Annotated in this window: 40 protein-coding genes (2 of these 40 cut by a window edge); 25 read left to right on the top strand and 15 right to left on the bottom strand. The window is 57.0% G+C overall.

Features of this window, described 5'->3' with window-relative positions; genetic code table 11:
• The 6 genes from nuoL to M3089_RS00455 form a co-directional block, all read left to right on the top strand.
• Nucleotides 1-94, top strand: partial view of an NADH-quinone oxidoreductase subunit L gene (gene nuoL, locus M3089_RS00430; protein WP_249081173.1) — the 3' end only. It extends 1,877 nt beyond the left edge of the window; only the last 94 of its 1,971 coding nucleotides appear in the window; its start codon lies beyond the left edge, outside the window; its stop codon occupies nt 92-94.
• A gap of 13 nt (nt 95-107) precedes the next feature.
• Nucleotides 108-1,592 (top strand): complex I subunit 4 family protein, encoded by a 1,485-nt coding sequence (locus M3089_RS00435; protein ID WP_249081175.1) that lies wholly within the window; start codon nt 108-110, stop codon nt 1,590-1,592.
• 18 nt (nt 1,593-1,610) lie between these two features.
• Nucleotides 1,611-3,038 carry an NADH-quinone oxidoreductase subunit N gene (locus M3089_RS00440; RefSeq protein WP_249081177.1) on the top strand — a complete coding sequence of 476 codons (1,428 nt, stop codon included), beginning with the start codon at nt 1,611-1,613 and terminating at the stop codon, nt 3,036-3,038.
• A gap of 13 nt (nt 3,039-3,051) precedes the next feature.
• Entirely contained in the window at nt 3,052-3,366 is a 315-nt protein-coding gene (locus tag M3089_RS00445) for a hypothetical protein (RefSeq protein ID WP_249081179.1), read from the top strand.
• A 274-nt stretch (nt 3,367-3,640) separates the two neighbouring features.
• Nucleotides 3,641-5,101, top strand: a complete 1,461-nt coding sequence (locus M3089_RS00450; protein WP_249081181.1) for a ComEC/Rec2 family competence protein — start codon at nt 3,641-3,643, stop codon at nt 5,099-5,101.
• Between the two features lie 260 nt (nt 5,102-5,361).
• Nucleotides 5,362-6,363 carry a porin gene (locus tag M3089_RS00455; protein WP_394802228.1) on the top strand — a complete coding sequence of 334 codons (1,002 nt, stop codon included), beginning with the start codon at nt 5,362-5,364 and terminating at the stop codon, nt 6,361-6,363.
• 332 nt (nt 6,364-6,695) lie between these two features.
• On the opposite strand, the gene uvrA is transcribed toward M3089_RS00455, so the two are convergent.
• Both uvrA and M3089_RS00465 read right to left on the bottom strand, forming a co-directional pair.
• The gene (gene uvrA / locus M3089_RS00460) at nt 6,696-9,551 is read right to left on the bottom strand and encodes an excinuclease ABC subunit UvrA (protein WP_249081182.1); all 2,856 of its coding nucleotides are present in this window, start codon (nt 9,549-9,551) and stop codon (nt 6,696-6,698) included.
• Nucleotides 9,548-10,225 (bottom strand): gliding motility-associated C-terminal domain-containing protein, encoded by a 678-nt coding sequence (locus M3089_RS00465; RefSeq protein WP_249081183.1) that lies wholly within the window; start codon nt 10,223-10,225, stop codon nt 9,548-9,550. The genes uvrA and M3089_RS00465 overlap by 4 nt, the downstream gene beginning before the upstream one ends.
• A gap of 96 nt (nt 10,226-10,321) precedes the next feature.
• On the opposite strand from M3089_RS00465, the gene M3089_RS00470 reads away from it, so the two are divergent.
• The 4 genes from M3089_RS00470 (at nt 10,322) to M3089_RS00485 (ending at nt 15,072) form a co-directional block, all read left to right on the top strand.
• Nucleotides 10,322-11,689, top strand: coding sequence for a PBP1 and LysM peptidoglycan-binding domain-containing protein (locus tag M3089_RS00470; protein ID WP_249081184.1), 1,368 nt, complete (start codon nt 10,322-10,324; stop codon nt 11,687-11,689).
• A 53-nt stretch (nt 11,690-11,742) separates the two neighbouring features.
• Complete coding sequence (locus M3089_RS00475) at nt 11,743-12,519, top strand: porin family protein (RefSeq protein ID WP_394802229.1); 777 nt, start codon at nt 11,743-11,745, stop codon at nt 12,517-12,519.
• A 2-nt stretch (nt 12,520-12,521) separates the two neighbouring features.
• Nucleotides 12,522-14,051: a peptide MFS transporter gene (locus M3089_RS00480; protein WP_205108827.1), complete on the top strand. Its 1,530-nt coding sequence runs from the start codon at nt 12,522-12,524 to the stop codon at nt 14,049-14,051.
• A 73-nt stretch (nt 14,052-14,124) separates the two neighbouring features.
• Nucleotides 14,125-15,072, top strand: coding sequence for an endonuclease/exonuclease/phosphatase family protein (locus M3089_RS00485; protein WP_249081186.1), 948 nt, complete (start codon nt 14,125-14,127; stop codon nt 15,070-15,072).
• 903 nt (nt 15,073-15,975) lie between these two features.
• On the opposite strand, the gene M3089_RS00490 is transcribed toward M3089_RS00485, so the two are convergent.
• The 4 genes from M3089_RS00490 to M3089_RS00505 form a co-directional block, all read right to left on the bottom strand.
• Complete coding sequence (locus M3089_RS00490) at nt 15,976-17,634, bottom strand: MFS transporter (RefSeq protein WP_205108831.1); 1,659 nt, start codon at nt 17,632-17,634, stop codon at nt 15,976-15,978.
• Nucleotides 17,635-17,742: 108 nt separating this feature from the next.
• The gene (locus M3089_RS00495; protein WP_249081187.1) at nt 17,743-19,911 is read right to left on the bottom strand and encodes a S9 family peptidase; all 2,169 of its coding nucleotides are present in this window, start codon (nt 19,909-19,911) and stop codon (nt 17,743-17,745) included.
• A gap of 79 nt (nt 19,912-19,990) precedes the next feature.
• Nucleotides 19,991-21,877 carry a membrane protein insertase YidC gene (gene yidC / locus M3089_RS00500; RefSeq protein ID WP_249081188.1) on the bottom strand — a complete coding sequence of 629 codons (1,887 nt, stop codon included), beginning with the start codon at nt 21,875-21,877 and terminating at the stop codon, nt 19,991-19,993.
• Nucleotides 21,878-21,916: 39 nt separating this feature from the next.
• Nucleotides 21,917-23,521, bottom strand: coding sequence for a CTP synthase (locus tag M3089_RS00505; RefSeq protein WP_205108837.1), 1,605 nt, complete (start codon nt 23,519-23,521; stop codon nt 21,917-21,919).
• Nucleotides 23,522-24,215: 694 nt separating this feature from the next.
• On the opposite strand from M3089_RS00505, the gene M3089_RS00510 reads away from it, so the two are divergent.
• Complete coding sequence (locus tag M3089_RS00510) at nt 24,216-25,517, top strand: DUF3078 domain-containing protein (RefSeq protein ID WP_249081189.1); 1,302 nt, start codon at nt 24,216-24,218, stop codon at nt 25,515-25,517.
• A gap of 240 nt (nt 25,518-25,757) precedes the next feature.
• Here M3089_RS00510 and M3089_RS00515 read toward each other — a convergent pair whose 3' ends face one another.
• Together M3089_RS00515 and M3089_RS00520 are read right to left on the bottom strand one after the other, a co-directional pair.
• The gene (locus M3089_RS00515) at nt 25,758-26,162 is read right to left on the bottom strand and encodes a DUF1573 domain-containing protein (protein WP_205108841.1); all 405 of its coding nucleotides are present in this window, start codon (nt 26,160-26,162) and stop codon (nt 25,758-25,760) included.
• Between the two features lie 163 nt (nt 26,163-26,325).
• The gene (locus tag M3089_RS00520) at nt 26,326-27,450 is read right to left on the bottom strand and encodes a glycoside hydrolase family 88/105 protein (RefSeq protein ID WP_249081191.1); all 1,125 of its coding nucleotides are present in this window, start codon (nt 27,448-27,450) and stop codon (nt 26,326-26,328) included.
• Between the two features lie 338 nt (nt 27,451-27,788).
• Here M3089_RS00520 and aspS point away from each other — a divergent pair, with 338 nt between their 5' ends.
• The 5 genes from aspS to xylA all read left to right on the top strand — a co-directional run bounded on the left by aspS (nt 27,789) and on the right by xylA (nt 33,893).
• On the top strand, nt 27,789-29,546 hold the full coding sequence (gene aspS, locus M3089_RS00525) for an aspartate--tRNA ligase (protein WP_249081194.1): 1,758 nt from the start codon (nt 27,789-27,791) through the stop codon (nt 29,544-29,546).
• Between the two features lie 142 nt (nt 29,547-29,688).
• Nucleotides 29,689-29,973: a winged helix-turn-helix domain-containing protein gene (locus tag M3089_RS00530; protein WP_205108847.1), complete on the top strand. Its 285-nt coding sequence runs from the start codon at nt 29,689-29,691 to the stop codon at nt 29,971-29,973.
• Nucleotides 29,974-30,099: 126 nt separating this feature from the next.
• Nucleotides 30,100-30,462: a hypothetical protein gene (locus tag M3089_RS00535; protein WP_249081195.1), complete on the top strand. Its 363-nt coding sequence runs from the start codon at nt 30,100-30,102 to the stop codon at nt 30,460-30,462.
• A 560-nt stretch (nt 30,463-31,022) separates the two neighbouring features.
• Nucleotides 31,023-32,522, top strand: coding sequence for a xylulokinase (locus M3089_RS00540; RefSeq protein ID WP_249081196.1), 1,500 nt, complete (start codon nt 31,023-31,025; stop codon nt 32,520-32,522).
• Between the two features lie 51 nt (nt 32,523-32,573).
• Nucleotides 32,574-33,893 (top strand): xylose isomerase, encoded by a 1,320-nt coding sequence (gene xylA, locus M3089_RS00545; RefSeq protein ID WP_249081349.1) that lies wholly within the window; start codon nt 32,574-32,576, stop codon nt 33,891-33,893.
• 184 nt (nt 33,894-34,077) lie between these two features.
• On the opposite strand, the gene M3089_RS00550 is transcribed toward xylA, so the two are convergent.
• The 6 genes from M3089_RS00550 to M3089_RS00575 all read right to left on the bottom strand — a co-directional run bounded on the left by M3089_RS00550 (nt 34,078) and on the right by M3089_RS00575 (nt 41,649).
• Entirely contained in the window at nt 34,078-35,250 is a 1,173-nt protein-coding gene (locus M3089_RS00550) for a GDP-L-fucose synthase family protein (protein WP_317236380.1), read from the bottom strand.
• Between the two features lie 361 nt (nt 35,251-35,611).
• Complete coding sequence (gene gmd / locus M3089_RS00555) at nt 35,612-36,697, bottom strand: GDP-mannose 4,6-dehydratase (protein WP_205108855.1); 1,086 nt, start codon at nt 36,695-36,697, stop codon at nt 35,612-35,614.
• 26 nt (nt 36,698-36,723) lie between these two features.
• Nucleotides 36,724-37,797, bottom strand: a complete 1,074-nt coding sequence (locus M3089_RS00560; RefSeq protein ID WP_205108857.1) for a mannose-1-phosphate guanylyltransferase — start codon at nt 37,795-37,797, stop codon at nt 36,724-36,726.
• 63 nt (nt 37,798-37,860) lie between these two features.
• Nucleotides 37,861-38,502: a DedA family protein gene (locus M3089_RS00565; protein WP_205108859.1), complete on the bottom strand. Its 642-nt coding sequence runs from the start codon at nt 38,500-38,502 to the stop codon at nt 37,861-37,863.
• Nucleotides 38,503-38,506: 4 nt separating this feature from the next.
• The gene (locus tag M3089_RS00570; protein WP_205108861.1) at nt 38,507-39,934 is read right to left on the bottom strand and encodes a tetratricopeptide repeat protein; all 1,428 of its coding nucleotides are present in this window, start codon (nt 39,932-39,934) and stop codon (nt 38,507-38,509) included.
• On the bottom strand, nt 39,934-41,649 hold the full coding sequence (locus tag M3089_RS00575) for a glutamine--tRNA ligase/YqeY domain fusion protein (RefSeq protein WP_249081197.1): 1,716 nt from the start codon (nt 41,647-41,649) through the stop codon (nt 39,934-39,936). The genes M3089_RS00570 and M3089_RS00575 overlap by 1 nt, the downstream gene beginning before the upstream one ends.
• Nucleotides 41,650-42,087: 438 nt before the next feature.
• On the opposite strand from M3089_RS00575, the gene M3089_RS00580 reads away from it, so the two are divergent.
• From M3089_RS00580 to M3089_RS00610, 7 genes are all read left to right on the top strand, one after another.
• Entirely contained in the window at nt 42,088-43,509 is a 1,422-nt protein-coding gene (locus M3089_RS00580) for an undecaprenyl-phosphate glucose phosphotransferase (RefSeq protein WP_249081198.1), read from the top strand.
• Nucleotides 43,510-43,692: 183 nt separating this feature from the next.
• Nucleotides 43,693-44,397 carry a polysaccharide biosynthesis/export family protein gene (locus M3089_RS00585; protein ID WP_249081199.1) on the top strand — a complete coding sequence of 235 codons (705 nt, stop codon included), beginning with the start codon at nt 43,693-43,695 and terminating at the stop codon, nt 44,395-44,397.
• Nucleotides 44,398-44,431: 34 nt separating this feature from the next.
• Nucleotides 44,432-46,843: a GumC family protein gene (locus M3089_RS00590; protein WP_249081200.1), complete on the top strand. Its 2,412-nt coding sequence runs from the start codon at nt 44,432-44,434 to the stop codon at nt 46,841-46,843.
• A gap of 243 nt (nt 46,844-47,086) precedes the next feature.
• Nucleotides 47,087-47,803 carry a DUF169 domain-containing protein gene (locus M3089_RS00595; RefSeq protein WP_249081201.1) on the top strand — a complete coding sequence of 239 codons (717 nt, stop codon included), beginning with the start codon at nt 47,087-47,089 and terminating at the stop codon, nt 47,801-47,803.
• A 699-nt stretch (nt 47,804-48,502) separates the two neighbouring features.
• A complete protein-coding gene (locus M3089_RS00600) occupies nt 48,503-52,699 on the top strand; it encodes an acyl-CoA dehydratase activase-related protein (protein WP_249081204.1) in 4,197 nt (1,398 codons plus the stop codon).
• 3 nt (nt 52,700-52,702) lie between these two features.
• Nucleotides 52,703-53,332: a TetR/AcrR family transcriptional regulator gene (locus M3089_RS00605; RefSeq protein WP_249081206.1), complete on the top strand. Its 630-nt coding sequence runs from the start codon at nt 52,703-52,705 to the stop codon at nt 53,330-53,332.
• 140 nt (nt 53,333-53,472) lie between these two features.
• The gene (locus M3089_RS00610) at nt 53,473-53,898 is read left to right on the top strand and encodes an HIT family protein (protein WP_205110713.1); all 426 of its coding nucleotides are present in this window, start codon (nt 53,473-53,475) and stop codon (nt 53,896-53,898) included.
• Nucleotides 53,899-53,991: 93 nt separating this feature from the next.
• Here M3089_RS00610 and bla read toward each other — a convergent pair whose 3' ends face one another.
• Nucleotides 53,992-54,897, bottom strand: a complete 906-nt coding sequence (gene bla / locus M3089_RS00615) for a class A beta-lactamase (RefSeq protein WP_249081208.1) — start codon at nt 54,895-54,897, stop codon at nt 53,992-53,994.
• Between the two features lie 1,021 nt (nt 54,898-55,918).
• On the opposite strand from bla, the gene M3089_RS00620 reads away from it, so the two are divergent.
• Both M3089_RS00620 and M3089_RS00625 read left to right on the top strand, forming a co-directional pair.
• Nucleotides 55,919-57,496, top strand: coding sequence for a hypothetical protein (locus tag M3089_RS00620; RefSeq protein ID WP_249081209.1), 1,578 nt, complete (start codon nt 55,919-55,921; stop codon nt 57,494-57,496).
• 174 nt (nt 57,497-57,670) lie between these two features.
• Nucleotide 57,671, top strand: a 1-nt sliver of a protein-coding gene (locus M3089_RS00625; protein WP_249081210.1) for a hypothetical protein. It continues 719 nt past the right edge of the window; a 1-nt sliver of its 720-nt coding sequence is all that appears in the window; the start codon is cut by the window's right edge — 1 of its three bases falls inside, at nt 57,671; its stop codon lies beyond the right edge, outside the window.

Raw genomic sequence — 57,671 nt, forward strand, 5'->3', positions numbered from 1 at the left:
TATCCGTCCGTGGCAGAGCGGCGACGTACGCCAGTATGCCGTGTGGTTCATCACCGGTACAGTCGCTTTAACATTAGTATTACTTTGCATATAATGACAGATATAAAATGAGTATATTAAGTCTATTCGTAGTAATCCCCGTGCTTATGTTGCTGGGCTTGTGGATAGCCCGCAACCTCAACCAAGTGCGTGGCGTGATGGTGGCCGGCTCTTCATGCTTGCTGGCTCTGTCGGTGTGGCTTACCGTGGCTTTCATCCAGGCTCGCCAATCGGGAAACACAGACCCCATGCTGTTCACATACAGCGTAGCATGGTTCAAGCCCCTCAACATAGCCTATGCAGTGGGAGTTGACGGCATTTCTGTCGTGATGCTGCTGCTTTCGAGCATAATTGTATTCACAGGCACATTCGCGTCGTGGCAGTTGAAGCCCCTGACCAAGGAGTATTTCCTTTGGTTCACGCTTCTGTCAACCGGTGTGTTCGGCTTCTTCATCTGCATAGACATGTTCACCATGTTCATGTTCTACGAGGTAGCCCTCATCCCGATGTACCTTCTCATCGGTGTATGGGGCAGCGGCAACAAGGAGTATGCCGCCATGAAGCTTACGCTGATGCTTATGGGAGGTTCGGCCCTGCTCATTCTCGGTATCCTCGGAATATACTTCTTCAACGGTGCTACCACCATGAACGTGATGGAGATTGCCGCCAACAACCACATACCTGCCGACATACAGAACGTGTTCTTCCCGTTCATATTCATCGGTTTCGGTGTGCTTGGCGCCCTGTTCCCGTTCCACACGTGGAGTCCCGACGGCCATGCCTCGGCGCCTACAGCAGTGTCGATGCTCCATGCCGGCGTGCTCATGAAGCTCGGAGGCTACGGTTGCTTCCGCGTGGCCATGTTCCTCCTGCCCAGCGCAGCCCAGGAACTGTCGTGGATATTCCTCATCCTGACCACCATATCCGTGGTTTACGGAGCATTCTCGGCCTGCGTGCAGACCGACCTCAAGTACATCAACGCCTATTCGTCGGTGTCTCACTGCGGCCTGGTGCTCTTCGCCCTGCTCATGATGACCAAGACGGCATGTACCGGTGCCATACTCCAGATGCTCTCGCACGGTTTGATGACAGCATTGTTCTTCGCCCTCATCGGCATGATTTACGGCCGCACCCACACGCGCGACGTGCGCAAGCTCGGCGGACTGATGAAGATAATGCCTTTCCTCAGCGTGGGTTACGTCATAGCGGGTCTTGCCAACCTCGGCTTGCCGGGCTTCTCGGGCTTCGTTGCCGAGATGACCATCTTCGTGGGTTCATTTGAAAACGGCGACACCTTCCACCGTGCAGCCACCATCATAGCATGTACTTCGATAGTGATAACGGCTGTCTACATCCTGCGTGTGGTCGGAAAGATACTCTATCAGAAAGTGGCCGACCCCCACTACCTCGAGCTCACCGACGCCACATGGGATGAGCGCGTGGCCGTTTGCTGCCTCATCTTCTGCGTAGCCGGCCTCGGCCTTGCCCCGCTGTGGGTCAGCAATGTCATCGGCGATGCCGTCGGCCCAATTCTCAACGTAATAAACTTCTAACAAAACCAGTAGGGAAAAATGGATTACAGTCAGTTTTTTAATATGATTCCGGAAGCCACGCTTGTGGCAATCCTGATAATTGTCTTTCTTGCCGACCTCATAATGAAGGGCGAGAAGAAGGTTTCCTCGTTGGCCCTGCTGATGAACGTGCTGCTCGTGGTGCAGACGGCAGTATGCCTGACGGCCGAGCCGTCGTCGGCATTTGGCGGCCTTTACGTCACCGGCGACGCAGTCAACGTGATGAAAGTGATACTCACCGCCGGCACTCTCATTGTATGCATCATGGCCCAGCCTTGGCTCGGCCGTGCCGACGTGAGCAACAAGGCTGGCGAGTTCTATGCCTTGGTGGCCTCAACGTTGCTCGGTATGTACATGATGATGTCGTCGGGACACTTCCTCATGTTCTTCCTCGGCCTCGAGATGGCTTCAGTGCCAATGGCATGCCTCGTGGCTTTCGACAAGTTCCGCCAGAACTCGGCCGAGGGCGCAGCCAAGTTTGTGCTCACCGCCACGTTCTCGAGCGGCATCATGCTCTACGGCATATCGTTTATCTATGCAGCTGCCGGCACACTATATTTTGACGATGTGGCCGCAGTAATAGGCAACACGCCGCTTGCCATCATGGGCTTGGTGTTCTTCTTCAGCGGCCTTGGGTTCAAGATATCGCTCGTTCCGTTCCACTTCTGGACGGCCGACACCTACCAGGGCGCACCCACACCGGTGACGGGCTACCTCAGCGTAGTGTCGAAGGGAGCCGCCGCATTTGCCCTCATGGCCATACTCATGAAGGTGTTTGCGCCTATGATTGAGTACTGGGAATACCTGCTTTACATTGTCATAGTGCTCAGCATCACCATAGCCAACCTTTTTGCCATACGCCAGACAGAGCTCAAGCGATTCATGGCTTTCAGCTCCATCTCGCAGGCAGGCTACATAATGCTGGCCGTCATTGGCGGCTCGGCCATGGGAGTGGCTGCCCTGTCATACTACGTGCTTGTGTATGTTGTGGCCAACATGGCTGTCTTCACGGTAATCAACGTTGTAGAGACACGAGGCAACGGCACTACGAAGATGAACTGCTACGACGGTTTCTACCAGACCAACCCGAAGTTGGCCCTGCTCATGACGCTGGCCCTCTTCTCGCTGGCCGGAATACCTCCGTTTGCAGGTATGTTCAGCAAGTTCTTCGTGTTCATGGCAGCAGCCCAGCAAGGTTCGTTCTGGGCATACCTCGTGGTGTTTGTGGCATTGATCAACACCGTGGTCAGCCTTTACTACTACCTGCTCATCGTCAAGGCCATGTATATCAAGAACACCGACACGCCGCTGCCAACATTCAGCAGCGACTGCAACACCAAGCTGGCCCTTACGCTCTGCACGGCAGGCATTGTGGCCTTCGGTGTGTTCAGCTGCGTTTACGACTGGATTGCGGGTGCCGTTCTCTGAAACGTCACGCCCGTTGCAATATGGAAAGCCGGACATGTCATTGTCCGGCTTTTCTTATTTTGCAGACCGTTGTGCACATAGCCTGCCTTCGGTGTGGGGCGGTCTTCAACTGCACATCGCATTTGTGACGCAACAGCCTGAGCTGCAGGCAGATGGCCGCCGTATGGCGCCACGGTCAGAAACGGCCCGTTCCATGCTGCCGTTTGGCCCGTTTTACCATGCCGTATGGGCCGTTTTGAAATTCAGTCTTGGCCGTTTTGCAAAAACGGCGGGCACGTTCTCACACCTGATGCAGGTTGACTACTTGAGGCGTGGCGCCACGATGTAACGCATTTTCGCATGATGGCGGTACATGGAAGCAGGCAGTTGGCACCACTCGTCCGGCCGTCATGGCGTATGCACCAAGCCATTTGCAGCCATAGCGGCCGTCGGTCGGTTTCTCCGCTTGCGGTCGCAGATTCCGCTCCTTCAGCAATTGCACGCCGCCGATATATAACCATCAAACACCATAAATACAATTGGGCAACACAGGTTTATTCAGGCTTTACCCGTTGGTGCCGCTGTGCGTTAGCCTTGCAGCAGGCATACTTGCAGGGCGGAGCATGGCTACAATGGTCGGAATGACCGTTTGGGCCGTGGCATTCGGCGTTGCCTTCACAGCCGCATTGTTGCTCGGGGGGCGTCCAAAGGCCCAGACCGCGGCCATCCTGTTGTCGGTGTTGCTGTTGGGCTGTGCCATGGCGGCCTTGGCCGAGCGCCGTCAGAGTGTGAGCCTGCCACAAGGCGAGACAGCCTTCGAGGCCATTGTGGCCGATGAGCCCGTAGAGCGCGGCCGCACGCTGCGCTTCGACGTCATAGCATGCTCGGGGCCTTTGAAGGGGCATTGGGTGCGCCTGACACTGCTCAAAGACACGGCAGAGCGCAGGTATGCCACCCTTGGCGTGGGCGACGGCATGTTGGTGCGGTCGCGTTTGGTGCCTCCGGCCAATTACCGAGAGTCGAATTTCGATTATGCAACCTACCTTCAGAGCCGCGGCATAGTGGCCACAACGTTTGTCTACTACCGCAATTGGCGCAAGTCCGAGCCCCGCCTGTCGGCCCTGACCGTTGTTCAACGCGCCCGCATCTCAGCCATGCGCCTTCGCCACTGGCTGCTTGGGCGCTACCGCAGCCTTGGTCTTGAAGGCCAAGACTTTGCCGTGGTGGCCGCAATGACGCTTGGCGACAAGTCGGCGCTCACCGGTTCGATGCGCGAGGCTTACTCGCTTGCCGGCGCATCTCACATACTTGCGCTTTCCGGCATGCACCTCGGCGTCATCTATTTGCTCCTGTCGATGCTATTGTCCGGCCGTCGCCGTCGCCTGCTTGGCGAATGCCTGTTGCTCATGGCCATCTGGTCCTACGTCTTTATTGTCGGCATGCCATCGTCGGTGGTGCGGTCGGCCCTCATGATATCAGTCTACGGGCTTGTAGGCCTGACAGGCCGCAGCCGCATGTCGGTCAATGCGCTTGCCTTCGCCGCAGTGGTATTGCTCGTTGCCAACCCCCTTGCGCTCTTCGACATAGGCTTCCAACTCTCTTTCGCGGCCGTGGCTTTCATACTTGTTTTCCAGTCGTCCGTAGGCTCGATAGCCTCCGTCCGCTTTCTCCAGCGCCATCGCCTGTTGCGCTGGGCATGGCAGCTTTCGGTCATGTCGCTGCTGGCCCAGATAGGCACAGCCCCGCTCGTTGCGTTCTATTTCGGTCGCCTGCCCGTTTGCTCGCTGCTCACCGGCCTTGTTGTCATACCTGCCGCCACGGCCATAATCTATCTGGCGGTGGCTCTGTTTGCCGTGGGTTTTGTGCCTGTGCTGCAGCAGGCCGTGGCCACAGTGCTTGCCTTTGTGGCCACGTGGCTCAATGCTTTTTTGCTTGCCATGGCGTCGCAGCCGTGGGCATCGGTCGGTTTGCCGCGGCTTAGCCCTTTACAGGTGGTGCTGCTCTACGTCGTTGCCGTATGCGTCTGCCGCCTGCTGGCCATTTGCGGCCGGCACATGGAGTCGGCAAGAGAGTGGGGGGCGTGAGATGCTTCTGCCCACAGTGGCTGTAGGCAACAGTCCGATAGCTGCCGCCGGACGGCGCCCCGGTAGCTGCGTGCCGGCCCATGGCTTGTCTGTATGCGCTATTTTACGGTCATTTTACCGTTCTTTAAAACTCCTGTAACCGTTTTGTAATAAATAATACCGACCTTTGTGGCTGATAAACGGCGGGCACATGACAGGTGGTTTAGCCAACAGCCATCGGCCGTCCCGCGCTAAATTGGAGTAACAACCCACGCAACCGTATGAAACATTTACTGGCCATTTTGGCATTGTTTGCAGGCATGGATGCCGCAGCACAGTTCAAGCCCGAAATCAACGGAACGATTCGCGGCAAGTACGAATACCAGACCGAGGAAGGCGAGGGCCGCTTCCAGGTGCGCAATGCCCGCTTCAGCCTGTCGGGAAAGGTGGTTGACGCCGTGTCGTACAAGGCCGAAATAGACCTCTCCGACGAGGGCAGCATAAAGATGCTCGACGCATACACGCGCATCAGTCCGTGGCGCACGCTCAATTTCACCATAGGCCAGATGCGCGTGCCCTTTACCATCGACGCCCACCGTTCGCCCCACCAGCAGTATTTTGCCAACCGTTCGTTCATAGCCAAGCAGGTGGGCAACGTGCGTGACGTGGGCGCCACTCTCGGCTATACGTTCAACGTGGGATTTCCGATAATACTCGAAGCCGGCATGTTCAATGGCTCGGGGCTCACCGACCAGAAGGATTTCTGGACCAACAACATAAACTATTCGGCCAAGGCTCAGCTCTTCTTCCCGAAAGGTTTCAACCTCACGCTGAGTGTGCAGAAGATAAAGCCCGAGGCGGTAAACATAATGATGTATGACGCCGGCGCCTATTACCATGGCAACGGATGGCATGTGGAGGCCGAATACCTGTACAAGCACTATGCCGACAATGCCTACGGGGCTGTTCATTCCTTCGACGGCTTTGTCAACTACGACATAAAGGTGGGCGGAAAGAAGCCGCTGGTAAAGAAAGTGTCGCCCTTGGCGCGCTTTGATTACATGAGCGACCACAGCGACGGTACGGCCGACGCAGAGACGGGGCTGCTCAATACCACCGACTACCGGCGCTCGCGCATAACGGGCGGTGTGACCCTGAGCCTTGGCACACCGTTTGTTTCCGACATCCGTCTCAACTATGAGAAGTATTTCTATCGCGAAGATGCGGTTGCCAAGCCGTCGGAGCGCGACAAGATAGTGATTGAGTTCATGACCAGATTCTGACATACGGTTGTATTTTTTAGGGTATCAAAAGAAATCCCGCCATGCCTCCGCGCATAACTGCGCTGAAAGCATGGCGGGATGTTGTCTGCCTGTGTCTATGCCAATCTGGGGCCCTGCCGCATACTGCGTGGCGTCGGCCACCATACGGCAGTAATGCCTCGGCATGTCTGTACCTGTGTCCATGTCGTGCCAAACAAGCGCTTCTGCACTCATGCCGTCAGCCTGTTGGCCGCTTTGCCTTGCTTCCGGCTGCAACGCTTCCGGCGAAGCCGACAGCCAACCATGCCGGCAACGTTGCGGAATAGGTTGTTGGCCCGGCGGACGGACAGGGCTTAACCTATGCCGAGCTCATCGCGAAGGAACCTCGGGGTGAACCCCTTGTCGCTCATGGCAACCTCTTCGGGAGTGCCGGCCGACAGCACGTAGCCGCCGTTTCGCCCTCCCTCGGGCCCCATGTCGATTATGTAGTCGGCCATCTTGATGACATCGAGGTTGTGTTCTATTATTATCACGGTGTTGCCTCGGTCTACCAGTTTCTCAATGACGTCCATCAGTATCCTGATATCCTCGAAATGAAGCCCTGTGGTGGGCTCGTCGAGAATGTATAGCGTCTTTCCCGTGTCGCGTTTGCTCAGTTCCGTGGCCAGTTTTACGCGCTGGCTCTCGCCTCCCGAGAGCGTTGTCGACGGTTGTCCGAGCTTAATGTATCCAAGTCCTACGTCTTGTATGGTCTTTATCTTTCGCAGGATGTCGGGCACATTCTCAAAGAAGTCCACCGCCTGGTTGATGGTCATGTCGAGCACGTCGGCAATGCTCTTGCCCTTGTAGCGCACTTCCAGGGTCTCCCTGTTGTAGCGCTTGCCGTGGCACACCTCGCATGGCACCATCACGTCGGGCAGGAAGTTCATCTCTATCGTCTTGTATCCGTTGCCGCCGCAGGCCTCGCAGCGCCCTCCCTTGACGTTGAACGAAAAGCGTCCGGGCTTGTAGCCCCTTATCTTTGCTTCCGGCAGGTTGACAAACAGCGCCCGTATGTCGCTGAACACACCCGTATAGGTGGCCGGGTTCGACCTCGGTGTGCGGCCAAGCGGGCTCTGGTCTACGTTGACCACCTTGTCTATGAAGTCCATTCCCTCTATTGAGCCATATTCCATCGGCTGTTTCACCGAGCGGTAGAAGTGTTGGCTCAGTATGGGGTGGAGCGTTTCGTTGATCAATGTAGATTTGCCCGAGCCGCTGACCCCGGTTACCACGATGAGCGTTCCGAGCGGAAACTCCACGTCGACGCCTTTCAGGTTGTTGCCTTTTGCGCCTTTCAGCCACAGGCTCTTGCCGTTGCCCTTGCGCCGTTGCTTGGGTATCTCTATCTTGAGCTCGCCGTTTAGGTACATGCTTGTCATGGTGTGCTTGGCGAGCATGTCGCGTGGCGTTCCCTGGAACACCACCTCGCCGCCGTTGCGCCCGGCCTTCGGGCCTATGTCTACGATGTAGTCGGCATTGAGCATCATGTCTTTGTCGTGCTCAACCACAATGACCGTGTTGCCTATGTCGCGCAGTTCTTTCAGCGATCGTATGAGCCTCTCGTTGTCGCGCTGGTGCAGGCCTATGCTGGGCTCGTCGAGTATATACAGCACATTGACGAGTTGCGAGCCTATTTGCGTGGCAAGCCTGATGCGCTGGCTCTCTCCTCCCGACAGCGTGGCCGACTGCCTGTTGAGCGAAAGGTAGTCGAGCCCCACCTCGAGCAGGAAGTCTATGCGCGTGCGAATCTCCTTCAGAATCTCTTCCGCTATCTGTTTCTGTTGCTCGTCGAGATGGCTTTCGGCCTCGTCGAGCCATTCGCGCAACTCTGCTATGTCCATCATCGACAGCTCGGCGATGTTCTTGTTCCATATCTTATACGACAGAGACTCGCGCTTGAGGCGCTGTCCGTGGCACTCGGGACACTCGCACACGGCCATGAACTGGTCGGCCCACTTCTGGCCGCTGGCCGAGTCGTCGTCTTCGAACACGCTCCGCAGGTATTTCACCACCCCGTCGAAAGCCACGAAATAGTCGCTCGACGTGTGCACAAGCTCCTTGTCTATCCTCACGTTTTCAATCGAGCCGTTGAGTATTTCGTTAAGCGCGTCGTCGGGAATGCTGTCAACCGGCGTCTTGATGTCGCAGTCGTATTTGTGCAGTATGGAGTCTATCTGCCAGAAAATCATCTGGTTCTTGTATTTGCCCAGTGGCACGATGGCTCCCTTGTAGATGCTCAGCGAGCGGTCGGGTATTACTTTGCTTATGTCAATCTCGTTGATGTAGCCCAGCCCTTTGCATCTCGGGCACGCCCCTTGCGGCGAGTTGAACGAGAAGTTGTTGGGTGCCGGGTCGCTGTAAGATATGCCGGTGGTGGGGCACATCAGCCTTTTGGAGAAGTATTTTGCCGTCTGCGTGTCGTTGTCGAGCACCATGATGAGTCCTTCGCCCTGCTTCATGGCTATCGAGACGCTCTTTTTCAGTCGCTCGTCGTCCTTGGGCTGCACCATCAGCTTGTCTATTACGACTTCTATGTCGTGGTTTTTGTAACGGTCAACCTTCATCCCCCGCGTTATCTCCTTGACCTCGCCGTCTACGCGTATGTTGAGATAGCCCTTTCGCCTCATGCTCTCGAACAGTTCGCGGTAGTGACCCTTGCGGCTGCGAACCACCGGGGCGAGTATCATGATTTTCTTTCCGGCATAGTCGTCCATGATCATCTGGAGCACTTTCTCCTCAGTATACTTCACCATCTCTTCGCCGGTGGCATAGCTGTAAGCCTTGCCTGCCCGGGCAAAGAGCAGTCGCATGAAGTCGTAAATCTCAGTCGTGGTGCCCACGGTAGAACGGGGATTCTTGTTGGTTGTCTTCTGTTCGATGCTTATCACGGGGCTCAGTCCGGTGATTTTGTCAACGTCCGGCCGCTCCAGTCCGCCGAGGAAGTTGCGTGCGTATGCCGAGAATGTCTCGATATACCGTCTCTGGCCCTCGGCGTAGATGGTGTCGAAGGCCAGCGACGACTTTCCAGAGCCCGACAGTCCGGTCACCACGGTCAGGCTGTTGCGCGGTATTTCCACGTTGATATTCTTCAGGTTGTGAACCCGGGCGCCCCATACGTTGATGCGCTCGTCTTCACGCAGAGTGTCGTAATTTTGCGTGTCGTTCATCTCTGTGTGCCTCCTTCCGTATAGTCGCGCATCAGGTTGACGTCTCGCCTAATGTTGTATTCGGTGCCGTCGGATCCCTTGGCCTTCACGAGCACGAAGTATACGCCGGCGCTCACCGCCTTTCCGTTGAACGTGCCGTCCCATCCCTCATCGATGTTAGTCCAGTCGAAGAGCTTCTGCCCCCACCTGTTGAAGATGTATGCGTGGAACTCCACTATGCTCTTGTGGGTGTCTTTTGCCTTGTATACGTCGTTGATGCCGTCGCCGTTGGGCGAGAATGCGTTTGGCATTTCCAGTATGCTGGTGCTTATGCTCACCCTTATTGTCGAGATGAGTTCTGCCTCCGTCGTGTCGTTGTAGGCCACGTAGAGCGACACGCTTATCGAGCCCGATTCGCGAAACTCGTAAGTTGTCTCTTCCTCATACCTTACAATGAACGGGTCTGTGCTTCCCTCGCGGGTGAAGCGCCACTCGTATGTGGGTGTAGCATCGCCGAGGTCGGTCGGGTTTGCCCTGAAGGTAACGGTGAGAGGTGCCTGTGCGTCGTTGATCACATCGGTCGCCTCCATGTCCACTCCGTCAACAGTGTAATAAGCCGTAGGGGTGAATGCCGCCCTTGCTGATATCGACAGCAAAGCAAGCAAGCACATCATTAATATTGGTTTGATTCTCATCTTACGTAAAATATAATGTGCAAAATTAGCGATTAATGTTGATTTATCCGCGCTTTTTTGGTAATTTTGTAGGCGATTATTGAAAATAATAGAGATATGAATCAACATTTCAGATGTTTCTTGATGCTTGTTGCGTTTGTTTTCACGGTAGGTACGGCAGCCGGGCAGACGTCCAACTGGAAAGAGATGCATAAGGTTAAGCGCAAGGAGACCATCTTTGGCATTGCCCGTGACAACGGCATCACGGTAGAGGAACTTATGAACGCCAATCCCGACATGAAGCAGCCGGGTTACGAACTGAAGAAGGGCGACTACATATTCATACCTTATCCCAAGGATGGCTCAGCCGCTTCCGGGGGCAAGGCCCGCGTCGAGGCATCGCCGGCCGGCAGTGTCGACGACATGAGACGGCGCGCGATAAGGGTCGGTGTGATGCTTCCGCTGCACAATGTCAATGGCGACGGGCGACGGATGGTTGAGTATTACCGCGGCGTACTGATGGCTTGCGACAGCTTGAAGCAGGGCGGTGTGTCGGTTGACATAAGGGCATGGAACGTCCCGGAAGACGCCGACATAAGGCAAACGCTCAAGGACAAGGATGCTGAAAAGTGTGACTTGATTATCGGCCCGTTGTATTCAACGCAGGTGAAGGCGCTTTCCGACTTTGCCTCGGAGCACGGGATAAAGGTGCTCATACCGTTTTCAATCAACGCCCCCGAGCTGAAGACCAATCCAAACCTGTTCCAGGTGTACCAGAACGCCACCGAATACAATGAAGCCGTGATAGCCCGCTTCCTCGAGAAGTTTGCCGGTTACCACGCAGTGTTCATCGATTGCAATGACACCACAAGCCAGAAGGGCATATTCACTTTCGGGCTCCGCAGGCGCATGGAGACCATGGGGCGCAACTACTCGATAACAAACCTGAAGTCGAGCGAGGCATTTTTCGCCAAGGCATTCAGCAAGACGATGCCTAACGTCGTTATCCTCAACACCGGACGCTCGCCGGAGCTCAACATAGCCTTTGCCAAACTGAACAACTTCACGATGAATAACCCGGACATAAAAGTAACGATGTTCGGCTATACCGAATGGATGATGTACACCAAATACAACCTTGACAACTACTATAAGTACAATGTCCACATACCGGCAGCATTCTATACCAACCCGCTATCGGCCAGGACGGCCCGCATCGAGCTAAAGTACAGGTGGAATTTCCACGAAGACATGATGCAGGCGCTGCCCCGGTTCGCCATCACAGGCTTCGACCAAGCCTATTATTTCATAAAGGGTCTGCACCTGTATGGCGACAAGTTCACAGGCGCGAGGGGCATGGTGGGGTACACCCCGATACAGACACCGCTGCACTTTGAGCGGGTGGGCAGCGGCGGATACCAGAACCGCAGCATCCTTTTCGTCCATTACACGCCCGGACACAGGATAGAGACTATTAACTTTTAACGCATCGGGCAATGTCAGGTTATAAGGAAAAAGCGATAGGCCGCACGGCCGTGATGGGCGCAGGCCATTGTCTGCGCAGGGCGTTTGTTGCTGTTGTGGCCCTTTTGTGCGTTCAGTCGGCCATTGCCCAGATAGGCGAGCACCGCAGCGAGCTTAGCGTTGGTGTCAATGGCGGCTACATGCTGAGCAACGTTGGCTTCAATCCCGACGTGCCGCAAGGCTTGCTCGGCGGCATCACCGGCGGCATCACTGTCCGTTATACGTGCGAGAAGTACTTCAAGAGCGTGTGCGCCCTCGTCGGCGAGATAAACTTTGCGCAGGCCGGTTGGAAGGAAGACATACTCACGGTTGACGACCAGCCCGTGATAAACCAGGTGACAGGGCTGCCCGAGGAATACCAGCGCACACTAACATACGTTCAGGTTCCGCTCTTCGCCAGGCTCGGATGGGGCCGCGAACGCAAAGGTTTCCAGTTTTATTTCCAGGTGGGGCCACAGGTAGGTTTTTTCCTCAATGACAAGGCAAAGTCAAACTTCAACTTCGCCGAGCGCAACCAGTCAGACCGCGTTGGGGCGCTCAGGGACGCCGTGCAGGATTCGCTTGACATACAGCGCAAGTTCGACTATGGCATTGCCGGGGGCCTTGGCATAGAGTATTCCCACCCAAAGGTGGGCCACTTCCTGCTCGAGGGGCGGTATTACTACGGCCTCGGCGACATCTTCGGCAACTCGAAGCGCGACTACTTCGGGCGCAGTAACAACGGAAGCATAATAATAAAGCTCACATACTTGTTTGACGTAATGCGAACTAAAAACTCTAAAATTAAATAGCAATGTTTGAAAATCAACCCAAAGGTCTTTACGCGTTGGCATTGGCCAACACAGGCGAGCGATTCGGATATTACACGATGCTTGCCATTTTCGTCCTGTTCTTGCAGGCTAATTTCGGTTTCTCGGCAGCCACAGCGGGCAACATCTATGGCGGTTTCCTCGCCTTGGTTTATTTCTTGCCTGTGCTTGGCGGCATACTTGCCGATAAGTTTGGTTTCGGACGCATGGTCACACTGGGCATCGTGGTCATGTTCATCGGCTACCTGCTCATGGCCCTTCCGCTTGGCACCAACACCGTGGCGCTGATTGCCATGTTCACGGCATTGGTGCTGATAAGCCTCGGAACTGGCCTGTTCAAGGGCAACCTGCAGGTAATGGTAGGCAATCTCTACGACAACCCGGAGTATGAAAACCGCCGTGATGCGGCTTTCAGCATCTTCTACATGGCCATAAACATCGGTGCCATGTTTGCCCCCAGCGCAGCCGTTTGGGTGATGGGCTGGGCACAGCGCACCTTTGGGGTGAGCGAGACCGACGCTTATCACTATGCTTTCGGTGTGGCTTGTGCGTCGCTTATAGTGTCGATGGCCATCTACTACGGCTTCCGCAGCACCTTCCGCCACACCGAGACAACATCGGCCCCGGCCAAGAACGCCGGCTCGGCAGGCGCAAAAGCCGACGACGCCCACCACGGAGTGAGCGATAAAGACCGCATCGTGGCTCTTTGCCTTGTGTTTGTCGTGGTGATATTCTTTTGGATGGCATTCCACCAGAACGGCCTTACGCTCACGTTCTTTGCCCGCGACTATGTCGTTACGAGTGTGAGCGGCATAGTCGGAATGGAGTTCAACGTGCTCAACCTCCTGCTCGTCATATTCATTGTCTACGCTTTGTTCGGGCTGTTCCAGTCGAAGACATCGCGCGGTAAAGGCATCTCTGCCGCAGTGATATTGCTCAGCATTGTCGGCTTGGTTTACCAATACAGCAGCCAGGCAGAGTCGGTTGCCGTGAGCGCCCCCATCTTCCAGCAGTTCAACCCCTGCTTCGTTGTGGCACTGACGCCTGTGTCTATGGCTATATTCGGATGGCTGGCAAAGACCGGCCGCGAGCCTTCGGCTCCTCGCAAAATAGCCTACGGTATGCTTGTGGCCGGCGTAGCCTATGTGCTCATGTGCGTTGCTTCGTTCGGCCTGCCTACGCCCGAACAGATAACCGACCCGGCCATGGCTTCGGGCGACTACCGCGTTTCGCCCAACTGGCTTGTCAGCACCTACCTCATACTCACCTTTGGCGAGCTGCTGCTCAGCCCCATGGGCATATCGTTTGTGTCGAAGGTGGCCCCTGTCAAGTATAAGGGACTGATGATGGGCGGTTGGTTTGCAGCCACGGCAGTGGGCAACTACCTCACCAGCGTTGCTTCATGGCTCTGGGGCCTGCCCGTATGGATTGTGTGGGCCGTGCTCATAGTGTTGTGCCTGATGGCCGCACTGTTCATGTTCGCTATAATGAAGCGGCTCGAAAAGGTTTGCTAATCATGTCGTATTGCGGCGGAAGGGTGGCCGATAGGCACCTTTCCGCCGCATTTTCTTACCCGTTTCTCCGCCCATGACTGTTGGTCTGCTCCTTGTTTCGTTACTCACTTTCGTCGAACTGAACTGCGAAAACCTTTTCGACTGCCGCCACGACAGCCTGAGGGCCGACACCGAATTCCTGCCCGAAGCACCGCGCCATTGGACTGCGTCGCGCTATTGGCGCAAGCTCGACAACATCGGGCGGGCCATACTCTCGTGCGGTGAAGACAGCACCGACTGCTACATACCCGACCTCGTTGCTCTATGCGAGGTAGAAAACGACACTGTATTGCGCGACCTGATCAAGCGTTCGCTGTTGCGCAACGCGCGCTACGGTTACGTAATGACCGACTCGCCCGACGATCGCGGCATCGACGTGGCTCTGCTCTACCATGAGTTTTCGTTTGCCCCCATCAGCCACGCGTCGTTGCGGGTGGCCCCGGTGCGCGGGATGAGGCCCACGCGCGACATACTCTACGTTGCGGGCAGGGTTATCACCGACGACACTTTGCACATCTTTGTGGTGCATGCCCCGAGCCGCCGTGGCGGTGAGCGGGCCACGCGGAGGCACCGTCTGGCCGTTGCCGGGCGATTGTGCGAGGCCATCGACTCGGTGCGCACCGTGCAGCCGGGGGCGTCGATTATCGTGGCAGGCGACTTCAACGACTATGCCGCCGACAGCGCTCTGGCCTACATTGGGCGGCATGGCATGGTCAACGTCACCGCCAGGGCCCGCGGCAGCCATGGTGCAAAGGCCACATACAGGTATGATGGCAAGTGGGGGAGCCTTGACCATGTGTTCTTGAGTGACAGCCTGATGCCTCGTTTTGAATGGAGCAGGGTCAACGACTTGCCGTTTCTTACCGAGCCCGACGCCACCTACGGCGGAGTGAAGCCCCGCCGCACTTATGTTGGCTACCGTTACCGCCGCGACGGATACAGCGACCACCTGCCGCTTGTGGTTCGTCTGCGCCTGCGATAGGGCAGGGCCGAGTCTGTCGGGGGTGGTTTACACCGCCAATTCCTGAATATTGCCTTCCGCTTCTTGTTGCTACACTCCGCCATGCCTTCGGCTACGGAGCCAAGCAATCTGCATGGATATTATGCTCTGTCGCTTTTTGGCCAGATGGATATAAGGATAGGCTTGCCTGCCGGCAGTTGTTTCATCACAGAAATTCCGACAGCGTTTCATACTCCTTTTTCCTGCATCCTCGTTGCTTCTTTGACTCTACGCACAGCGCAGAGACGCCACTCATGCATGCCACAGGCATGTATGCCGGTAGTCGAAACAGTCATTGCCCTGCCTTCAACGCTTTGGTGTAGACGGCGCATGTCGCTTCCGGTCTGCCCCGAATTGGCAGTTACAGTCTGATGTGATTTAGTTGTTATGCCGTGCAGATTGGCCGCTGCCTTTGCTGCAGGCGTAACGTGATAAGCACGCTGCAAAGTGGCCGGCAAGGTGCCGGAACACGACGAAAGCACATTGAAAGCCGGGAAAGGCAAACAATGCGCATCCCGTCTGTCTCATCACCGGTTTTGCATAAATGTTTACGATGCCATACCCCGTTGCCAAACCGGCCATATTGCATTGCAAAGCGGCCCGTATCAGCGCGCGGTTTGGCCCTTCTGGCCATGCCATACGGCAGGTTTTCAATAGCCGTGTGCCCCAGTTGGCTATGTGTCTGGTATTCAACTGTCTGCCCGATTTGATGGCTTTTGCTGCTTTCTTTTACAAAATGCTGTCGCCCCATTGCTTGCCGCGTGTACGAAAAAGCCGCATGCACCAGCGTTGAAGCTGGCGTATGCGGCTTTGCATGTAGTTGTGAAAACCCACGCCTTTGGCTCTCCTTCCGGTCCTGCTTGTGCGTTGCAGGCCTCGGTCAGGTTATTCCGTTATGTTGGGCTCCTCAAGTCGGTATCCGTATTTCTTGTCTACAATCTTGAGCACAAACCCTAATATCAGAGCTGCCACGCCGAGGCAGGCCAGCATTACCAGTGGCACTGTATAGTCGTAAGACATGGCAGCCTCTTCGGGTGATATCAATCCGTTTTTCAAGTCGGACACGAGTTGCGGGTTGGTCTGGTCGAGCACCTTTCCGATGAGCAACGGGAAGAGCCACAGTCCGATGTTCTGAATCCAGAAAATCAGGGCATAGGCACTGCCGATGATCTTGGCGTCGACCAGCTTGGGCACGCTGGGCCACAGTGCGGCCGGCACCAGTGAGAAGCTGGCACCGAGCACGAGGATGGTGACGTAGGCCACGATGATGCCTCCGACGGCGTTGCCCTTGAACATGGGCAGGATGAAGGCAAACGTTAGGTGGCAGGCTATGAGCAGCAGCGAGCCCACCACGAGCATCGAGGCTGCCTTGCCCTTATGGTCGACATAGTTGCCCAGGATGGGGGTTATGCCCACGGCCAGCAGCGGGAATACTGCAAACACTGTCTCGGCGCTCTGCCTCATGTAGCCCATGTAGCAGAATATTACGAGCGCTACGACGGCCACCACTTGCATGACGCTCTTCATTGTCTTGCCCTTCGAGAAGTTGCTGGCAAACGCTGCGGCGGCCACGATGAGCATGATTACATACTGTATCACTGTCACCGTGTTGCCGGCCCAGAATGATTCGGGCGACAGCTTGGTGAATGTTAGGTTGCACTGAAGCATGTTGACGGCGTACTTCTGGAACGGGAAGATGGCCGAGTAGTAGAGCACACACAGCAATGCCACGAGCCAGAAGCCCCTGCTGCGCAGTATGTTGCCAATGTCGCTAATCTTGAACGGGTCGTCTTTTTCCTCTGCCTCGCCGGTCTGTGAGTCGAGTTTCTTGTCGAGGAAGAAGTAGACGATGAACATTATGAGGGCTATCATGAGCAGCACGACACCGAAAGCCACCGAGCGCGACACGTCGATAACGCCGCCCATCTTGGCAAACACCGGCGAGAATATCATGCAGGTGGCCACGCCCAAGCGCGCCAGTGCCATCTCCGAGCCCATGGCCAGTGCCATCTCGTGGCCCTTGAACCATTTCACGATGCCTCGCGAAACGGTGATGCCGGCCATCTCTACGCCGCATCCGAATATCATGAAGCCTATGGCCGCAAACTTGGCCGAGGCCGGCATGCCGAGGTAGAACGGCGATATGCCGAGCTCATCGAAGCCGGGTATGTAGTTGAGGTTTTCGTTGAACCATGTCTCCAGGCTGCTTCCCTGGAACATCTCTGTCACGGCATACCAGTTGATGGTGGCCCCGACCAGCATCACCGCGCCCGAGAGCACGGCCGTGAACCTTACTCCCATCTTGTCGAGTATGATTCCGGCAAAGATGAGGAAGAACACGAACACGTTGAGGAATGTCTCGGATCCTTGCATGGTTCCGAAGGCGGTAGAGTCCCAACCCCTTGTCGACTGCATCAGGTCTTTGATAGGCGAGAGTATGTCCATGAAGATGTAGGAGCAGAACATGGCAAACGCCAGGAAGAACAATACCATCCATCTCATTCCGGCAGAGTCCCTCAGTGTCTTTTGAATCTTTTCTGTCATAATATGAATTGTTATTGGTTAAAGCCCTGTTTTGTTGGTTGGCGGCCGTCGGTGCGGTCGTTCTCCGCATGCGGCCCGCCGTTGTCCCGTTGTGGTTGTGGCTATGGCTCAGTCTTTCAGCCAGCGGTCGAGCCAGTTGAAGAATGTGCGCTGCCACAGTATTCCGTTCTGGGGCTTGAGCACCCAGTGGTTTTCGTCGGGGAATATGAGCAGCTCTGCCGGTATGCCCCGCATGCGGGCAGCGTTGAACGCTCCCATGCCTTGGTTGTAGTTGATGCGGTAGTCTTTCTCGCCGTGGATGCAGAGGATGGGCGTGTCCCACTTGTCTACAAACTTATGGGGCGAGTTGTCGTATGTCTTCTTGGCCTCAGCCGAGAGCGGCTTGTTCCAGTAAGCGTCTTCATACTCCCAGTTGCTGAACCAAGCCTCCTCGGTGTCGGTGTACATCGACTCAAGGTTGAATGCCCCGTCGTGGGATATGAAGCACTTGAAGCGCTTGTTGTGGTGGCCGGCGAGATAGTAGACGCTGAAGCCTCCGAAGCTGGCACCGACGGCGCCGAGGCGGTCTTTGTCGACGAAGGGCAGGTTTTGGGCTGCGTCGTCGATGGCCGAGAGGTAGTCGTTCATGCACTGTCCGGTCCAGTCGCCGCTCACTTGCTCGTTCCATTCAGAGCCGAAGCCGGGCAGTCCGCGGCGGTTTGGAGCAACCACCACATAGCCGTTGGCGGCCATTATCTGCATGTTCCAACGGTAGCTCCAGAACTGGCTCACCGGGCTTTGGGGCCCGCCTTCGCAGAAGAGCAGTGTGGGGTATTTCTTGTTTGGGTCGAAATTGGCTGGCAGCACAATCCAGCAGAGCATGTTCTTGCCGTCGGTCGTCTTTACCCAGCGCTGCTGCACCTTGCCTGTGGCTATCTGGTCGAGTATGTGCTTGTTTTCAAATGTCACCTGCTCCACCTTGGTTTTCTTCGGCTCCTTGCCGGGGTTGACGATGAAAATGTCCGACGGCTCCGACATGCTCTGGCGTATTGCAAGCAGCTTCTTGCCGTCGTTGGCGGGCGACAGTGCCACGTAGTCGGCCCAGTCGTTGGTCACCTGGCGCACCTCGCCCTTGAGATTGGTCTGGTAAACGTTGACGCAGCCGTGCCACACTCCGGTGAACGACAGTGTCTGCGAGTCGGAGTGCCAGCAGAAGGCGTCGACGTTTGAGTCGAAACTCTCGGTAACGTATGTCTTCTCTCCTGTGGCCCTGTTGTATACGCAGAGGCGGTTGCGGTCGGCCTCATACCCGTCGCGCGCCATGCTCTGCCATGCAATGTACTTGCCGTCGGGCGAGAACTGCGGGTTGGTGTCATATCCCGGGTTGTTCTTCAGGTTCTCCTCGCTGTTTACGGACTGGCCTTTCATGGAGCGGGTCGGGTCGACGGCCACCGGCTTGTAGCCGGCCGGCTTGCACAGGTTGATGGTTGTCTTTGTCTCGGTGTCGTATAGATATATGTCTGAGTCGGTAGAGATGGCATACGCGAGCCCCGTTTTCTTGCGGCAGGTATATGCAATCAGCCTTGAGTCGGGACTCCAGTTCAGTTGCTCGATGCCTCCGAACGGTGCCATGGGGCATTCGTATGGCTCGCCTTTCATTATGTCTTCGCCCTCGGTTATGCCGTTGCCTGTCACATCGGCCACAAACGGGTGCTGTATGCTTTCTACGTAGTGGTCCCAGTGGCGGTACATCAGGTCGGTGGCAAGGCGGCCTGTGGCCAGTGGCAGGTCGTCGGGGTTCTTTTTAATTATGTCGTTGTATGGTATCGATTTTATCAGTATCACCTTCTTGCCGTCGGGCGAAAACTTGAACCCTTCGATGCTTCCTCCCGACTCAGACAGTTGCTTGCGCCCTGAGCCGTCGGCGTTCATGGCCCATATCTCGCCTTCGCTGATGTATGCGATGCGCTGCCCCTGTTCTATCCATGCGGGGTCGGTCTCGCTCGTGGCGGCCGTTGTCAGCTGCCTGTTGTTCTTCCCGTTGGCGTCGATGAGGCACAGCACCTGGTGACCTTTGTTCTCCTTGACGCTGTAATACCCCACCTGGTAGGCTATCTGCTTGCCGTCGGGCGAAGCCGTTGCCGTGGCTATCCGGCCCATGGCCCACAGTGCCTCCGGCGTCATCAGCTTGTTTTCTACGGTTATGTCGCTCTTGCCGATGTTGGTTGTCGGCGCCGTTTGTGCGTTGCCGGCTAAGGTTAGCAAAGCCGCCGCAGTCATTGCTGTCAATCTGTTCATTGTTATTGGAGTTTTGGTTATACCGCAAGGGCGCCCGCCAAGGGACGCCCTTGCATTTAGGTTATTATAATGTATGCCTTTATTTCTTGCGGGCCTGTTCGCGCATCCGCTTCATTTCTTCGGCCTGTCGCTGCATTTCCTCGAGTCGTGCGGCCAGCCCGCTGGTTTTCTTGGGGTTGTTCTGGTTTTCCTTGTAGCGCGCCTCGAGTATGGCAAGCAGCTTCTCGTCGTCGGTGGTCTTGCGCAATATCCACATTATGGCGGCGCTGAAGAACAGCGAGATGAAGTAATAGAAGTTGAGCCCGGCAGAGTAATCGTTGAATATGAAGAAGAACATCACCGGCATGAGGTACATCATCCACTGCATCATCTTCATCTGTTCGGCCTGCTGGCCCACCATCTGGTCGCGCTGCTGGCGCATGCTCATGATGGAGTAGAGCACGTTTGCCACGCAGAAGAGTATGCAGGTGAGGCTCAGGTGGTCGCCGATGAGCCAGATGTTCTTGTTCCACTCAATGATGGGGTCGTAGGTAGAGAGGTCGCTAATCCACAGGAAGCTCTCGCCGCGGAGCTGTATGGCGTTGGGCACGAAGTTGAACATGGCAATCCAGATAGGCATCTGTATGAGCATGGGCAGGCATCCGCTCAGCGGGCTCACGCCATACTTTGAGTACATTGCCATCATTGCCTGCTGCTTCATCATCTGGTCTTCGGGCTTGTCGTACTGCTTGGTGGCCTCTTCGAGCTTCGGTCTGAGCACGCGCATCTTGGCAGAGCTCATGTAGCTTTTCTTCACCATGGGGTATGTTATGACCTTCAGCAGCAGCGTGATGAGTATGAGCACAATGCCCATGTTGAGCCCAAGGCCTGTGAGCCAGTCGAAGACGTAGAGCGTAAACCACCGGTTGATGATGCGGAAGAGCGGCCATCCGAGGTAGACCAGCCTCTGCAGGTCGAGGTCTTTGCCTGATGTGCTCTCTTTCTCCACGCCTTGCAGCAGCCTGAAGTCGTTGGGCCCGATAAACATCTCGAGCTCGGTGGGCTTGGCCCCTGTGGGGTCGAAGAACGTCTTGAGCTTGGCGTTGTACTGCTTGAGGTATCCCGTGCCTTTCTCCTGCGGTATGCTTGTGAGCAGCGAGTTGGCCGCGAAGTCGTCTTTCGAGATGAGCACGGCGCTGAAGAACTGGTTCTTGAAGGCCACCCAGTCGAGCTTTTCCTCAATCTTCTCGTCTTCCTTGGCCGATGTTTCGCTTAGGTAGTCGGTGCCTCCGTCCTTTTCCTTGTATGTAAGGGTGGCATACCTGTTCTCAAATGTGAAGCCTTTTTCCTGCTGTCGGCATTTGTCGCTCCACTCGATGTCCATCTCCTTGTAGTTTGGTGCGAACAGTCCGCTGAGCCCCTTGGCCTGCACCGACATGCGCAGCATGTAGTCCTTGCCCAGCTTGTAGTCCAGTATGATGGCACCGCCGTTGCCGGCGTCGGCCGTCATGGTGACTGTAGAGTCGGTCACGTTTGACGGAGTGAAATACAGGTCTTGCGTGATTATGTTTGTCGTCTTGCCGGCGAGCATGAAGTTCAGGCTTTGTTCGTTGCCGTCGAACAGCGTCACGTCTTTGTCGCCGTTGCGGTCTTTGAATCCCAGTATGCGCGCTTTTTTCACCACTCCGCCCTTGGTGTCGAGAGTCAGCTCCACGCTGCTGTTCTTCAGCACCACCTGTTGGCTTTTGCCGTTCAGTGCAGAGTAGAACAGAGCGGTGGTGTCGTTCTTCGCCCTTTCGGCAGCTTTGGCTTTCCGGTTGGCTTCCGCCATCTTTTGTTCCTTCTCAGCCTGCTGCTTGATGGCGTTGGCTATGGAGTCTTGTTGGCGTTGCATGGCTATCTGCTCTTCCGACGGCTGCACGTACCATCCGTAGCCGAAGATGAGCAGGGCCATGAGAATCAGGCCAATAGTCGTGTTCTTGTTCATTTCGTTTGCTGTGTTTGTCTTTTGTTGGCTGTGGCGGTTTTATTTCTTGTTGTCTATCGCTGTCCTTACAAAGTCGAGGAAAAGCGGGTGCGGCTTGAGCACTGTGCTTTGGTATTCCGGGTGGAACTGTGTGCCTATGTACCACTTCAGGCCCGGTATCTCTACTATTTCAATGAGCCCGCTCTCGGGGTTTCGCCCCGTGCACATCATGCCGTGCCTCTCGTATTCGGCCTGGTAGGTGCTGTTGAACTCGTAGCGGTGGCGGTGGCGCTCCTGTATGTGCTCCTGCTTGTATATGTCGAGCACTCTCGACCCTTGCTTGAGCACACACTCGTAGGCCCCGAGCCTCATGGTGCCTCCGAGGTTTGTTATGTCCTTTTGTTCCTCCATGATGTCTATCACGTTGTGTTCGGTCTTCTCGTCCATCTCTCGGCTGTTGGCGTCGGCATAGCCGAGCACGTTGCGTGCAAACTCGATGACCATCATCTGCATGCCCAGGCAGATGCCGAATGTGGGTATGTTGTGCGTGCGGGTGTAGTGGGCAGCCACTATCTTGCCCTCTATGCCGCGCTGGCCGAATCCCGGGCAGATGACGATGCCGTCTTGTCCGGCCAGCTTTTCGGCCACGTTGTCTTCGGTGATTTTCTCGGAGTTGATGAACGTGAGCACCGTCTTGTGGTCGTTGTAGGTGCCGGCCTGCGACAGGCTCTCGCGTATGCTCTTGTAGGCGTCCTGCAAGTCGTACTTGCCCACGAGCCCGATGTGCACCTCTTCGGTGGCGTTCTTGCGGCGCTCAAGGAAGTTTCGCCACGGGCCGAGCGTCGGTTTCTCGCCTATTTCCATGCCGAGCTTGCGCAGTATGGCCGAGTCGAGCCCTTGGTTGAGCATGTTCACCGGCACCTCGTATATCGAAGGCAGGTCTTCGCTCTGCACCACGCAGTCGAAATCAACGTTGCAGAAGGCGGCAACTTTCTTCAGAATGGCGTCGCCCAGGTGCTTTTCCGTGCGCAGCACGAGCACGTCGGGCTGTATGCCCACGCTCTGCAGCTCTTTCACAGAGTGTTGTGTGGGCTTGGTCTTCAGCTCTCCGGCTGCCTTGAGGTAGGGAACGTAGGTGAGGTGGACGCACACGGCGTTCTTGCCCATCTCCCATTTCATCTGCCTGATGGCCTCGAGGAAGGGCATGCTCTCTATGTCGCCAATGGTTCCGCCAATCTCGGTGATGACAAAGTCGTAGTGTTGCTTCTCGCCGAGTAGCTTCACGTTGCGCTTTATCTCGTTGGTGATGTGGGGCACCACCTGTATTGTCTTGCCAAGATAGTCGCCGCGGCGCTCTTTGTCTATCACCGACTTGTATATCCTTCCTGTCGTGAGCGAGTTGGCTTTTGTGGTCTTTATGCCTGTGAAACGCTCGTAGTGGCCCAGGTCGAGGTCTGTCTCCATGCCGTCCACCGTAACATAGCACTCGCCGTGCTCATAGGGATTGAGCGTGCCCGGGTCGATGTTGATGTATGGGTCGAACTTCTGGATTGTGATGTTGTAGCCTCTTGCTTGAAGCAACTTGCCGATTGATGACGATATGATGCCCTTGCCGAGCGACGAAACCACACCGCCAGTGACGAAGATGTATTTTGTTTCTGCCACGATGATATGTATTTTATGATTTAACTTCTGTCTCGTTGAGTGTTGTATATAATAAACAACGTGCAAAATTACTAAAAAAAACGGATACGGCAAAGAATAGTCTGATAATTAACGGCTATGGCGTTGCTGATTGTGCTTTTTTGCATTGTGGCTTTCCGTTTCTCGTTTTTAATGCCTATCTTTGCATAAGATAAGCTGCACTCGGGCAATAGTGAGCAAGCTCCCTTGCCCCTCGCTTGCATAATCCTTGGATAAGGTAAGGGCATGGGGGTGCATGCAAGCCAAGGCTGTAGGGCATCCTGCTGTGGCATGGTTGCTTTGGTTGCCAGTGGCCGTGAACGTACGGTTGCCGGCTGCGGTGCATCCGTGGGCCGGACGGCATATTCACTATGGGGGCGTAAGGCAGGTTGTGTTCTGGAATGTCCGCGAGTAATATTTGTTTACAAGGTTGGATGGCTTTCCGTGGCGGTGGCGTGGCTGTGCAAGATGGCCTGCGCTGTTGTGCGGAATGGTCCGTTTGGCATTGGGAAACAGGCCGTTTTGCCGACTCGTCCTGCAGGTTTTGCAAGTGACTGTATGCCAGGGTGATACGCTTGTCGGGCGAGGTTTGAATTTGTTTTACAGTGCCGGCGGGCGTAAACGTGGCCTTTTGGCCCGTCCGATGGCGGCGAGCAATTAAAGAAAGATAATGTCGATGAAGATAAGATACGCAGTGTTGATTGTGGCCCTTTTGCTTGGGGTGGAACATATTTCGGCCCAACGGGGCCACAACCGCCACAAGTTGGCCGACACGGTCAATGTGGTCAAGGCCTACATGGACTCGTTGCGCCTGTGCAGGCAGAGGTTCGACTCGGCGGCGGCGCGTGCCGGGGACGGTGCCGACCACTCTGACGACGGGCGTTTCTACCGCCTCTTCGTGCCGCTGACGTTTTACCACTCGGCTGCCGACAAGGCCCTCGGGGCCGACTCATGCGGCAGTGCCGACGACCCGATGGCCGATGCCGTCGACGACGCTTTGCTCAGGGTGTACCTTGGGCGGCCCGACCTGGTGCGCAACACTGAGACCGCGCTCAGGCAGGCCGGTACGCTCAGGAATGACATCCTGGGCGAACCGATGAAGCAAAACCTCGACCTGGTGGAGCGGGTTGAGACCGTGCCCGATGTCGATGCGCTCGCCCCGGCGGTTGTAATGGTCAAGAAGCCCAATTTCTGGACGTTCGGCGGCGACAGCTATGTGCAGCTGCTGCAGAACTATGTGTCGGATAACTGGTACAAGGGGGGCGAGAGCAACTATTCGATGGTGGGCAACCTGACGCTCACGGCCAACTACAATAACAAGAGCCGGGTGAAGTTTGAGAACAAGCTCGAGATGAAGCTGGGGTTTCAGACCTCGCGCGACGACACGCTGCATAAGTTCAAGACAAACAACGACCTGTTGCGATACACCGGCAAGCTGGGCCTGCAGGCAAAGAACAATTGGTATTACACCATACAGCTGCTGGCATACACGCAGTTTACAAAAGGCCTGAAGAGCAACGACAAGAAGGTTTACTCTGATTTCATGTCGCCTTTCAACCTCAATGTCGGCCTTGGTATGGACTACGCTGTCTCTACAAAGAACAAGCGCCTAACGGGCAGCGTCAACCTCTCTGCGCTGGCTTTCAACTTCCTGTTCGTAGGTCGCAAGAACCTCGGGGGCGACTATGGGGTGGTGGGCGACCACCATACCAAGGAGGACTTCGGTTCGCAGGTCACCGTCGACCTTACCTGGACCATCACCGACCAGATAAAGTGGAAGTCGAGGTTCTATGCCTACACCACTTACGAGCGTTTGCAGATGGAGTGGGAAAATACCATTACGCTGAACATAAGCAAGTACATCAGCACCAACATTTTCCTTTACCCGCGCTTCGACGACGGCGGCAACTATGACGAAAACCTTGGCTACTGGCAGTTTAAGGAATATTGCTCGCTGGGATTCTCTTATGATTTCTGACGGTTTCCCGATGCATTCGGCCATGCCAAGGGGCGCTCGTGCCAAGGCTTTTGCTGCCGCTTGATGCCGGCATGGCTGCCACTTGGCTTTATCTGGTCTTTGCAATGTGGTTGTGGCAGCGGTGGCTTGCCTGTGCCGCGGCTTGGGTGGTGAAACGATTATGCGCCTGCTTGCTGTTGCCATAGGCAGAGCATGCAGGCGCATAACTTGTGGTATGGTTGTCGTCTGGTTGCCGGTTTGTTATTTGGCGGCTTCCATGTCGCCTTCTATGTATAGCCTGGTCATCTCGACGGCACCGTTGGTTCTGATGGTTATCGACTTCTTGAAGTGGCCGGGAAACTTGCCCGTTCCGTTGTAGGTCACCTTAATCTTGCCCTTCTGGCCTGGCTGCACAGGGGCTTTCGTGTACTCCGGCACTGCGCAACCGCAGCTTGCCACGGCTTGGTTTATTATCAGCGGGGCCTCGCCTACGTTGGTATATGTAAATTCACATGTCACTTTCGGCGACGACTCAGAGAACTTGCCGAAGTTGTGGGTTGTCTTGTCGAACTTTATTTCAGCTTGTTTCTTGCCGTTTTCAGACTGCGCAATGGCCGCCGTGAGGCAGCAAACCATCAGGATTGACAATAGGATAATTTTCTTCATACTGTTGTTCTTTTGTTTAACGAGGGCAAAATTACCCCTTTTTCGCTATTGTTGTATGGCTTACATGCTTTATTTTTTATAAATTAACACTGCCGCCCCTATGTGGCGAGTTTATGCGGTGCCGCCGGCGGGTGTTGGCGGGCAGTGCCGCAAGTGGCGTGTTTCAGTCGTCGCCGAGCAGTTTGTAGTACTCGGTGGCGCCGAGCAGGAAGCAGCCAACGCCGAAGTCTTCGAAGTCGGGCACCTTGTCGTATGTCACCGGCTGCCCTGCCGAGGGGTCTTTGCCGGTGCCCTGCACGTAGCCCAGGAAGCCGTCGCGGTGCAGTGCCTCGGTGGCGATGGCCTTCCAAGCCTTGTCGGCCACGGGGCGGAACTGGCTCTCCTTCAGGTAGCCCTTGCGCAGCCCCCAGCTGATGCCGTAGAGGAAGAGGGCCGTGCCGCTGGTTTCCTTGCCGCCGTATGTTGCCGGCGAGACAAGGCTCACGTTCCAGAAACCGTCTTCCCGCTGGCATTTCGCCAACGCGTCACACATGGCCGTGAAGTCTTTCTTCAGCTCCTTGTAAACCTTTCCGCGCGGTTTCATCTGGTCCATTGTCCTTACCAGGGCCGCCAGCACCCATCCGTTGCCGCGCGACCAGTAGCACTGCTTGCCGTCTTTCTCCTTGTATGGCGGCACATAGTCGGCGTCGCGCCACCACAAGCCGTCGGCTTCGTTGAACAGTCCGCCGCCACATTCGTTGCGGCTCCAGCGGTACATGTCCATCGCGTGGTCTATGTAGGCCTTGTCGCCCGTAATCTTATACATCTGCGCATACACCGGCATGGCCATCTGTATGGCGTCTATCCATGTCCAGTAGCCCAGCTTCGTCTCAGCCATCTGCCCCCTGATGTTTTCCTTAGTTGGGCGCATCATGGCCGAGTCGCCCGTCATCACGAAGCGGTCGAGATAGGTTTGCGAGCAGCATTGGTTGTCGGCGTCGCGTGTAGACGTGCCGTCGCGCGGTGTCCATTTGTGGAAGGCGGCCCACCGGTCGGTATAGTCGATGTACTCGTTCTTCGGGTCTATGCCGTAGAGGGCCATCAGTCCTTCATAGTAAACGGCCCTTGTCCACAGGCTGCTCGGGCGTATCTTCTTTACGTTGGTAGGTTCGGTGGGGTCGGCAAACTTTGCCATGAAGTAGTCGTTGGCATTGCGTGCTGCGTCGAGCACCTCTGCCTGGGTGGCCGTTTGTGCCACGGCGGGCAAGGCTATCGCCACTGCCGCCACGAAAGTCAGGATTTTATTCATATATGCTTCCGGTTGAATATTGATGTCGCAAAGTTAAGAAAAATAAGTTGAAAGGCTGTCTTTTTTGGCCGTTTTGCTGGCCGGAAGCCATAAAAATGGGGCAAATGGTGCCTCCGGCCGTACCTTGTGGCCTACAGGCAGCCACAAATGCCGCCATCCGCCCGTGCCCCACCGCCCGGCCAGGCTTGGCTTGCGGCGTGGCGTGGCCGCATGCGGGGCGGTGTGCGTGCGCCCTTGGCAAGTCATCATTTATCGTCGGTTTTTACATGAAAAGTTTGCTCGTTCACTGATTTTTGCCTACTTTTGCATTCCAGTAAGAACATATCACCATAAATAATATGTATAGAACTAAGACATGTGGAGAACTTCGCGCGTCTGACAACGGCAGTGTCGTAACGCTTGCCGGATGGGTTCAGCGCAGCAGAAAGATGGGCGGCATGACGTTTGTAGACCTTCGTGACCGCTATGGCATCACCCAGCTCGTGTTCAACGAGGCCGTAGACAAGGAGCTTTGCGAGCGTGCCAACAAGCTCGGGCGTGAGTATTGCGTGCAGGTCACGGGCAAGGTGTGCGAGCGTGAGAGCAAAAACGCCAATATGCCCACGGGCGACATTGAGGTCATTGCATCAGAGTTGAACGTGCTCAGCGAGAGCCTCACGCCGCCGTTCACCATCGAAGACAACACTGACGGAGGCGACGACATTCGCATGAAATACCGTTATCTCGACCTGCGCAGGGCTGCCGTGCGCCGCAACCTTGAGCTCCGCCACAGGATGACGATACTCATTCGCAACTTCCTCGACTCAAAGCAATTCATCGAGGTGGAGACTCCGATACTCATAGGCTCTACCCCCGAGGGCGCGCGCGATTTCGTAGTGCCCTCACGCATGAACCCCGGGCAGTTCTACGCCCTGCCGCAGAGCCCGCAGACGCTTAAGCAGTTGCTCATGGTGAGCGGCTTCGACCGTTACTTCCAGATAGCCAAGTGCTTCCGCGACGAGGACTTGCGGGCCGACCGCCAGCCCGAGTTCACCCAGATAGACTGCGAGATGAGCTTCGTCGACCAGGACGACGTGATAGACTTGTTTGAGGAAATGGCTCGCCATCTGTTCCGTGAGATACGCGGCGTTGAGCTGCCGAAGCTGCAGCAAATGACGTGGCACGAGGCCATGCGCCGCTTCGGCAGCGACAAGCCCGACCTGCGTTTCGGCATGGAATTTGTCGAATTGATGGACGTTTTGAAGACTGGGGCGTTCCCGGTGTTCGACTCTGCCGAGTACATCGGTGGAATTTGCGTGCCCGGATGCGCCTCGTACACGCGCAAGCAACTCGACCAGCTCACCGACTTCGTCAAGCGTCCGCAGATAGGGGCGAAGGGCCTTGTATACGTCAAGTACAATGCCGACGGCTCGGTGAAGTCGAGCATCGACAAGTTCTACGGCCCGGAGGTGTTCCAAAAGCTCAAGGAGAAGATGGGGGCAAGCGACGGCGACCTCGTGCTGATACTCAGTGGCGACAAGCCAAACAAGGCCCGTACGCAGCTTTGCGCCCTGCGCCTTGAGATGGGCGACCGCCTCGGCCTGCGCGACAAAGACCGTTTCGAGTGCCTCTGGATAGTGGATTTCCCGCTGTTCGAGTGGAGCGACGAGGAGCAGCGGCTCATGTCTACCCACCATCCGTTCACCATGCCCAACCCCGACGACATACCTTTGCTCGACGAGCATCCTGAGCGGGTGCGTGCCAAGGCCTACGATTTCGTTTGCAACGGCATCGAGGTGGGAGGCGGAAGCCTGCGTATACACGACGGCAAGCTGCAGGAGAAGATGTTCGGCATACTCGGCTTCACCCCCGAGAAGGCCATGGCACAGTTTGGTTTCCTCATCAACGCGTTCAAGTATGGCGCACCGCCTCACGCAGGACTGGCTTTCGGGCTCGACAGGTTTGTGAGCATCATGGCCGGGCTCGACTCAATACGCGACTGCATAGCATTCCCGAAGAACAACAGCGGGCGCGACGTAATGCTCGATGCACCCGGCGTTCTTGATGTAAAGCAGCTTGAAGAATTGCACTTAAAGGTTGATTTAGGTCAAGAATAATGCCGGCGTGGTGAAACTGGGCAGTTTTATAGCAGATTGGAGTAGGTAAAATTTTGCCATGAACGAAAAAAAAATTACTTTTGCAATCACAGTAAGGGATTATTAATTAATTCTATATAATTGCATTAATTCAAAGAGAACTATGGCAGAAAAGAAAACAACAACAAAGAAGACGGCCGCAGAGCCAAAGAAGACGACAGCTAAGAAGACTGCTGCCAAGAAGGTTGCAGTAGCCCTGACGGCTGAGAATGTAGGTTTCAAGGCAGGCGACGTTTACAATGCTCTCAATGAAGCTGGGGTCGCTCTTTCAGTAGAGGAGATTGCCCAGGCTGCTAAAATTACTGTTGAGGAAACCCTTTTGGGCATAGGCTGGCTCTTCAAGGAAGGCAAGATTGTTTCCGTTGAAGACAAGGTTGCATTGGCTTAATTATTGTAATACGTCATTAATCATAGGGAAAGGGTCGGTATGGCTTGAGCTTACCGGCCCTTTCTTGTATCAGACAACAGCGGCCGGCCGCATGCGGAACAAGGCCGGCAAGGCAGCGGCAGCATAATGGTTGAAACGGTTTACGACAGCCAGATTGTAGGCATTCTGGCGAAGATGGGCGACAAGGGCATGAGTGTGCAGATGCTTGCAAAGCATTTGTACAACATGAATTGCAGTCTTTTTGAAGATTGCGACATCGACGCCATGCGCCGCTACGTGCAGCAGTTCGTGCTGCGCAACTCGAGGTCGCCTTTGTCTTTGCTTGAGCGCATGGAGCGCCGTGGCTTCTACCGCCTCAATCCGCGCCGCGCCTTTGTGCCCCGCCAGTTGGTCTTCGAGTTCAACGGCGGGCAGGCTGCTGCCGAAGAGCCCGTAGAAGAAGACGTGGGGCAGCAGCAGGCCTTGCGCCTTCCCGACCTTTTCTCCTGACGGACAGCAGACGTTTCTGATGCCGCCGGTGCCTTAGGCAGGACGTGGCAGAGCGGCCGTGCAGTCAATAACCGGTAGGCAGGGGCTTCGCCAAGGCTGTGTGTCATAACCCACTGTTGTTCAGTGCAATGCGGCATGATCCGTATTGCCTTGCCATACGGGCTGTTTTGCAGTCTCGAACAGGCCGTTCGGCATTGCCATACGGCCCGGATTGCAGAGCGGGCCACCAATTGCAGCGGGACACGGCGCCGCATCAGGCTGTCCGGCCCTGTAGATTCACCGTAGCTGTCCGGCCGTAAAGCCCCCAAGCCATGCGTTTGTTCGGCCATGCCGCACGGTCTTCGCCTTTTGCCGACTTGCTTGGGGCGTCGGCGGAATGGAGAGGCAGGCGATGTGTCTGCGGGCAGATTGGGGCATCGGGCAATCGTGGCAAGATGCAGGCAAATGTGTCACGCGCTGCGGCTGAAGGTTTTGTCCGGCATTGTTTTTATTAAAAATCCGGGGGATTTTGTCCGAGTGAACGTATTATTATATGAATGGACAAAATTTAAATGACTAATATGGCAAACAGATATTTATTGGGGTTTGATGTCGGCAGCAGTTCTGTCAAGGCGTCACTCGTAGACGCCGACAGCGGCAAATGCGTTGCGTCGGCATTCTATCCCGGTCATGAGGCACCCATCCTGGCGGTTAAGTCGGGCTGGGCAGAGCAAGAGCCACAGTCGTGGTGGGAATACGCCAAGCTCAGCTTGGCAAAGGTGATGGCAGAGTCGGGCGCCGCAGCCGGCGACATAAAGGCCATTGGCATCTCTTACCAGATGCATGGTCTCGTATGCGTTGACAAAGACCTGCAGCCCCTGCGCCCCTCCATAATATGGTGCGATTCGCGTGCCGTGCCCTATGGCGAGCGCGCATTTGCCGAGATAGGGCATGAGAAGTGCCTGTCCCACCTGCTCAACTCTCCTGGCAACTTCACGGCTGCCAAGCTGACGTGGGTCAAGGACAATGAAGCCGACACCGTTTACAAGCATATATATAAGGTGATGCTGCCTGGCGACTATATAGCCATGAAGCTCAGCGGCGAAGTTAATACCACCATGAGCGGACTGAGCGAGGGCATGTTTTGGGATTTCAAGGAGAACGGAGTGGCAACGTTCCTCATGGACTACTACGGCTTCGACCCCTCGCTGCTGGCCGAAGTGGTGCCCACATTCAGCATACAGAGCCGCGTTTCGGCCGAGGCAGCTGCCGAGACAGGCCTGAAGGAGGGCACGCCCATAACCTACCGCGCAGGCGACCAGCCCAACAACGCGCTGAGCCTCAATGTGTTCAACCCCGGCGAGATAGCCTCGACGGCAGGCACGTCGGGCGTGGTCTACGGGGTGCTCGGCGAGGTCAATTACGACAAGAAGAGCCGCGTGAACACCTTTGCCCACGTAAACCATGGCGAAAACGGGCAGACCAGGCTCGGAGTGTTGCTGTGCATCAACGGCACGGGCATACTTAATGCGTGGGTGAGGCGCAATGTGGCGCCCGAAGGCATGGGATATGCCGAGATGAACGACCTGGCAGCCACTGCCCCCATAGGCAGCGACGGTGTGTGCATCATTCCCTTCGGCAACGGTGCCGAGCGCGTGCTCGAGAACCGCGAGGTGGGTTGCACCGTCAGCGGCATTAATTTCAACAAGCACAACAGGGCCCACCTGGTGCGCGCCGCCCAGGAGGGCATCGTGTTCAGCTTCTGCTATGGCATGGAGGTGATGCGCTCCATGGGCATGGACATACGCAAGATACATGCCGGCCAGGCCAACATGTTCCTAAGCCCGCTGTTCCGAGAGACCCTCGCAGGGGTGAGCGGGGCTGTCATAGAGCTCTACGATACCGACGGAAGTGTTGGAGCCGCCCGTGGGGCAGGCATCGGGGCAGGCATCTACAAAGACCACGACGAGGCCTTTGCCACGCTGGCCAAGCTGCAGGTGGTTGAGCCCGACAGTGCCCGGCGCGACGAGTACATGCAGGCTTATGGGCGATGGAAAGAGGCCCTGGGCAGGCTGATGTGATTTAGATAATGTTTTTTTTAATTGATATAAAAACTGTTTTAAACTGAAAATATTATGGCAAAAGAGTATTTTCCGCAGATAGGAAAGATTCCTTTCGAAGGACCTGAGAGCAAAAACGTGATGGCTTTCCACTACTATGACCCCGAGAAGGTGGTCATGGGAAAGAAGATGAAAGACTGGCTGAAGTTTGCCATGGCATGGTGGCATACCCTCGGCGGCGCATCAGCCGACCAGTTTGGCGGACAGACCCGCTCGTATGAGTGGGACAAGGCCGACGATGCCGTGCAGCGTGCCAAGGACAAGATGGACGCCGGATTTGAGATAATGCAGAAGCTGGGCATCGAATACTTCTGCTTCCACGACGTAGACCTCGTTGACGAGGGGGCCACTGTCGAGGAGTATGAGGCCCGGATGAATGCCATCACCGACTATGCCCTCGAGAAGATGAATGCCACCGGAATCAAGCTACTCTGGGGAACGGCCAATGTGTTTGGCCACAAGCGCTATATGAACGGTGCTGCCACCAACCCCGACTTTGACGTTGTGGCCCGTGCAGCAGTGCAGATAAAGAACGCCATCGACGCAACGATAAAGCTGGGCGGCACCAACTATGTGTTCTGGGGAGGCCGTGAGGGCTACATGAGCCTGCTCAACACAGAGATGCAGCGCGAGAAAAACCACTTGGCAACCATGCTGACTGCCGCACGCGACTATGCCCGCAGCAAGGGATTCACCGGCACTTTCCTCATCGAGCCGAAGCCCATGGAGCCAACAAAGCATCAGTATGACGTTGACACCGAGACGGTTATCGGGTTCTTGCGCGCCCACGGGCTTGACAAGGACTTCAAGGTGAACATCGAGGTTAACCACGCTACGCTGGCTGGCCACACCTTTGAGCACGAACTGGCTGTGGCCGTAGACAACGGCATGCTGGGGTCGATAGACGCCAACAGGGGCGACTACCAGAACGGATGGGACACCGACCAGTTCCCGATTGACAACTTTGACCTCACGCAGGCCATGATGCAGATTATACGCAACGGTGGACTTGGCAACGGTGGCTCTAACTTCGACGCCAAGCTGCGCCGCAACTCTACTGACCCCGAGGACATCTTCATTGCCCACATCAGCGGCATGGATGCCATGGCTCGCGCTCTCGAGAACGCTGCAGCCATATTGGAGCAGAGCGAACTGCCGGCCATGGTCAAGGAGCGCTATGCAAGTTTCGACAGCGGCATGGGCAAGGACTTCGAAGAAGGGAAGCTCACGCTGGAGCAGGTTTACGAGTATGGCAAGAAGGTTGGTGAGCCCAAGCAGACCAGCGGCAAGCAGGAGAAGTATGAGACTATAGTTGCCCTATATGCAAAGTAAATGCTGACAGGCATCGAAGCCAACGATAAAGGCAGGCGCCCAGGCCGCGTAATGGCGGTGGGGTGCCTGCCTTTTGTTGTTGTGGCGGCCGTGGCTTGTGGCCGGTGGCGTGCTTATGTCGCGACATGATGACAGGTGAGGCCCAGCCATGCTTATGGCTCTACTGCCACTGTTGCGTCGGTTGTCAAGCCAGGCTCGCCTTGTACCACTCGAAGAGCAGCCTCACTCCCTCGTCTATCTCCACCTTGTGGGTCCACCCGAGCGAGTGCAGCTTTTCAACGTCGATGAGCTTCCGTGGTGTGCCGTCGGGCTTCGAGGCGTCAAACACTATCGTGCCCTCAAACCCAACAGCCCCGGCCACGAGGTCGGAAAGCTCCCTGATGGTCAGTTCCTTGCCCGTTCCCACGTTGATGTGGCAGTTGCGTATCTCGCCCAGCGAGGGAATGGCTCCGCCCCTCCCGGTGCTGCTGTTGCGGTCGACGGCCCCGTCGGTCGATGCGCCATAGAACACCGACGAGTATCTTTCGATGCCTATGATGTCCTTGAAGTCGACGTTGAGCAGCACGTGTACGCTCGCGTCGGCCATGTCTTCGCTCCACAGGAACTCGCGCAGCGGCTTTCCCGTGCCCCACAGCGTCACCTTGTTGTCTTCTATCCCGTATTTTGCCAGTGTTGCGCGAATCTCGCTTTCGGTGTTGCCTCCGCCAACGCCCTCTACGGGTCGTGCGTCCATGTCGCGCCTTATGCTCTGCCAGTCGCCGTCGTGAATTAGTTTCGCAAGGTATATCTTGCGCATCATGGCCGGCATCACGTGGCTGTTTTCAAGGTGGAAATTGTCGTTCGGGCCGTAGAGGTTGGTCGGCATCACGGCAATGTAGTTGGTTCCGTATTGCAGGTTGTAGCTTTCGCACATCTTCAGCCCGGCAATCTTTGCTATGGCATATTCCTCGTTGGTGTATTCAAGGGGCGATGTTAGCAGGGCGTCTTCGCGCATCGGCTGCGGCGCGTCCTTGGGATAGATGCACGTAGAGCCGAGGAATAGCAGTTTCTTCACCCCGTGTGCATAAGCCTCGCTTATCACGTTGCACTGTATTTTCATGTTCTGCATGATGAAGTCGGCCCTGTACAGCGAGTTGGCCATGATGCCCCCAACGAACGCCGCGGCCAGCACCACGGCGTCGGGACGCTCGTCGTCGAAGAATTTCTTTACGGCAACTTGGTCCGTAAGGTCGAGTTCCTTGTGAGAGCGGCCCACCAGGTTGCGGTAGCCGCGCTGCTCGAGGTTGTTCCATATTGCCGACCCCACGAGTCCGTGGTGGCCTGCCACGTATATCTTTGATTCTTTGCTCAGTGTCATTGTCTGTTTGGTTAATCTGTATTGTGTTTTGTTTTCTTATGCCTTGTCCCGCATATGATTTTTTTGTTCTGTCGTTGCCGTCGTGCTTCCGGGTGGCTGTTCCCCAACCGCCTGGGGGCCAACGCTTTGCCGTGGGTACCGTTTTGCGGCTTGCCATGGCCCGTTTTGCAGTCTGAAACGCCCCGTTCCGCCATGCAATACGGTATGCCTTGCATTTTTGCCCCAAGGCTATGGTGCAGGCCGTGTGGTCGTTGTGGTTTTCCCGGCTGTATCCGTGCCGCCGTTGTGAGGCAGGTCGGGTGGGGGCGGCTTGTGCTAAACAAAGCCGCAGACCGTTTGCTGCGGCCTGCGGCTTGATGGTTCATTCGGCCACTTGGGCTTTCAGGAACAGCTTCTTGACGAATGTCATGTCGTGTTTAACCATTATCCTTACCAATTCTTCGAAACTGGTCTTGCGTGGGTTCCAGCCCAGTTTTTCCTTGGCCTTGGCCGGGTTGCCGAGCAGTTGTTCCACCTCTGCCGGCCTGAAGTATTTCGGGTCTACTTCAACGAGCACCCTGCCAGTGGCCTTGTCGGTGCCTTTCTCGTCGACGCCCTCGCCGCTCCATTCCAGTTCGATGCCCACTTCCCTGAATGCGAGAGTGGCAAACTCACGCACGGTGTGGTATTCGCCAGTGGCTATGACGAAGTCGTCGGGTGTGGGTTGCTGCAGTATCAGCCACATGCATTCAACGTAATCCTTGGCATACCCCCAGTCGCGCAGCGCGTTGAGGTTGCCCAGGTACAGCTTGTCTTGGTATCCCTGGGCTATGCGTGCTGCCGCGAGCGTTATCTTGCGGGTGACGAAGTTTTCGCCGCGCCGCTCGCTTTCGTGGTTGAACAGGATGCCGTTGCAGCAGTACATGCCGTACGACTCACGGTAGTTTTTCATTATCCAGTATCCGTAGAGCTTGGCCACCGAGTATGGCGAGCGTGGATAGAACGGCGTGGTTTCGCTCTGCGGCACCTCCTGCACCATTCCGAAGAGCTCGGATGTAGATGCCTGGTAGATGCGGCACGACTTCTCCAGCCCGCATATCCGCACGGCTTCGAGCAGCCGTAGCGTGCCCACGGCATCCACCTCGGCCGTGTATTCAGGCACGTCGAACGACACTTTCACGTGGCTTTGTGCCGCGAGGTTGTATATTTCCGTAGGTTTGGTCTCGGCGATGATTCTTATCAGCGACGACGAGTCGGTCATGTCGGCCCAGTGCAGGTTGATGAGCCTCGACTTCTTCATGTCGCGCACCCACTCGTCGAGGTAGAGGTGTTCTATGCGTCCGGTGTTGAACGACGACGAGCGGCGCAGCAGTCCGTGCACCTCGTATCCTTTTTCAATCAGCAGTTCAGCCAGGTACGACCCGTCTTGCCCGGTTATTCCGGTTATGAGAGCTATTTTCTTTTCCATTGTCAACTCATGTTTTGGGAGAGTGTTTACTGTTTGTCGCTGCCGGAGAATTGCTTGATGCGCTGCTCTTCCGACAGTTTGCAAATCAGCAGCGTGCCATCTTTCTCGGCAATGATGTAGCCGTCGAGCCCCTGCACAACAACCTTGCGCTCTTGTGTGGTGTGTATCATGCAGTTGTGAGTCTCAAACAGGTTGATGTCGTTGCCTATGCAGCTGTTGCCGTACAGGTCTTTCTTGGTGTGCTCCAGCAGCGAGCCCCATGTCCCGAGGTCGCTCCAACCGAAGTCGGCGGGGCAAACGAATATCTCTTCGGCCTTCTCCATGATGGCGTAGTCGACCGATATGTTGTCGCATTCCGGGAAGCACCGGTCTATGGCTTCTTGCTCGGCAGGCGTCCCGTAGACGCTCATTAGCGACTCAAACGTCTTTGCCATCGATGGCTGGTAGATTCGGAAGGCGTTTGTTATGGTGCTGATGTTCCAGAGGAATATGCCGGCATTCCAGAAGTAATTCTTCTTTTGGATGTATTGTTGTGCCTTTTCGAGGTCGGGTTTTTCGCGGAACGAGTCGACGCGGAATATCTCCTTGTTTCTCAGCGAGCTCGATGTCAGGTCGGCCTGTATGTAGCCATAGCCCGTCTCGGGGCGCGTGGGCTTTATTCCGAGCGTCACTATCGAGTCGGTCTCGGCCGTAAACTCCAGGCATTTCCTTATCACCCGAGTGAACTCGGCGGTGTTGGTCACGATGTGGTCGCTGGGCGACACCACGATGTTTGCCTTCGGGTCTCTTGCCTTAATCTTCCAGCTGACGTAGGCTATGCACGGTGCCGTGTTGCGGCGGCAGGGCTCGCACAACACGTTGCCGGCAGGCAGGTCGGGCAGTTGCTCCCTGACGATGGACGCATACTTCTTGTTTGTCACCACCCATACGTTTTCCGGGCGGCATACAGGGGCAAACCTTTCCATCGTAAGCTGCAGCAATGACTTTCCTACTCCGAGCACGTCGATAAACTGCTTGGGGTATTCAGCGGTGCTCATCGGCCAGAAGCGGCTTCCTACTCCGCCGGCCATGATTACTAAGTGGTTGTTTCTTTCAGCCATAGGTCATAACGTTTGTTGGTTGTTGTATGTTGTGGGGCCGTGCCTGGCGGCTCTGCCTGTTGCTCATTTCGTGCCATGCAGCCGTTGATGCCTGCGCCTCATGGCCCTGGCCGCAATGTAGACAGCTGCCAGCGCCGCCGCTCCTATGAGCGCAATCTTTATGTCGTAGGCGTATTCCTCAATCTTCATGTTCAGCTGGTCGGCCGGCACCACTGCGTGCAGATACCATCCCAGCGTCGCCAGTATGCCGTGCCAGCATCCTGCCCCGATGGTGGTGTAGAGCAGGAATTTCCAGTATGGCATTTTTGCCAGGCCTGCAGGTATTGATATCAGGTGGCGTATGCCCGGCAGCAGGCGCCCTGTCAGTGTGGCCACCACGCCGTGGTTGTAGAAGAACTGCTCGCTTTTCTCCACCTTTTTCTGGTTGAGCAGGCACAGCCTTCCTATGCGGCTGTTGGCGAAGCGGTAGACGAGCGGCCGTCCGAGGTAGTAGGCTGCTGTGTAATTGATTGTGGCCCCGACGTCGGCGCCAAGCGTTGCGAATGCCACGACGAGCAACACGTCCATGTTCCCGGCTGCAGAGTAATAGGCGGCTGGGGTGACAACAAACTCAGACGGCACCGGTATCACGGTGCTCTCGAGCATCATAAGGATGAATATGGTGCCGTAGTTGAGGTTGTCCAGCAGGGAAGACAGTAGGTTCACAGCTTTATTTCTTTAAGAATTTGTTTATGTCGTTGTAGAATTCCGTGATGCTTAATCCCTTTGGTATTATCGTCGACATCACCGCCGACGCTTCCTTCGGCGTGTACTTTATCGACTGCCTGAGGTAGTAGATGAACTCTTCGCTCTTGTTGAGCCGCCAGCAGCACAGCGCCATGTAGGGGTAGCCTTCGGTCCGGTCTTCCAGTGACGCGAAGTAGACCTTGAACAAGTTGTAGGCCATCTCGGTGTTCTTGTTGTCGAGCAGCGACACTATGACGCGCAGTATGATGTCGGGCGAGTTCTTCGACTTTATGATGGCGTTGCGGAACATGGCCTCGGCTTCCTCGTTGTGACCGCCCTCGAGCAGCACGTGGCCGTGGATGACGAGTCTCTCGGCGCTCTCCTTGCTGTTGCCTTCGTCAACGCTTATCTTGGCCACACACTCAAGCGCCTGTTCCGTCTTGCCCATGTAGCTGTAAGCCAGGGCCATGGTCTCGTATACCTGCGAGCCTATTCCGCTGCACATGTCGATGCTTTGGCTGGCGGCCTTGTTCAGGTGTTCGAGCGCTTCGGCGTATCTTGCCATGTGCAGCAGGGTGGTGCCTATCTGCAGCTCGCCTGTGCCGTCTTTCGGAGCCATCTGCGTGTAGCGGGTGTAGAACTCGAGCGCGGCTTCGTTGTTGCCCAGCTGGAACAGGCTGTTGGCCTTGACCTGCAGCCCGGCGAGGCTCTTTGGCTTCAGCGCCAGGGCGTATTCGCAGCTGGTAATGGCGTCGTTGTATTCTTGGATCATATACTGCGCCTTGGCCATCTCGAGCCAGTATCTGTCCGACCTCGGGTCGTAGTCTATCAGCTTGTCGTAGACCTTGATGCATTCTTCGAAGCTTCCCATGCCCATGAGCGCCTTTCCCTTGAGCTCGAGCATGTCGGGGCTGTCGGGCTCGGTGGTCTTGCCCAACCATTGGTTCGCCTTGTCGTACACCCCGTATTCTATGTACATGTTGGCGATGTCGTAGATATAGTCTTCGTGTTCATCGCCGGTATGGGCCGGCTCCTGCTCTTTCAGGTAGTCGTCGGCCTCGTCGATGTCGTCTTTCACAATCATTATTTCGGCCAGCAGGTACTTGTATTCGGTGTCGTCCTTGTCGACAATGGCATCTGCAAGTTGCCTGGCGGCCTCCACGTCTTCGTGGGCCAGCGCCTCCCTGGCCTTGTACACAAGCGGAAGTGTGGCCCCGGGGTCGAGCTCCAGGGCCGTTTCCACTGCTTGGTCGGCTTTATTCTTCTGTCCGGTCAATGTGTAGTAGTCGGCTATGTCAACAAGGTCGTCGGTGTCAAGGAACACCGGTGCCCCCGAGCTTACCGAATCTTCGTATGCCGCCAGAAGGTCTTTGAATTCATCGCTGTCGAAATACTCGTTGTCTGTCTGCATTATTTGTTTATCTTAGCCCATGTGTCTTTGAGCCCGACGGTGCGGTTGAACACCAGCTTGTCGGGCGTGCTGTCCAGGTCGGGCGTGAAGTAGCCTATTCTCTGGAACTGCAGGAAGTCGCCCGGTTGCTTTGTTGCTGCGTATTCCTCGACGTAGCATTGCGTGAGCACCTTGAGCGAGTCGGGGTTGAGCAGCTCGTGGAAGTCGCGCTCGTCGGCCGATGTGTTCTCCACGCTGAAGAGCCTTTCGTAGAGCCTTACCTCTGCGGGGCGGCAGTGCTTGGTGCTCAGCCAGTGCAGCGTGCCCTTCACCTTGCGGTTGGCCCCTTCCATGCCCGTCTTGCTGTCGGGGTCGTACTCGGCGTAAATCTCGACCACGTTGCCTTCGTTGTCTTTCTTGCAGCCGGTACATTTTATAATGTATGCGTTTTTAAGCCTCACCTCTTTGCCCGGCGTCATGCGGAAGAACTTCTTCGGGGCGTCTTCCATGAAGTCGTCGCGCTCTATCCACAGTTCGCGGCTGAAGGTGATGTTGTGCGTTCCGTCGGCCTCGTTCTCGGGGTTGTTCACGGCCTCGAGCTCCTCGGTGCGGTCTTCGGGATAGTTGGTGATGACCAGCTTCACGGGGTTGAGCACAGCCGACACGCGGCAGGCCCGCTTGTTGAGGTCGTTGCGCACGGCTGCCTCGAGCAGGGCGTAGTCGTTGAGCGCGTCAAACTTGGTGTAGCCAATGGAGTCGATGAAGTCGCGTATGCTCTGGGCCGAGTATCCGCGGCGCCTCATTGCGCACACCGTGGGCATGCGGGGGTCGTCCCATCCGCTGACCAGGTGCTCGTCTACCAGTGTGTGCAGCTTGCGCTTGCTCATCACGGTGTATGTCAGGTTGAGCCTGTTGAACTCGATCTGCCTCGGCCTGTAGTCGGTGTCGCGGCCCTGCTCTCGCTCGTATTCCTTCAGCAGGTCGACAAACTTGTCGTACAGCGGGCGGTGGGGCACGAACTCAAGCGTGCAGATGGAGTGGGTGACACCTTCGAAGTAGTCGCTCTGGCCGTGGGCGAAGTCATACATGGGGTATGCGTGCCACTTGGTGCCGGTGCGGTGGTGGGGCGTCTGTATGATGCGGTATATCACCGGGTCGCGGAAGTGCATGTTGGGGTTTGCCATGTCGAGCTTTGCCCTGAGCACCATCGAGCCTTCCACGGCCTCGGCCGTGTTCATCTTGTTGAACAGCTCGAGGTTTTCCTCAACGGGCCTGTCCCTGTACGGGCTGGGCGTGCCCGGTGTGGTGGGCGTGCCCTTCTGTGCCGCTATTTGCTCTGAAGACTGCTCGTCGATGTAAGCCAAGCCTTTCTTTATCAGCCATACGGCAAAGTCCCACAGCTGCTGGAAGTAGTCTGACGCATAGTATACGTTGCCCCACTGGAAGCCGAGCCACTTGATGTCGTTGAGAATCGAGTCGACATACTCGGTGTCTTCTTTCGACGGGTTGGTGTCGTCGAAACGCAGGTTGCACACCCCTCCGTGCCTTGCGGCCACTCCGAAGTCCATGCAGATGGCCTTGGCGTGGCCTATGTGCAGGTATCCGTTGGGCTCGGGCGGGAAGCGTGTCTGTATGCGGCCTCCGTTTTTGCCTTCGGCCAGGTCAGCTTCGACCATCTGTTCAACGAAACTCAAACTTTTCTTTTCTCCGTTGTCTGTAACGCTCTTGTCTGCCATATTGCTTGTAAAGTAATCTTTTGTTGTCCTAAATTCTAAATGTGAATGCAAAGATACTAAATAAATTCATATTCTGCACGGGCTTGTGCTTTTTTTTGCCGGCACAGTCCAATTAATTGATAATCCACGGTTTCGGGCCCCGTGCGGGCTCTGCCGGCGGCCCCAAGGCGGCTTTCAGCGCCGCCGTAGTTGTCGCGCGTGTATCACCTTGGTTCACAGTGTGTTGCGATACGGGCCGGATTGCAATGCGATATGTGCCGTTTGGGCTCCCGAAACGTGCCCTCTTGCCGTCCATTCTGGCCTAAATGTATGCGTTTTACGGTTGATTTTTCGTATTAGTTGCTTTATTGTCACGATTTCTTAATATATTTGCAGCCGCTATCGATTCTCATTTGTATCAAGTGATGTTTATACGTACATTAAATTTGGAGGTAAATCATGCGGCAAGATTCTAAGGCCAACAATATTATACGCGACATAGTCATACTGACAGACTTCATTGTGCTCAACATATTGTTTTGCCTTTGGTTTCAATACGACCGGCAGGGCGCTCAGCTGTCGCATAGCGTGAGCGTGTTCAGGCCGCTCTTTGTTGCCAACATCGGCATGGTTGTGGCCCAGTATTTCTATTCCACCGTGATCCATGAGCACCGCTCCACGGCCGAGCAGGTGCTCAGGCAGACAACCTATCTCGTGCTGCTGCAGGGCGCCACCACCCTTGTGGCGTCGGAGGTGGTGGCTTATCTCACCGGCATGGCCTCGCCAGCCTTCTCGTTCACGGCATATTTCACGCTCATGCTTTACGCCGGCATACTGGTCACCCGCTATGCCGAGCGCTGGTTTGTAAAGCGCTACCGCCGCACGGGCGGCAACATCCGGCGTGTGGTGTTCGTGGGTGCCGACTTGTCTATTCTGCCCATCTACGAGTTTCTTGTGGGCGACCCGTCGACGGGCTACCGCGTGTCGGGCTACTACGCCGATGCCCCCATGCAGGACTGCCCGCCGGGATTGCGCCACCGCGGCACGCTGGCCGACCTCGACGTCAAGCTCGAGTTGCGCGACGGCGAGCACGCCGCCGACGAGCTGTATTGCTGCCTGCCCGTGACCGACACCGACCGCATACGCCGCATCATGCGCTATTGCGACAACAACGTGGTGCATTTCTACTACATACCAGCCATCTCGCGCAACTTCGGCCACATGCTCAAGCCCGAGAACGTGGGCGGGATGACGGTGTTCACCAACTGCGACGACCCGCTCATGGTGCCAGCCAACAGGTTCATAAAGCGTTCGTTCGACATTGCAGTGTCGCTGGCCGTGCTGCTGTGCCTGGCTCCGTTCATGCCGTTCATAGCCCTGTGCATAAAGCTGCAGAGCCCCGGCCCGGTGTTCTTCAGGCAGGCCCGCACGGGCATGAACGGCAAGCAGTTCTATTGCTACAAGTTCCGCTCGATGCACGTCAACAAAGACGCCGACCGCATTCAGTGCACCGAGCACGACCCGCGCAAGTTTGCCTTTGGCAACTTCATGCGCAAGGCCAACATCGACGAGCTGCCGCAGTTCTTCAACGTGCTGCGCGGCGACATGAGCATAGTGGGCCCGCGCCCTCACATGCTCTACCATACCGAGGTATACCGCCCGCTCATCGACAAGTACATGGTGCGCCACTTTGTGAAGCCGGGCATCACCGGGTGGGCCCAGGTGACGGGCTTCAGGGGCGAGACGCGTGAGCTGTGGCAGATGGAAGGGCGCGTGAAACGCGACATCTGGTATATCGAGAACTGGAGCGTTTGGCTCGACATACGCATCATACTGCGCACGGCCATCCAGGTGTTCGTACACGACAAGAACGCATACTGACATCCGCCGTCCGCCACGGGCCATCGGCCGTGGCGGCGCGCCTTTGGGCATGGTGGTTAAAAAGAGTGAACGCCTTTGGCCATATATGCGGAATTTATTACTTTTGCAGGCGAAAATCAGGCGTGCCCGTACTTATTGGGTGTGACGGGCACTTGCATCTTATACTTTAACTTTGATTGTTACATGATGAAGCTAAGTGTATTCTCTATTGCCATACCCCTGCTTATGGCTTCCTGCGCCACTACCGGCAGGCTGACTTACTTCAGCGACATGCAGCCCGAGAGCGTTGTGGCTGTCGGCGGGCAGCAAGAGATTTGCCTGCGCCCGGGCGACAAGATAACCGTAGTGGTGAGCAGCAAGGACCAGAAACTGGCCGACCTTTTCAACCTTACCGATGTGGCCGCTGCCCCCGACTCGGGCGGCGGAGAGCGCGCCGAGCGCCGCAACGCCCTGATGTACACCGTCGACAGCGATGGCAACATCGACTTCCCGGTGATGGGGCTGCTGCACGTGGGCGGCCTCTCGCGCGACTCTGTGGCCAAGTACATCAAGGCGCAGCTCGTCAGCCGGCAGTTGCTCACCGACGCCGTGGTCAACGTTGAGTTCAGCAACCTGTTCGTGGCCGTGCTCGGCGAGGTGCGCAACCCCGGCCGGTATCCTATAGAGCGCGATTGGTTTACCGTCATCGACGCCATAAGCATGGCCGGCGACCTTACCACCAACGGCGACCGCAGCAACGTGCTCGTGATGCGCCGCGAGGGCAACGTGCGCCGGGCCTACCGCATCGACCTGCGCTCGGGGGCCAGTGTCTATTCGTCGCCGGCATACTACCTGCGCCAGACCGACATAGTATACATCGAGCCGCTGCGTGCGCGCCGCGGCAAGTAGGCCGGCGCCCGTCGTTTTAAACAATCTACGAATAATGGACGAACTATCAAGAAACAATCAGATGGAAGATGGCGGGGCGCAGTTTGGCATGCGCAACCTGCTCATATTGTGCCTCCGCCGGTGGCGGTGGTACGTGGTCACGGTGGTCGTGGCATTGGCAATAGCTGCGTTCTATGTCAAGACCACGCCGCCAATGTATAAGCGCGATGCGTCGATAATGGTGCTCGACGGCCGCCAGGAGTCGTCGGCACTGGGCAAGATGCTGGCCGACTTCACCGACATGGGATTCTCCTTTTCCGACAAAGCCAACGTGAACAACGTGATTGCGGCCATCCAGTCGCCCGACGTGATGCGCGAGGTGGTGGCCACTCTCGGCATCGACGTGTCGTACACGTCGCCCGGGACGTTCTACGACGCCACGCTCTACGGCAAGACGCTGCCGGTGACGGTGAAGTTCCGCGACATCGACGAAGACGAGACTGCGTCGATGACGCTCAAGCTGCTGGGCGACGGAAACGTAGAGATGGCCGGCTTCGCCAAAAACGGCAAGGCGGTCGACTCGGAGCCGCTGCAGTGCCGCGTGGGCCAGACTGTGCACACGCCGCTGGGCATACTGACCATAGCGCCCACCGATTACTACGCCAAGGCCGGTGGCAAGGGCAAGCGCATCGACGTGCGCAAGAGCGACCTAAACTCGGCCACGGGGCGTTTCCTGGGCGGCCTCTCGGTGGCCATAGGCGACAAGAAGTCGACCATACTCAACCTGTCGTACACCGACCTGTCGACCAAGCGCGCCGAAGACATACTTAGCGCCGTTGTCGACACATACAACGAGGTGTGGGTGAAGAACCGCAGCCGGGTGTCGAACAGCACGTCGCGCTTCATCGACGAACGACTGGCAATCATCGAGCGCGAGCTCGGCAACGTGGACACCGACATTGCCAACTACAAGAGCAAGAACCTTGTGCCCGACGTGGAGATGGCTTACACGCTGTCGATGGAGCGGGCCGACAAGAACTCGGCCACGCTGCTCGACCTCAACACGAGGCTGTCGGTGGCAAGGTACATACGCGACTACATTGCCGACAAGGCCAACACCAACCAGCTCATACCCGTTGACCTCGGCCTCGAGAACGACAAGATAGACGAGCAGATAAAGAACTACAACGCCATACAGCTTGAGCGCAACCAGATGATTGCCAACAGCGGCAGGCAAAACCCGCTCGTGCACGACATGGACAAGCAGCTCGCGCAGATACGCCGGGCCATCATCTATTCGATGGACAACATGATGATGTCGCTGTCGACAAGGATTAGTCACCTGCAAAACGACGAGCAGAAGACCAATACCAACATCTCGGCCAACCCGACGCAGGCCAAGTTCCTGCTCTCCGTCGAGCGCCAGCAGAAGGTGAAAGAGGCTCTCTACCTCTTCCTGCTGCAGAAGCGCGAGGAGAACGAGCTGGCGCGGGCCTTCAACGCCGACAACACCCAGGTGATAAAGTCGCCCACGGGCAGCAACGCCCCCATCAGCCCCAAGGGCTCTGTCATCATGCTCATAGGCCTCGTGGCCGGGCTTGCACTGCCCACGGCCGTGATATACTTGCTCGAGGTGAGCAACACCACCATAAGGGGCCGCCGCGACGTTGAGGGCAGCGTGACGGCGCCCATGCTGGGCGAACTGCCGCGCATTGGCGGAGGCAGCCGCAACGTTTCGCAGCTCAAGGCGTCGTTCGGCATCAGGCAGGCCGTGGGAGGCGAGTGCCGCATAGTGGTCGAGGCCGGCAGCCGCAACTCTGCCAACGAGGCATTCCGCATAATGCGCACCAACTTTGAGTTTATGGCGGCGTCGGAGACTGCGGGCAGCGTGACCATGTTTACGTCGGCTGCCTCCGGCACGGGCAAGACCTTTGCCACGGCCAACCTTGCCGCTGTGCTGGCATTGGGCGGAAAGCGTGTGCTGGCCATCGACGGCGACATGCGCAAGGGGTCGCTGTCGGGCTTCGTAGGCAACCCCAACAAGGGCCTGGCCGGCTACCTGGCCGGAACGTATGCCGATGCCGCCGAGCTGGTTTGCCCCTATGCCAAGTGCCCCGGGCTCGACATCATGCCCGTGGGCACCCTGCCCGACAACCCCACCGAACTGCTGTCGTCGGGCCGCCTGGAGCCGTTTGTCGATGAAATGCGGCGGCGTTACGACTACGTGCTCATCGACTGCCCGCCCGTCAACGTCGTTGCCGACACGGCCATCATTGCCCGCAATGTCGACAACACCGTCTTCGTGCTGCGTGCCGGCATGACCGACCGCTCTGTGTTGCCCGATGTCGAGAAACTGTATCTCTCGGCCCGCCTGCGCAACATGACGCTCGTCATCAACGACGTGGCATGCACCGAAGAGGCCTTCGGCACCGACACGGGCTATGTCTATGCCGGGCGGCATTTGTGATTTTGGGCCTGCGGGCCTTGCCGCCGCCGGTTGCCGACGGGTTGCCGGGGCTGGCCAGTCTCTTTGCCGGTTGGGGTGGCGCGGCTTGTGCGGCGTGGCTGGCCTGGGGCGCGGGCCCGCCGGGCGGTTGGGTCGCTGCAGGCTGCATTGCATCACCCCTGCGGTGCATGCGAGACATGCCCTCTTCACCCCGGCCGTGCTGACAGCGTCGCCGGCGTTGAGCTGTGATTACATCGTTTTGATATGACAAACCCTACTGAGTTTATGGCCGACTTGCGCCATGCCTTCGGCAGCAGCCTGAAGCCGCCGGTGGCCGTGTGGCGGTCGGCCGAGGCCGCGGGCAGTATGGCTGCCGTGCCTCACTGCCTTTTTGCGGCGCTGCCCGACGTTGAGGCTGGCGGCGCCGTGTCGTTCACGCTGTCAAACCTTCATTGCGGCGGCGGGCGGCTGTATTGCGGCTTTGCGCCGCGCAACCCGGGCGTGGCCCGCTTTGTGTCGGAGCGCGAGCGCTACAAGCAGACGCCGGCCATGGTCGACGAGTATATCGATTCGCTCGGCATCAGGCCGGCGGAGCAGCCATGCCTCAACATGGCGCGCATCGACCGCATCGGCTCTTTCGACGGCATCGACGGAGTGTTTTTCCTGGCCGAGCCCGATGCGCTGTCGGGATTGTGCGCATGGGCCTTTTTCGACAACAACTCGCCCGACGCCGTGGCCTGCCTGTTTGGCTCCGGATGCAGTTCGCTGATAACCAACATTGTGGGCGAGAACGAACGTCGCGGGCGCCGTACGTTCATAGGCATGGTCGACATTTCGGCCCGCCCATACGTGGCCCCCGGCGAACTCGGCTTTGCCATACCCATGCACCGCCTTGCCGAGATGGCCGGCACGCTGCGCGAGTGCTGCCTGTGGGATGCGCCCGCATGGTCGCGCCTGCGTGAGCGGTCGTTGCGACCGTAGCGCCCGGCACCACATGCAGGCTCCGCTGGCGTGGGCCTGCCTCGGTCGGAGCTTGGCCAAACCTGCTGTTGTCTTGTTGGTCAACATGTTGGAAAACAGCCTGTTGCGCATTGCCGTGCCACCCGTTTTGGCACTCGAAACGGCCCCGGCGGCAGTGTGGAAAAGGCCGTTTTGATGTTTGTTTTGGCTGGCTTGTTTGGGCCACTGATAAACATAGGGGGCTTTTTAGGAATTCAGGAGTACAGGAGTGCAGGAGTGCAGGAGTACAGACAATAGCCTTTGTGCATGATGGAGTTAGAGGGAGGTAGAAGGAGTTACAAGGAGTTAGAGGACAATGGCATTGACTATCTCTTCCTGCAACACTTTCCACATGCCCCCAGGGTTCCCGTGCTCCCAAAACTATTGTCTTAACTCTGAACAAAGATTAAAAATTAAAAGAGCTTCCAAAACTATTGTCTGTACTCCTGTCTCCCGCCTCCTGTCTCCTAAACACACACAAAAAAACATTGTCTTAACTCCTTTACTTCCTAACTCCTTAACTCCTGAAAAGTCCACCGTTTGGCTTGCTTATTGTTCTTTTTCTCTGTTAAAAGCATTTAATCAATGTTTAAAGGAGGGCAGGCGTCAAGTCCGTTTGCACTTTTTTACTTACTTTTGTGTCTGACAATTGTGTCAGACATGGAAACAAGCTATTTAAAGATGATACGAGTAGGCATCGACATAGGTTCGACTACGGCCAAGATTGTTGTACTTGGCGACGGCGGCCAACGCCTTTATTCCGATTACAAGCGCCACAACGCCAAGGCCCGCGAGGTGCTGCTTGGCTTCATTGACGAGCTTCACGCCCGTTTTGGCGACGTGCAGGCCTCGGTGTGCATCACCGGTTCGGTGGGCATGGGCGTGTCAGAGCGCTGCTCGCTGCCGTTTGTCCAAGAGGTGGTGGCGGCCACCCGGGCCGTCGGGCAGGGCCATGCCGGCGTGCGTTCGATGATCGACATCGGCGGCGAGGACGCCAAGATAGTGTTCCTCGACGGCGGGCGGGCGTCAGACCTCCGCATGAACAGCAACTGCGCCGGCGGCACCGGGGCATTCATCGACCAGATGGCAATACTGCTCGGCGTAGGCACGGCCGACCTGAGCGCGCTGGCCGACAAGGCGTCAAACGTTTACACCATAGCCTCGCGCTGCGGTGTGTTCAGCAAGACCGACATACAGAACCTCATATCAAAGAATGTGCCCAAGGCCGACATTGCCGCCTCGGTGTTCCATGCCGTGGCCGTGCAGGTGGTGGTCACCCTGGCCCACGGTTGCGACATCAAGCCCCCGGTGCTCTTCTGCGGCGGTCCGCTGACGTTTCTGCCGGCCCTGCGCAAGGCGTTTGTAGATTATCTCAACCTGTCGGAATCCGACGTGGTGATACCCGACGGCGGCCACCTCATGCCGGCCTACGGCGCGGCCCTGTCGGCCGGGGCCCGGTCGTTCACGAGCCTGTCGGAGCTGTCGGCCCTCGTAGGCAGCCGCCTTGTCTCGTCGGGACGGCCCTCGGGTAGCCTGGAGCCTATCTTCAGCGGCGATGCCGACCACGACGGGTGGTCGCGGCGCATGAGTGCCCACGGCATGGCCCGGGCACCGCTGGCGGCAGGCAGGGAAGAGGTGGTGGTGGGCATCGACTCGGGGTCGACCACCACAAAGATAGTGGTGCTCAACGACCGCGGCGAGCTGGTGTTCGACTACTACCACAACAACGACGGCGACCCCATAGCCACGGCGCGCAGGGGGCTGGAACTCTTTGCCGGCAGGTGCCGCGAGGCAGGCACCGAGGCCGTGGTGGCCGGCAGTTGCTCTACGGGCTACGGCGAAGACCTGCTCAAGGCGGCTTTCAGGCTCGACCACGGCATCATCGAGACCATGGCCCACTACATGGCTGCACGCCATATTGCCGCCGACGTGAGCTTCATACTCGACATCGGCGGGCAGGACATGAAAGCCATATTCGTGAGCGGGGGCGTGATAAACAGGATGGAAATCAACGAGGCCTGCTCGTCGGGCTGCGGCTCGTTCATCGAGACCTTCGCCAAGTCGCTGGGATATACCGTGACCGACTTTGCGTCGGCGGCCTGCAGCTCTGCCGCCCCCTACGACCTTGGCACGCGCTGCACCGTGTTCATGAACTCAAAGGTGAAGCAGGCTTTGCGCGAGGGGGCCACCGTGGCCGACATCGCTGCGGGGCTGGCCTACTCGGTGGTGAAAAACTGCCTCTACAAGGTGCTCAGGCTAAAGGGCCCCGAGGAGCTGGGCAGCCACATTGTGGTGCAGGGCGGAACCATGCGCAACGACGCCGTGGTGCGCGCGTTCGAGAAGCTCACCGGCCGCCACGTCTACCGCAGCGACCGCCCCGAGCTGATGGGCGCCATAGGCTGCGCCCTCTATGCCCGGGCCAACCGCGGGCGCAGTGTGGCCTTGGGCGATATGCTGGCCAGCTCGGCCTGCACCACCGGCCGCCACCGTTGCCACGGCTGCGAAAACGGGTGCATGGTGGTGTCGTATGCCTTCGGCAACGGCAACCGCTATTACTCGGGCAACCGTTGCGAGCGCATATTCACCAACAAGGGCGCAAAGGTGGCACCGGGCGTCAACGCCTACGCCCATAAGCTGGAGGCCCTGTTCGGCCGCAGCGCCGGCGTGGCTCCGACTGCGCCCACCATCGGCATACCGCGGTGCCTCAACATGTATGAGGAATACCCCTTCTGGCACACTCTGTTCTCGCGGTGCGGCCTGCGGGTGGTGCTGTCCGACCCATCGTCGTTTGGCGGCTATGAGTCGTGCGCGCGCATGGTCATGTCCGACAACATCTGCTTTCCGGCCAAGCTGGCCCACAGCCACATAGAGAACCTGGTGAAGAAAGGCGTCGACCGCATATTCATGCCGTTCGTGGTCTACGAGAAGCTCGAGGGCGGACAGAACAGTTTCAACTGCCCCGTGGTGTCGGGCTACTCGGAGGTGGTGAAGAGCGTACAGGCCGGGAGCGTGCCAATAGACACGCCGGCCATAACGTTCAAAGACCGCAAGCTGCTCGGCAGGCAGTGTGCGGCCTACCTCGCGTCGCTCGGCATAGGGCGCGGCGTGGCCCGCAAGGCCTTTGCCGAGGCTGTGGCAGAGTTCGACCGCTACGGCCGCGAGCTTATGGACTACAACAGCAGCGTGCTCTCTGACAACGGGGGCAAGCGCCTGGTGGTGCTGCTTGCCGGCCGTCCGTACCATTCAGACCCGCTCATACAGCACAAGCTGTCGGACATGATAGCCTCGATGGGCGTCGACGTGATAACTGAAGACATAGTGAGGTGTACCGACACGACGGTGAAAGATGTCAACTTCGTGTCGCAGTGGGCATACACCAACCGCATACTCAAGGCTGCCGAGTGGGCCGGGCGGCAGGGGGCCAACGTTCAGTTCATGCAGATGACTTCGTTTGGTTGCGGCCCCGACGCATTCGTCACCGACGAGATTCGCAGCCTGCTGAGGCAGCACGGCAAGGCGCTCACCCTGCTCAAGATTGACGATGTGAGCAACCTCGGCTCCATCAGGCTGCGCGTTCGGTCGGTGATCGACAGCATGAGATACTCGCTGAGCGGCGGCAAGACCGAGGCCGGGGCAGCGTTTGCCGGCACGCCGGTGTTTGGCACGGCCGACCGCCGGCGCAAGATTATAGCACCGTTCTTCACACCGTTCATATCGCCACTCATACCGCCCCTGATGCGGCGGGCAGGCTACGACGTGGAAAACCTGCCGGTGAGCGACGCACAGTCGGCCGAGTACGGGCTGAAATACGCCAACAACGAGATTTGCTACCCGGCCACGCTCATCGTGGGCGACATAGTAAAGGCGTTCAGGTCGGGACGCTACGACCCGCGCGACACGGCCGTGATAATGACGCAGACCGGCGGGCAGTGCCGTGCCTCAAACTACATCTCGCTGATAAAGCGGGCCCTGACCGAGGCCGGGTATCCAGGAGTGCCAGTCATATCGCTCGCCTCGGGCTCGGGCATCAGCAACGACCAGCCCGGCTTCAGGGTCAACTGGGCGCGAATACTGCGCATTGTGCTGGCCTCGCTGCTATACAGCGACTGCCTGGCCAAGTTTTATTACGCCTCGGTGGTAAGGGAGCGCGAGAAGGGACAGGCTGCACGCCTGCGCGACCTGTACATGGAAAGGGCCGTCGGGGCCATCGAGGCCAACGACACCGGCGCGCTGTGGACGGCGCTGGGCGAGGCGGCCGAGGCCTTCGACGGCATTGTGACCGACCGCCAGGCACCGCGGGTGGGCGTGGTCGGCGAGATATTCCTAAAGTTCAACCCCTTCGCCCAGAAAGACATGACCAACTGGCTGACGGAGCAGGGCATCGAGGTAGTGCCGCCCATGCTCACCGACTTCTTCATGCAGGCGTTTGTCAACGGCAAGGTCAACGCCGAGAGCTCGCTGGAGCGGAGCCGCGTTCCGCGTGCCGTCATGCGGTGGGCTTACAAGTGGGTGCGCCGCCGCATAGACAGGGCCAACGCCGCGGGTAGCCGTTTCCGCTATTTCACGCCTTTCGCCGACATCTTCGACGAGGCGGCCGAGGCCGGGAGCGTCGTCTCGCTCTGCGCACAGTTTGGCGAGGGGTGGTTGCTGCCGGGCGAGATTCTGTCGATGGCCAGGCAGGGCGTCACCCACGTGGTGAGCCTGCAACCGTTTGGGTGCATAGCCAACCACATCGTGTCGAAGGGCATCGAGAAGCGCATAAAGAGGCTCTACCCAGGGCTCAGCATACTGTCGCTCGACTTCGACAGCGGCGTTAGCGATGTCAATGTTAGAAACCGCTTGCTGCTTTTCGTCGACAACCTTAAAGAGTGTGTTTAGCTTATGGCAACAGACAAGAACCACACCGGGGGGCTTGAGGCAAGGATTGTCGACGCTGCCCGACAACTGTTCATCGAGCGGGGCTTCGTTGGCACGAGCATGAGCGACATTGCCTCGCGCGCCGGCATCAACAGGCCCACGCTGCATTATTATTTCCGCACCAAGGAGCGCATGTTCGACGCTGTGTTCGGCGGCATAGTGGGCACGCTGGTGCCGCGGGTGAAAGACATTGTGCTGCAGCCCGACCGCCCAATAGGAGAGCGGGTGGCGAGCGTGGTCGACGCGTATTACGATGTGTTCGGGGCCAACCCGGGCCTGCCCATGTTCATTGTCCGTGAGATGCACCGCGACTTCGACGGTGTGGTGCGAACAATAATGGAGCTGAGGCTGGGGCAGTATATCGAGTCGGTAAGGCAGGGGCTACAGGGCGAGATGGACAGCGGCCGGCTCAGGCAGGTGCCCATGCGCTACCTGTTCCTGACGTTCTACTCGATGCTCACCATGCCGTTTGTGGCCGGCAACCTGTGCCGTACGGTGCTGCTTGACGACGGCGAGACGTTTGCCGACTTGCTCGCCGGGTGGAAGCCTTACATAGTCGACGCCATGGAGCGGCTGCTCGATGCCGGCGGCTGAGCTATTGCGGGGCCTTGCAGACAGCTGCCGCCACGGCGCCGCCGGCCCGCCACTTTTGTTGGCAAAAGGCTTGCCGCTTCCGTTTTTTATTCGTATTTTTGTGACGAATTACGGAACTAATCCATTTAAACCATATTATTATGAAGAGTGACCCAAAGGAGTGCCTCTATTGCCAGAGCAATGAGACATTGCACAACCTTATGATTGAAGTGGCGGAACTGAGCGTTTCGCGTGTTTTCATATTCAAGGAGCAGACATACCGCGGACGTTGCCTCGTGGCTTACAAAGACCATGTAGACGACATCAACCTGCTCGGCGACGATGACCGCAATGCGTTCATGAGCGACGTGGTGCGCGTTACGCGGGCCATGCAGAAGGTGTTTAACCCCGATAAGATAAACTACGGGGCATACGCCGACACGCTCGAGCACCTTCACTTCCACCTCGTTCCCAAGTATGTGGGCGGCCCCGACTTCGGGGGTGTGTTCCGCATGAACCCTCAGCAGACCTACCTCACCGAGGCAGAGTATGCGAGCATGGCTGAGGCCCTGCGCAAGGAACTCTGAGCGCAGGCCGCTGCAAGGCGTTGACGACAGCACAATCCGCCGCCGGAGCGAGCCATTCTGGCCCGCATCGGCGGCGGATTGTCTTTGCCTGGCTCACTGCTTGGCAGAGCCAGCGCACCCGGCCTCGGCCAACACGGCCCGGGTGATGGCGGCAATGGTGGCGGCGTTGGTGCTGTCGGTCTCGGCAGAGTCCATTATGAACACCACTATGTAGCAGTTGCCCCCGGGCAGCATCACCACGCCGGCGTCGTTGTCGGCTGCCTTGATGCCGCCGGCTCGGTCGGAGCTGCCTGTCTTGTGGGCCACTGCAATCCCCTCGGGCACACCGGCGGGAATCTTGTCGCGCCCGGTAGACGTGCCGAGCATGATGCCGCGCAGCAGCGCAAACCGGGTGTCGCCGGGGGCGAACACCACCTTCAGCACGTCGAGCATAGATTCGGGATAGCTCCAGTTGGCATAACAGAGCTGCCTGTCGGCGTGCATCGAAGCCTCAGTCTCGCTAATGCTGAAACCGCTGACGCCGAGGCTCCTGATGTACATGTCTACATAGTCTATGCCTCCGGCCAGGTCAATCAGGATGTCGCAGGCGTTGTTGTCGCTCTCGGCCACGCTGTAGCGCATCAGTTCGGCTATCGTTATGTCAATGTCGCAGTCGGGGTGATTCTGCCGCAGCGGGCTGTAGGTGTCTTTCTTCAGTCGCCCCTTGTCAATGTGCACCACGCTGTCGGGGCTTATCCCGTCCATCTGCATCCTTGCCGTGACGGCCATGGCCACGTGGGTCTTGAATACGCTGAGCAGCGGGAAGCGCACCGAGTCGTTGAGCACGAAGTGCATGTCGGCGTATTCCGCGGCCACGCCCACCGTCATCTTTTTGTCCCCAATTATAGAGTCGATGCGCTCGGCCAGCTTTGAGGCGCAAGCCGCATGGGCGCACAAGGCTGCCACGACGGCCGTAGCCAATCGCTGCCACAGGCAGGTTCCATGTCTGTAGTGTTTCATTCCAACTGTAGTTATTGTCACCGATTTGTTATGGTTTACAGTTGGTAAAGTTACGAAATATTTCAAATGCGGCCAACGCCCGGCCGTTATTTTCAACGCGTTGTACAATTATTTTGTAAACGGCGGGCCCATACTTGCCTGCCGCCGCCAGCCATCGCCGCCATGCCGAGGTGGTGGCCTGTTGACGCGCACATCCATCTGGCGCAACATCGCCTTCGTCTCCGCCACATTAAGCGGACGTCATGAAAACTTGCAATGGATGTAAATAAGTGTATAAACGTGCTTGTTTGTTTTGTTTTATTTTATGTACGAAATGCGAATAAACGCATACAAAGTATGTTAAATGACCGTTCAAATGCAATATTTGAATAAAAATTATTTTCCGTTAACACATAAAATCGTTATATTTGCGAGCGAGTTATTTCGTGAGCTCAGCTTGTCAGATGCAAATGGAAAGTAGGTTTAGAATGGTTTTGGTTGACAGCAAGTACCCTATCTTCTGCGTTTCATCAGTAGGGGATTACAGTAGTTGTTTGGCTCCCGGGCATCTCATGCAGAAATCCTTTGTTAAAGAGAAGCTTAAGGCCGGCGGGCCTATGTCCTGAACCCCATGGTGCAGCAAGCCGGAGGCTGCATCTGCATGGCGTGATGCCACTGGGAGTAAGGCAAAAGGGAGCGTTTAATGGATTTGTAATTAGCAAGAGTGACAGGCAGTGGTCACGATGGGGCGCCGGCCACAATCCGGCTGTGGCATGGCGCTTTTCATTGTTGACCGCCGTAAAGTAGGGGGAAATGATGCCGCCCCGTGTTTATCTGTGGCCCAGGGGGCTTGGTGGCGCCTTGTCGCTCTACATACATTAACAACGGCATAGAGATTCAACAGCATCCAAATGTACGGCCGATGAGAGCAACCTTAACCCTGTTTTGGCGCCCATCGACAGCCGATTAGCAACAGCAAAGTATTAACCTCGGTGGGCTTGGCGCTACCAGCAAGCAGGCCTGCCTCACAAAACAGCATCGTATGAAGAAAACTTTACTTGGTATTGGACTGATGGCAATGGCATGTTTTGCCAATGCCCAGGCACCGTCGGCCGCACAGGTGACATGGCCGGGAGAGTCGGACATCATTTATGACAAGCCCGACGGAGAGGACGTTACCGACGTCATAGGCAAGAACTTCTCTTTAATCTACGACTCGGGAAACCTATACATGCAGCAGACCTACAACGGAATAGCCTCATACGTAAAGGGGGCCGACGGCAACCTGTATGTGTTGAACCCCATACCGGGCTACCGCTCGAACTCCTACCTCAAGCTCGAGCCAGTGGGCGACGGGCGCTACGTGGCCCATACGCCGCAGGCGATAGACTATGACGAGGGCGACATGATTTACGTGATGAGGATGGCTGTGAGCTACGACGGCGGCTCTGCCCAGGTTCTGCCCGACGTGAAGGAAGACGGCACGGTAGACACCGACATCTATTTCACCTACAGCGAAGGCGTGCTCAGGCAGCAGAGGGCCGAGGGCGAGACGTTCGGCAACCCAAAGGCCTTGCTGGGCATTGTGCTCAGGGGAGGCACTTTCCTTGGCACAGGCGTCAGCGAGCTGACGGTGATGCCAAGCCCTTACCACTTGACTACACTGCCCGAGGGGCTCACACCCAAGCCTTACGGCTTTGATTACACCACGCGGCAAAACGAGAAACTGTCGGCGCAGGCCGAGGTGGCCATCGACGGCAACACCGTGTACATCAGCGACCCGGAGAACCCCGGCAAGGGTTACTGGATAAAGGGAAGCTATGCCGACGGACGCATAGTGGTCGAGCCGCAGTATGTCGGGGCCGACGAATCGTGGGGCCTGCACTACTTCCTCGTGCCGGGCAAGCTGCGCCAGGCCGAAGACGGCACCCACCTCGACTTGGCAGACAAGATTGAGCTTACCTTCGACGAGGCCGCCGGCACAATAACATCGGCCGACGACTGCCTCTATGCCATCACTGCCGACATCACGGGAGGCAAGTTGCTGGAGGCTTATTTCCACCCCACATACTCGCGCGTTGACCTGAAGCCGGCCGTGCCGGCTGCACCCGAGTTCTACGATGTGGGCAGCTACAGCCCGTCGTTTGGGCGGGAGGTGAAGTTCAACCTGCCAAGCAAGGACGTCGACGGTAACCCTATCAGCGCAAACAGACTGTCGTACAGAGTTTACATGGGCCCGGAGTCGGTGTACACCTTCACCACGGATAAGTATGTGAAGCTGTCGCAGCCCATGAGCCTGGTATCTTACAACTTCTCCGACGACTATGACTTCCCGCTGGCCTACGGCGACTACCACCGCTTCTACCTCTACGAGGAGAATGTCGACGGGCTGGGCATACAGAGCGTTTACACGGTGGATGGCGTGACAAATGAGTCGGGCATCACATGGTGGATGGCCGCAACGGGCATAGGCCGCACCGATGCCGCCACGGTCCCCGTGCGCACTGAATACTTCGACCTGCAGGGGCGCAGCGTCAGCTCGCCGCGGGGCGGACTGTATGTGGTTAAGTCGACCATGCCCGACGGAAGCGTTGTAACACGTAAGCAGGTGGTCAGATGATACTTCGGCCCGCGCCAGATGCCATGGCCCGGCCCTAAGCAGAAGGGCGGGCATCCCGGACGGCGGCTTGCCGCTGTGGGGTGCCCGCGCCTGTGGCACCGGGGGCGGCCCCGATGGAGGCAAGTGTGGCACGGCAATCAAGCTGACAGGTGAAAGTTCAGACATGGTATAGCTA

This window comes from Marseilla massiliensis (assembly GCF_023336985.1).
Taxonomy (GTDB): Bacteria; Bacteroidota; Bacteroidia; order Bacteroidales; family Bacteroidaceae; genus Prevotella; species Prevotella intestinigallinarum.

Coding starts and splice junctions, on each gene's coding strand:
- M3089_RS00465 (WP_249081183.1), bottom strand. CDS start 10,225: ATGAGAATCAAACCAATATTAATGATGTGCTTGCTTGCTTTGCTGTCG.
- M3089_RS00560 (WP_205108857.1), bottom strand. CDS start 37,797: ATGGCTGAAAGAAACAACCACTTAGTAATCATGGCCGGCGGAGTAGGA.
- M3089_RS00510 (WP_249081189.1), top strand. CDS start 24,216: ATGAAGATAAGATACGCAGTGTTGATTGTGGCCCTTTTGCTTGGGGTG.
- M3089_RS00530 (WP_205108847.1), top strand. CDS start 29,689: ATGGCAGAAAAGAAAACAACAACAAAGAAGACGGCCGCAGAGCCAAAG.
- gmd (WP_205108855.1), bottom strand. CDS start 36,697: ATGGAAAAGAAAATAGCTCTCATAACCGGAATAACCGGGCAAGACGGG.
- M3089_RS00570 (WP_205108861.1), bottom strand. CDS start 39,934: ATGCAGACAGACAACGAGTATTTCGACAGCGATGAATTCAAAGACCTT.
- M3089_RS00550 (WP_317236380.1), bottom strand. CDS start 35,250: ATGACACTGAGCAAAGAATCAAAGATATACGTGGCAGGCCACCACGGA.
- M3089_RS00450 (WP_249081181.1), top strand. CDS start 3,641: ATGGCTACAATGGTCGGAATGACCGTTTGGGCCGTGGCATTCGGCGTT.
- aspS (WP_249081194.1), top strand. CDS start 27,789: ATGTATAGAACTAAGACATGTGGAGAACTTCGCGCGTCTGACAACGGC.
- M3089_RS00490 (WP_205108831.1), bottom strand. CDS start 17,634: ATGACAGAAAAGATTCAAAAGACACTGAGGGACTCTGCCGGAATGAGA.
- M3089_RS00605 (WP_249081206.1), top strand. CDS start 52,703: ATGGCAACAGACAAGAACCACACCGGGGGGCTTGAGGCAAGGATTGTC.
- M3089_RS00520 (WP_249081191.1), bottom strand. CDS start 27,450: ATGAATAAAATCCTGACTTTCGTGGCGGCAGTGGCGATAGCCTTGCCC.
- M3089_RS00535 (WP_249081195.1), top strand. CDS start 30,100: ATGGTTGAAACGGTTTACGACAGCCAGATTGTAGGCATTCTGGCGAAG.
- yidC (WP_249081188.1), bottom strand. CDS start 21,877: ATGAACAAGAACACGACTATTGGCCTGATTCTCATGGCCCTGCTCATC.
- M3089_RS00435 (WP_249081175.1), top strand. CDS start 108: ATGAGTATATTAAGTCTATTCGTAGTAATCCCCGTGCTTATGTTGCTG.
- M3089_RS00475 (WP_394802229.1), top strand. CDS start 11,743: ATGGGCGCAGGCCATTGTCTGCGCAGGGCGTTTGTTGCTGTTGTGGCC.
- M3089_RS00440 (WP_249081177.1), top strand. CDS start 1,611: ATGGATTACAGTCAGTTTTTTAATATGATTCCGGAAGCCACGCTTGTG.
- bla (WP_249081208.1), bottom strand. CDS start 54,897: ATGAAACACTACAGACATGGAACCTGCCTGTGGCAGCGATTGGCTACG.
- M3089_RS00585 (WP_249081199.1), top strand. CDS start 43,693: ATGATGAAGCTAAGTGTATTCTCTATTGCCATACCCCTGCTTATGGCT.
- uvrA (WP_249081182.1), bottom strand. CDS start 9,551: ATGAACGACACGCAAAATTACGACACTCTGCGTGAAGACGAGCGCATC.
- M3089_RS00600 (WP_249081204.1), top strand. CDS start 48,503: ATGATACGAGTAGGCATCGACATAGGTTCGACTACGGCCAAGATTGTT.
- M3089_RS00455 (WP_394802228.1), top strand. CDS start 5,362: ATGAAACATTTACTGGCCATTTTGGCATTGTTTGCAGGCATGGATGCC.
- M3089_RS00620 (WP_249081209.1), top strand. CDS start 55,919: ATGAAGAAAACTTTACTTGGTATTGGACTGATGGCAATGGCATGTTTT.
- M3089_RS00480 (WP_205108827.1), top strand. CDS start 12,522: ATGTTTGAAAATCAACCCAAAGGTCTTTACGCGTTGGCATTGGCCAAC.
- M3089_RS00515 (WP_205108841.1), bottom strand. CDS start 26,162: ATGAAGAAAATTATCCTATTGTCAATCCTGATGGTTTGCTGCCTCACG.
- M3089_RS00575 (WP_249081197.1), bottom strand. CDS start 41,649: ATGGCAGACAAGAGCGTTACAGACAACGGAGAAAAGAAAAGTTTGAGT.
- M3089_RS00495 (WP_249081187.1), bottom strand. CDS start 19,911: ATGAACAGATTGACAGCAATGACTGCGGCGGCTTTGCTAACCTTAGCC.
- M3089_RS00595 (WP_249081201.1), top strand. CDS start 47,087: ATGACAAACCCTACTGAGTTTATGGCCGACTTGCGCCATGCCTTCGGC.
- M3089_RS00590 (WP_249081200.1), top strand. CDS start 44,432: ATGGACGAACTATCAAGAAACAATCAGATGGAAGATGGCGGGGCGCAG.
- M3089_RS00540 (WP_249081196.1), top strand. CDS start 31,023: ATGGCAAACAGATATTTATTGGGGTTTGATGTCGGCAGCAGTTCTGTC.
- M3089_RS00610 (WP_205110713.1), top strand. CDS start 53,473: ATGAAGAGTGACCCAAAGGAGTGCCTCTATTGCCAGAGCAATGAGACA.
- M3089_RS00580 (WP_249081198.1), top strand. CDS start 42,088: ATGCGGCAAGATTCTAAGGCCAACAATATTATACGCGACATAGTCATA.
- M3089_RS00485 (WP_249081186.1), top strand. CDS start 14,125: ATGACTGTTGGTCTGCTCCTTGTTTCGTTACTCACTTTCGTCGAACTG.
- M3089_RS00470 (WP_249081184.1), top strand. CDS start 10,322: ATGAATCAACATTTCAGATGTTTCTTGATGCTTGTTGCGTTTGTTTTC.